Origin of the sequence: Halovibrio variabilis (assembly GCF_007991175.1) — a bacterium.
Taxonomy (GTDB): domain Bacteria; phylum Pseudomonadota; class Gammaproteobacteria; order Pseudomonadales; family Halomonadaceae; genus Vreelandella; species Vreelandella variabilis.
The window spans coordinates 1-56,745 of the sequence record NZ_BJXV01000014.1 but is presented as its reverse complement, the minus strand read 5'-3'; the positions used below and the strand labels follow the sequence as shown (position 1 = coordinate 56,745).

General features: G+C 57.3%; 54 protein-coding genes, 3 pseudogenes and 2 riboswitches (1 of these 59 only partly in view). Of the genes and pseudogenes, 40 read left to right on the top strand and 17 right to left on the bottom strand.

The features are described from left to right. On the bottom strand, positions 1-629 hold the beginning of the coding sequence (locus HVA01_RS13080) for an ABC transporter substrate-binding protein (RefSeq protein WP_146875856.1). It extends 649 nt beyond the left edge of the window; 629 of the gene's 1,278 nt are visible here — the first part of the coding sequence; the start codon lies at positions 627-629; its stop codon lies off the left edge, out of view. Between the two features lie 454 nt (positions 630-1,083). Between HVA01_RS13080 and HVA01_RS13075 the strand changes: the two genes are divergently transcribed. From HVA01_RS13075 to HVA01_RS13055, 5 genes are all read left to right on the top strand, one after another. Further along, positions 1,084-2,616: a carbohydrate porin gene (locus tag HVA01_RS13075; protein WP_146875855.1), complete on the top strand. Its 1,533-nt coding sequence runs from the start codon at positions 1,084-1,086 to the stop codon at positions 2,614-2,616. A 384-nt stretch (positions 2,617-3,000) separates the two neighbouring features. Next, positions 3,001-4,506, top strand: a complete 1,506-nt coding sequence (gene zwf / locus HVA01_RS13070) for a glucose-6-phosphate dehydrogenase (protein ID WP_146875854.1) — start codon at positions 3,001-3,003, stop codon at positions 4,504-4,506. 1 nt (position 4,507) lies between these two features. After that, the gene (pgl, locus tag HVA01_RS13065; RefSeq protein WP_146875853.1) at positions 4,508-5,173 is read left to right on the top strand and encodes a 6-phosphogluconolactonase; all 666 of its coding nucleotides are present in this window, start codon (positions 4,508-4,510) and stop codon (positions 5,171-5,173) included. A gap of 45 nt (positions 5,174-5,218) precedes the next feature. Beyond that, positions 5,219-5,881, top strand: coding sequence for a bifunctional 4-hydroxy-2-oxoglutarate aldolase/2-dehydro-3-deoxy-phosphogluconate aldolase (locus HVA01_RS13060; protein ID WP_146875852.1), 663 nt, complete (start codon positions 5,219-5,221; stop codon positions 5,879-5,881). Between the two features lie 225 nt (positions 5,882-6,106). Next, positions 6,107-7,702: a solute:sodium symporter family transporter gene (locus HVA01_RS13055; RefSeq protein ID WP_146875851.1), complete on the top strand. Its 1,596-nt coding sequence runs from the start codon at positions 6,107-6,109 to the stop codon at positions 7,700-7,702. 370 nt (positions 7,703-8,072) lie between these two features. On the opposite strand, the gene HVA01_RS13050 is transcribed toward HVA01_RS13055, so the two are convergent. The 9 genes from HVA01_RS13050 to edd all read right to left on the bottom strand — a co-directional run bounded on the left by HVA01_RS13050 (position 8,073) and on the right by edd (position 17,417). Then, positions 8,073-8,957: an SMP-30/gluconolactonase/LRE family protein gene (locus HVA01_RS13050; protein ID WP_246129616.1), complete on the bottom strand. Its 885-nt coding sequence runs from the start codon at positions 8,955-8,957 to the stop codon at positions 8,073-8,075. Positions 8,958-8,984: 27 nt separating this feature from the next. Continuing rightward, positions 8,985-9,590, bottom strand: a complete 606-nt coding sequence (locus HVA01_RS13045; RefSeq protein WP_146875849.1) for a 2-dehydro-3-deoxy-6-phosphogalactonate aldolase — start codon at positions 9,588-9,590, stop codon at positions 8,985-8,987. A 29-nt stretch (positions 9,591-9,619) separates the two neighbouring features. After that, positions 9,620-10,594, bottom strand: a complete 975-nt coding sequence (locus HVA01_RS13040) for a 2-dehydro-3-deoxygalactonokinase (RefSeq protein ID WP_146875848.1) — start codon at positions 10,592-10,594, stop codon at positions 9,620-9,622. A gap of 29 nt (positions 10,595-10,623) precedes the next feature. Continuing rightward, on the bottom strand, positions 10,624-11,772 hold the full coding sequence (gene dgoD, locus HVA01_RS13035) for a galactonate dehydratase (protein WP_146875847.1): 1,149 nt from the start codon (positions 11,770-11,772) through the stop codon (positions 10,624-10,626). Between the two features lie 27 nt (positions 11,773-11,799). Further along, complete coding sequence (locus tag HVA01_RS13030) at positions 11,800-12,519, bottom strand: FadR/GntR family transcriptional regulator (RefSeq protein ID WP_146875846.1); 720 nt, start codon at positions 12,517-12,519, stop codon at positions 11,800-11,802. Between the two features lie 181 nt (positions 12,520-12,700). Continuing rightward, positions 12,701-13,648 carry a carbohydrate kinase family protein gene (locus HVA01_RS13025; RefSeq protein ID WP_146875845.1) on the bottom strand — a complete coding sequence of 316 codons (948 nt, stop codon included), beginning with the start codon at positions 13,646-13,648 and terminating at the stop codon, positions 12,701-12,703. A 21-nt stretch (positions 13,649-13,669) separates the two neighbouring features. After that, a complete protein-coding gene (locus HVA01_RS13020; protein WP_146875844.1) occupies positions 13,670-14,539 on the bottom strand; it encodes an aldo/keto reductase in 870 nt (289 codons plus the stop codon). Positions 14,540-14,562: 23 nt separating this feature from the next. After that, positions 14,563-15,528, bottom strand: a complete 966-nt coding sequence (gene glk / locus HVA01_RS13015; protein ID WP_146875843.1) for a glucokinase — start codon at positions 15,526-15,528, stop codon at positions 14,563-14,565. After that, positions 15,528-17,417, bottom strand: a complete 1,890-nt coding sequence (gene edd / locus HVA01_RS13010; RefSeq protein ID WP_146875842.1) for a phosphogluconate dehydratase — start codon at positions 17,415-17,417, stop codon at positions 15,528-15,530. Before edd ends, glk begins: the two co-directional genes overlap by 1 nt. Before the next feature lie 306 nt (positions 17,418-17,723). Between edd and cobT the strand changes: the two genes are divergently transcribed. The 10 genes from cobT to HVA01_RS12960 are packed head-to-tail and all read left to right on the top strand — an operon-like array spanning position 17,724 to position 26,362. Next, a complete protein-coding gene (gene cobT, locus HVA01_RS13005) occupies positions 17,724-18,773 on the top strand; it encodes a nicotinate-nucleotide--dimethylbenzimidazole phosphoribosyltransferase (RefSeq protein ID WP_146875841.1) in 1,050 nt (349 codons plus the stop codon). After that, entirely contained in the window at positions 18,770-19,780 is a 1,011-nt protein-coding gene (gene cbiB, locus HVA01_RS13000) for an adenosylcobinamide-phosphate synthase CbiB (RefSeq protein WP_146875840.1), read from the top strand. Before cobT ends, cbiB begins: the two co-directional genes overlap by 4 nt. Then, on the top strand, positions 19,777-20,883 hold the full coding sequence (cobD, locus tag HVA01_RS12995; RefSeq protein WP_146875839.1) for a threonine-phosphate decarboxylase CobD: 1,107 nt from the start codon (positions 19,777-19,779) through the stop codon (positions 20,881-20,883). The genes cbiB and cobD overlap by 4 nt, the downstream gene beginning before the upstream one ends. Then, positions 20,880-21,419 (top strand): bifunctional adenosylcobinamide kinase/adenosylcobinamide-phosphate guanylyltransferase, encoded by a 540-nt coding sequence (locus HVA01_RS12990; protein WP_146875838.1) that lies wholly within the window; start codon positions 20,880-20,882, stop codon positions 21,417-21,419. Before cobD ends, HVA01_RS12990 begins: the two co-directional genes overlap by 4 nt. Further along, the gene (cobS, locus tag HVA01_RS12985) at positions 21,416-22,186 is read left to right on the top strand and encodes an adenosylcobinamide-GDP ribazoletransferase (RefSeq protein ID WP_146875837.1); all 771 of its coding nucleotides are present in this window, start codon (positions 21,416-21,418) and stop codon (positions 22,184-22,186) included. The genes HVA01_RS12990 and cobS overlap by 4 nt, the downstream gene beginning before the upstream one ends. Then, positions 22,123-22,776, top strand: coding sequence for a histidine phosphatase family protein (locus tag HVA01_RS12980; protein WP_146875836.1), 654 nt, complete (start codon positions 22,123-22,125; stop codon positions 22,774-22,776). Before cobS ends, HVA01_RS12980 begins: the two co-directional genes overlap by 64 nt. Then, positions 22,728-23,156, top strand: coding sequence for a bifunctional adenosylcobinamide kinase/adenosylcobinamide-phosphate guanylyltransferase (locus HVA01_RS12975; RefSeq protein WP_146875835.1), 429 nt, complete (start codon positions 22,728-22,730; stop codon positions 23,154-23,156). Before HVA01_RS12980 ends, HVA01_RS12975 begins: the two co-directional genes overlap by 49 nt. 59 nt (positions 23,157-23,215) lie before the next feature. Beyond that, entirely contained in the window at positions 23,216-23,632 is a 417-nt protein-coding gene (locus tag HVA01_RS12970; protein ID WP_146875834.1) for an SAM-dependent methyltransferase, read from the top strand. Then, positions 23,629-24,939: a tyrosine-protein kinase family protein gene (locus HVA01_RS12965; RefSeq protein ID WP_146875833.1), complete on the top strand. Its 1,311-nt coding sequence runs from the start codon at positions 23,629-23,631 to the stop codon at positions 24,937-24,939. The genes HVA01_RS12970 and HVA01_RS12965 overlap by 4 nt, the downstream gene beginning before the upstream one ends. Then, the gene (locus tag HVA01_RS12960; protein ID WP_146875832.1) at positions 24,926-26,362 is read left to right on the top strand and encodes a P-loop NTPase family protein; all 1,437 of its coding nucleotides are present in this window, start codon (positions 24,926-24,928) and stop codon (positions 26,360-26,362) included. Before HVA01_RS12965 ends, HVA01_RS12960 begins: the two co-directional genes overlap by 14 nt. 79 nt (positions 26,363-26,441) lie before the next feature. Here the strand turns inward: HVA01_RS12960 and HVA01_RS12955 are convergent, their stop codons facing one another. Beyond that, positions 26,442-27,059 carry a hypothetical protein gene (locus HVA01_RS12955; RefSeq protein ID WP_146875831.1) on the bottom strand — a complete coding sequence of 206 codons (618 nt, stop codon included), beginning with the start codon at positions 27,057-27,059 and terminating at the stop codon, positions 26,442-26,444. Positions 27,060-27,140: 81 nt separating this feature from the next. Then, positions 27,141-27,281: riboswitch (cobalamin riboswitch) on the top strand. Between HVA01_RS12955 and HVA01_RS17875 the strand changes: the two are divergent. The 4 genes and pseudogenes from HVA01_RS17875 to HVA01_RS12930 form a co-directional block, all read left to right on the top strand. Continuing rightward, positions 27,252-27,672, top strand: a pseudogene (locus HVA01_RS17875) (TonB-dependent receptor plug domain-containing protein); the annotation flags it as partial. It overlaps the preceding riboswitch by 30 nt. Then, complete coding sequence (locus tag HVA01_RS12940; RefSeq protein WP_146875830.1) at positions 27,653-28,576, top strand: cobalamin-binding protein; 924 nt, start codon at positions 27,653-27,655, stop codon at positions 28,574-28,576. The pseudogene HVA01_RS17875 and the gene HVA01_RS12940, both read left to right, overlap by 20 nt. After that, entirely contained in the window at positions 28,576-29,562 is a 987-nt protein-coding gene (locus HVA01_RS12935; protein ID WP_146875829.1) for a FecCD family ABC transporter permease, read from the top strand. Before HVA01_RS12940 ends, HVA01_RS12935 begins: the two co-directional genes overlap by 1 nt. Then, positions 29,562-30,332 (top strand): ABC transporter ATP-binding protein, encoded by a 771-nt coding sequence (locus tag HVA01_RS12930; RefSeq protein WP_146875828.1) that lies wholly within the window; start codon positions 29,562-29,564, stop codon positions 30,330-30,332. The genes HVA01_RS12935 and HVA01_RS12930 overlap by 1 nt, the downstream gene beginning before the upstream one ends. 3 nt (positions 30,333-30,335) lie before the next feature. Here HVA01_RS12930 and HVA01_RS12925 read toward each other — a convergent pair whose 3' ends face one another. The 4 genes from HVA01_RS12925 to HVA01_RS12910 all read right to left on the bottom strand — a co-directional run bounded on the left by HVA01_RS12925 (position 30,336) and on the right by HVA01_RS12910 (position 34,194). Further along, the gene (locus HVA01_RS12925; protein ID WP_146875827.1) at positions 30,336-31,226 is read right to left on the bottom strand and encodes an NAD-dependent epimerase/dehydratase family protein; all 891 of its coding nucleotides are present in this window, start codon (positions 31,224-31,226) and stop codon (positions 30,336-30,338) included. A gap of 126 nt (positions 31,227-31,352) precedes the next feature. Continuing rightward, positions 31,353-32,117, bottom strand: coding sequence for an ABC transporter ATP-binding protein (locus HVA01_RS12920; protein ID WP_146875826.1), 765 nt, complete (start codon positions 32,115-32,117; stop codon positions 31,353-31,355). After that, the gene (locus tag HVA01_RS12915) at positions 32,117-33,181 is read right to left on the bottom strand and encodes a FecCD family ABC transporter permease (protein WP_146875825.1); all 1,065 of its coding nucleotides are present in this window, start codon (positions 33,179-33,181) and stop codon (positions 32,117-32,119) included. The genes HVA01_RS12920 and HVA01_RS12915 overlap by 1 nt, the downstream gene beginning before the upstream one ends. Continuing rightward, entirely contained in the window at positions 33,178-34,194 is a 1,017-nt protein-coding gene (locus tag HVA01_RS12910; RefSeq protein ID WP_146875824.1) for an ABC transporter substrate-binding protein, read from the bottom strand. Before HVA01_RS12910 ends, HVA01_RS12915 begins: the two co-directional genes overlap by 4 nt. A 64-nt stretch (positions 34,195-34,258) precedes the next feature. Next, positions 34,259-34,452: riboswitch (cobalamin riboswitch) on the bottom strand. Positions 34,453-34,776: 324 nt separating this feature from the next. Between HVA01_RS12910 and HVA01_RS12905 the strand changes: the two genes are divergently transcribed. The 9 genes from HVA01_RS12905 to cobJ are packed head-to-tail and all read left to right on the top strand — an operon-like array spanning position 34,777 to position 46,723. After that, a complete protein-coding gene (locus tag HVA01_RS12905) occupies positions 34,777-36,543 on the top strand; it encodes an ATP-binding protein (protein WP_146875823.1) in 1,767 nt (588 codons plus the stop codon). Next, positions 36,540-37,133, top strand: coding sequence for a cob(I)yrinic acid a,c-diamide adenosyltransferase (gene cobO, locus HVA01_RS12900; protein ID WP_146875822.1), 594 nt, complete (start codon positions 36,540-36,542; stop codon positions 37,131-37,133). Before HVA01_RS12905 ends, cobO begins: the two co-directional genes overlap by 4 nt. After that, on the top strand, positions 37,133-38,506 hold the full coding sequence (locus HVA01_RS12895) for a cobyrinic acid a,c-diamide synthase CobB (protein WP_146875821.1): 1,374 nt from the start codon (positions 37,133-37,135) through the stop codon (positions 38,504-38,506). The genes cobO and HVA01_RS12895 overlap by 1 nt, the downstream gene beginning before the upstream one ends. Then, complete coding sequence (cobW, locus tag HVA01_RS12890; RefSeq protein WP_146875820.1) at positions 38,493-39,590, top strand: cobalamin biosynthesis protein CobW; 1,098 nt, start codon at positions 38,493-38,495, stop codon at positions 39,588-39,590. The genes HVA01_RS12895 and cobW overlap by 14 nt, the downstream gene beginning before the upstream one ends. Then, positions 39,590-43,441, top strand: coding sequence for a cobaltochelatase subunit CobN (gene cobN / locus HVA01_RS12885; RefSeq protein WP_146875819.1), 3,852 nt, complete (start codon positions 39,590-39,592; stop codon positions 43,439-43,441). The genes cobW and cobN overlap by 1 nt, the downstream gene beginning before the upstream one ends. Beyond that, positions 43,431-44,591 (top strand): ferredoxin-like domain-containing protein, encoded by a 1,161-nt coding sequence (locus HVA01_RS12880; protein ID WP_146875818.1) that lies wholly within the window; start codon positions 43,431-43,433, stop codon positions 44,589-44,591. The genes cobN and HVA01_RS12880 overlap by 11 nt, the downstream gene beginning before the upstream one ends. Continuing rightward, complete coding sequence (locus HVA01_RS12875) at positions 44,581-45,210, top strand: precorrin-8X methylmutase (protein ID WP_146875817.1); 630 nt, start codon at positions 44,581-44,583, stop codon at positions 45,208-45,210. The genes HVA01_RS12880 and HVA01_RS12875 overlap by 11 nt, the downstream gene beginning before the upstream one ends. Then, complete coding sequence (gene cobI, locus HVA01_RS12870) at positions 45,207-45,932, top strand: precorrin-2 C(20)-methyltransferase (protein ID WP_146875816.1); 726 nt, start codon at positions 45,207-45,209, stop codon at positions 45,930-45,932. Before HVA01_RS12875 ends, cobI begins: the two co-directional genes overlap by 4 nt. Continuing rightward, positions 45,929-46,723, top strand: coding sequence for a precorrin-3B C(17)-methyltransferase (gene cobJ / locus HVA01_RS12865; protein WP_146875815.1), 795 nt, complete (start codon positions 45,929-45,931; stop codon positions 46,721-46,723). Before cobI ends, cobJ begins: the two co-directional genes overlap by 4 nt. Here the strand turns inward: cobJ and HVA01_RS12860 are convergent. Next, entirely contained in the window at positions 46,666-47,412 is a 747-nt protein-coding gene (locus HVA01_RS12860) for a cobalt-precorrin-6A reductase (RefSeq protein ID WP_146875814.1), read from the bottom strand. The genes cobJ and HVA01_RS12860 overlap by 58 nt on opposite strands. On the opposite strand from HVA01_RS12860, the gene cbiE reads away from it, so the two are divergent. From cbiE to HVA01_RS12800, 12 genes and pseudogenes are all read left to right on the top strand, one after another. Further along, positions 47,411-48,658, top strand: coding sequence for a precorrin-6y C5,15-methyltransferase (decarboxylating) subunit CbiE (cbiE, locus tag HVA01_RS12855; protein ID WP_146875925.1), 1,248 nt, complete (start codon positions 47,411-47,413; stop codon positions 48,656-48,658). The genes HVA01_RS12860 and cbiE overlap by 2 nt on opposite strands. After that, on the top strand, positions 48,655-49,035 hold the full coding sequence (locus tag HVA01_RS12850) for a cobalamin biosynthesis protein (protein ID WP_146875813.1): 381 nt from the start codon (positions 48,655-48,657) through the stop codon (positions 49,033-49,035). The genes cbiE and HVA01_RS12850 overlap by 4 nt, the downstream gene beginning before the upstream one ends. Continuing rightward, on the top strand, positions 49,032-49,835 hold the full coding sequence (gene cobM / locus HVA01_RS12845) for a precorrin-4 C(11)-methyltransferase (protein WP_146875812.1): 804 nt from the start codon (positions 49,032-49,034) through the stop codon (positions 49,833-49,835). The genes HVA01_RS12850 and cobM overlap by 4 nt, the downstream gene beginning before the upstream one ends. Further along, complete coding sequence (cobF, locus tag HVA01_RS12840; protein WP_146875811.1) at positions 49,832-50,596, top strand: precorrin-6A synthase (deacetylating); 765 nt, start codon at positions 49,832-49,834, stop codon at positions 50,594-50,596. Before cobM ends, cobF begins: the two co-directional genes overlap by 4 nt. Before the next feature lie 73 nt (positions 50,597-50,669). Then, positions 50,670-51,110 (top strand): YtoQ family protein, encoded by a 441-nt coding sequence (locus tag HVA01_RS12835; RefSeq protein ID WP_146875810.1) that lies wholly within the window; start codon positions 50,670-50,672, stop codon positions 51,108-51,110. A gap of 641 nt (positions 51,111-51,751) precedes the next feature. Then, complete coding sequence (locus HVA01_RS12830; RefSeq protein WP_146875809.1) at positions 51,752-52,801, top strand: DUF262 domain-containing protein; 1,050 nt, start codon at positions 51,752-51,754, stop codon at positions 52,799-52,801. Then, positions 52,791-53,414, top strand: coding sequence for an MAE_28990/MAE_18760 family HEPN-like nuclease (locus tag HVA01_RS12825; RefSeq protein ID WP_146875808.1), 624 nt, complete (start codon positions 52,791-52,793; stop codon positions 53,412-53,414). The genes HVA01_RS12830 and HVA01_RS12825 overlap by 11 nt, the downstream gene beginning before the upstream one ends. 196 nt (positions 53,415-53,610) lie before the next feature. Then, positions 53,611-54,254: pseudogene (locus HVA01_RS17870) on the top strand (integrase core domain-containing protein); the annotation flags it as partial. A gap of 94 nt (positions 54,255-54,348) precedes the next feature. Then, a complete protein-coding gene (rho, locus tag HVA01_RS12820) occupies positions 54,349-55,302 on the top strand; it encodes a transcription termination factor Rho (protein ID WP_146875807.1) in 954 nt (317 codons plus the stop codon). A 49-nt stretch (positions 55,303-55,351) separates the two neighbouring features. Continuing rightward, positions 55,352-55,594, top strand: coding sequence for a type II toxin-antitoxin system Phd/YefM family antitoxin (locus tag HVA01_RS12815; RefSeq protein ID WP_146875806.1), 243 nt, complete (start codon positions 55,352-55,354; stop codon positions 55,592-55,594). Then, positions 55,591-55,850, top strand: a pseudogene (locus HVA01_RS12810) (Txe/YoeB family addiction module toxin). Before HVA01_RS12815 ends, HVA01_RS12810 begins: the two are co-directional and overlap by 4 nt. 92 nt (positions 55,851-55,942) lie before the next feature. Then, positions 55,943-56,350: a hypothetical protein gene (locus tag HVA01_RS12800; RefSeq protein WP_146875805.1), complete on the top strand. Its 408-nt coding sequence runs from the start codon at positions 55,943-55,945 to the stop codon at positions 56,348-56,350. 36 nt (positions 56,351-56,386) lie between these two features. On the opposite strand, the gene soxR is transcribed toward HVA01_RS12800, so the two are convergent. Then, the coding region (soxR, locus tag HVA01_RS12795; RefSeq protein ID WP_146875804.1) for a redox-sensitive transcriptional activator SoxR at positions 56,387-56,745 on the bottom strand (359 nt) is incomplete at its 5' end.

Genomic DNA, 56,745 nt, shown 5'->3' with positions numbered 1-56,745 from the left:
CCCCCGCCAAAGCTTGCCACCCACTCAAGGGCATTCACGGTCAAGCCCTCATAAGCACGGCCCTGAAAGACATACCCCTGCATGCGATCGTTGCCTTCGGCACGTTCGGCGTCTTTAATCTCGCGGGCAATCTCGGTGAGTTCCTGCCAGGTGGTCGGCACCGCATGGTCATATTTGTCTAATAGATCTTCGCGGTAGTAGAGCACACCCGCATCGGTGAACCACGGCATGGCGACTAAGCGGCCATCGATAGTGTTGTTGGTAACGATGGTGTCAAAGTGCCCGGCAGCGGCGTCATCGCCAATCACTTCGTGCAGGTCAAGCAGGTGATTGGCGAGTAGGCCAGGCCACACCACGTCGATCTGCATTACATCGATATCGCTGGCGTTGGCCGAAAGGATTTGCTGATAGAGCGAAAGACGCTCGGTGGAGGAGTTAGGCGTTGAGACCACATCGACGCTATGGCCGGTTTTCTCCTCCCAGGCGGCAACACCCTCCTGGCAAAGCGTTAGCTCTGCGCCTACCGCGCCACAGGAAATGGTGAGCTCTTCAGCCTGAGCCTGAGCCTGGCTTGTCGCGCTCAGCGTGCTGGCCACGGCGATGGCGGTAGTGATTAATGTCTTTTTCATAACGGCGTACCTCGGCGTTTATTGTTGTGGATGGTGTTGCATCAAAATCAGCATTGAGTAACTAGCTAAGCGTTTTTTAATCGCTCTCTTAACCGTTATCTTAATCGATTAAGATCGTGCTGCTCAGTTAGCCGCTTTGACAGAGGAAGTTCAATAGCGACTTTTGTCTAACAACAGACCTTCAGTTTTCACTAAATAAAATCGTTCCTTAGACATTAGTCGTTAATTAGCAACTAGCTGTTGGTAACAAGAGGCTTAATCGATTAAGTTTTGGCTACCTTTCCACAAGCACAGTCCATAAGTACTGTGGTGTTTCACAGCAGTCTCTACCCCGCTGGGGGAACTGTGCAAGGGAAGTGTTATCGATACGATCTTAATCGATTTAGATCAAAGCGCTTACGAACAGACGCTTATAAACAACCGCCTACCAATAACAATAGGGTACTCAAAAACAATGTATAAAATGACATTCAAAAAGCCGTTAGCGATTGCCATTGCCGCCGCCAGCTTAGGGATGAGTGGTGTTGCTTCAGCACAGATGACCATGGAACAGCGCTTTGCCGAACTGGAAGCCCGCATTGAAGCCGCGGAACAGCGTGCCGATGCCGCCGAGCGCCGTGCCGAGATCGCCGAGCAGACCCAGGCAGCGCCGGAAAGTGACGCGGAGATTGAAGAGCGTCTGGCCCGGGTGGAACGTTATGCCGATGGCGAAGAGGGTTTCTCGTTTAACGTTTACGCCCGTTCAGGCCTGCTGATTGGTGAAGATGGTAAAAGTGAAAACGCTGGCCCTTATCTAACACCCGCAGGCGGTGAAGGCGGCGCCGTTGGCCGCTTAGGCAATGAGCCGGATACTTACGCCGAAGCAATTTTCAACTACCGCATGCAGTTTGATAACGGCGCCAAAGCGCTTTACCGCACCATGATTGCTGACGGCACGACCTCCAGCAATGACTGGACCGGCGGCGAGTCGGATATCAATGTGCGTCAGGTGTTTGCCGAATTCAGCGATCTTCCCAGCTTTACCGGTGCCTTTGAAAACGCCTCTATCTGGGCGGGTAAGCGCTTTGACCGCGATAACTTCGATATTCATTGGCTCGACAGCGACGTGATCTTCCTGGCGGGTACCGGTGGCGGTATCTACGACATGCAGTTGGCAGATAATTGGAAGTCCAACCTGTCGATTTACGGCCGTAGTTTTGCCGACTATCCGATCGTTGACCGCGAGAACCCCGGTCTTGAGGGCGATACCGACAACCTGATCCTGACCTCCAACAACTACTTCGGCAACTGGCAGTGGATGGTTAACGGTATGTCCGCTGCAGACAACGACGAGCGCTCGAATGATGTACGCTTTGATGAAGATGAAAATTTAATTAGTACTGGTCAAGCTGGCGCCGATACAGGCTGGCACACCATGGTGGCTTATCATGGCGACAGCTTCTTCGGCATGGGTGAAGGCAGTTTTAAAGCGGCCGTGTTGCATGGTCAGGGGTTAGGTGCCGAGACCAAAAGTCTGGGTTCACGGGGTGATCTAACCGATGATGCTACCGCCACGCGCCTAGCGCTCTATGGCACAACGTATATTGCCCCGCAGTGGCGCATTGCCCCCTCCATTCTGGCTGAAACCAGCGAAGACCGTTATGTCCAGGGCGATAAGTACAACTGGGCAGGGCTTAACGTACGCCTGGCCAACGAGCTAACGCAGAACTTCGAAATGCAGTACGAAGCTGGCTATCAGTGGATGGATCTCGATCCCCAGGGTTATAGCGGTCGTAACGCCGTGGATGGTGGCTTCAGCAAATTCACTATTGCGCCCACCTTCAAGCCTGAAGTCGGCGGCTTCTGGCAGCGTCCTGAGATTCGCCTGTTCACCACCTTCAGCGATTGGGACGACGACCTTAACAACTACGGTGCCAGCTCACTGGGCAACGAAGGCTTCACTGGCGGCCAGTGGTCCTTCGGCGTTCAGACCGAGGTGTGGTTCTAAACGATGCGAGTTAATTAGCTGTTCACTGTTTCTTCTCCAATGCGCATTGCCCGCGATCCGTCGCGGGCTTTTTTTTGCGTGCGTTTGGACGGTTGAGTGTGTCGGCCGTATGGCAGATGCCTGAACGAGCCATATTAACAATGCCGGTATATAGCCACTGTTATTGTTGTCACTCTTTTATCGCCCCTCTTTTTAGCTGCCTTACTTCACTGCATCAGTGTTTTGCACCATCCTGACCTTGTATCGGTGTATAAAAGACGAATTAAGCGCAGATGCCGGTATTTTGTAGTAAAATTACACGAAATATTGCGTATAATGCCCTTTTTCAGGTAAGTTTTAGGTAATCTAACTACGTTAGTTGTCTAATTATAAATAGGAGCAACGATGAGCCAGTCCAATGCTTCCCAAGGTGCACCGCTGGGTGGCCTTAATCACGCTATCGATCTGGCGCTGTTTGGCGCGCTGGGTGATCTTGCCATGCGCAAACTGTTTCCGGCCTTGTACCATCTTGATCGCGAAGGCCTGATGCCTGATAGCACGCGCATTATGGGGCTGGCTCGCCAGGAGCACGATGCGGCGTCTTTTCGTCAACTGGTTAGCGAAGCGCTGCAAAAGCGGATAAAAAAAGACGAGCAGGATAAACAAAGCATTACGCGGTTTTTAAACCGTATTGACTACTTAAAACTCGACTTCAAGCAAGCCGAGGGGTTTGAGAAAATACGCCAATGGCGCGAAGGGTCTGAGCGCCCGATGGTGGTGTATTTGTCGGTTGCTGCCGTTATTTATGGCGATATTTGCCGCAACCTGGAAGCAAGCGGCAGCTTAGACGATGAAACTCGCGTGGTCGTGGAAAAGCCAATTGGATCTGACCTGGCGTCATCAATAGAGATCAACGATGCCATCGGCGCCGTTTTTCCTGAATCACGCATCTATCGCATCGATCACTACCTGGGCAAAGAAACGGTGCAAAACTTGATTGCCCTGCGCTTTGCCAACCCGCTATTTGGCACCCAGTGGAATCAAAACCACATTTCCCATGTGGAGATTACCGTCGCTGAAAAAGTCGGTATTGAAGGGCGCTGGGGGTATTTCGATGAGGCGGGGCAACTGCGCGATATGGTGCAAAACCATTTGCTTCAGCTGCTGTGCCTAATCGCCATGGACCCGCCTTCCAATTTGGATGCCGATGCGATACGCGATGAAAAGGTCAAAGTGCTTAAAGCACTCAAGCCGTTTGTAGGCGAAGCGCTCGGGCGTGATGTGGTGCGCGGCCAATATATTGCCGGCAATAGCGACGGCCAGTCTGTCCCCGGCTATTTGGAAGAAGAGGGCGCCAACACCGAGAGTCGAACCGAAACCTTTGTGGCCATGAAAACCGAAGTGGCTAACTGGCGTTGGGCAGGGGTGCCGTTCTACCTGCGCACCGGTAAGCGGATGCCGGAAAAGCTCTCGCAAATTGTGATTCACTTCCGTCAGCAGCCGCACTATATTTTTGATCCCGACCAGCGCGACATTGCCGCCAATAAACTGATTATTCGTCTACAGCCGGAAGAGGGCATTGCCCTGCAAGTGTTGACCAAAGATAGCGGCCTGGATAAAGGCATGCGCCTCCGGCCTGGCCCTTTGCACCTGGATTTCAATAATGCCTTTCCCAAGTCGCGGATTCCCGATGCCTACGAGCGGCTGCTGCTCGAAGTCATGAAAGGTCAGCAGTATCTGTTTGTTCGCCGTGACGAAGTTGAACACGCCTGGCGTTGGTGCGACCAGTTAATTGAGGGTTGGAAACAACGCGAAACACCGCCGCGCCGTTACCCGGCTGGTTCTTGGGGGCCTGTCGCATCGATTGCCATGATTACCCAGGATGGTCGTAGCTGGTACGAGGATTATTAATATGAGCCAATCACGCCAACAGCTTGCCGAGCAGCTCGCCGAAGCGGTTTTCCAAGCCCTTCACGACGACTTGAGCCATCAACAGCGCGCCTTGTTAGTGGTCTCAGGCGGCTCAACGCCGGTGCCTTTTTTTGAAGCGCTGGCGGCTAAGCCACTGCCGTGGGAGCGCATTGATATAACGCTTGCCGACGAGCGCTGGGTGGGCATGGATAGCAGCGATAGCAACGCCAAATTGGTGCGTGAGCATCTTCTTCAGGGCGACGCCATAGAGGCCAATTTTCTACCGTTAACGTGTGATGCGGCCACCCCCGAAGAAGGGGTTGATGAAGTGGCTAAGCTCGCGGAAACACTGGCTTGGCCTGCCAGCGTGGTGATTCTGGGCATGGGCGGCGATGGCCACACGGCCTCGCTGTTCCCCGACAGCTTGGAGCTTGGCCTGGCCCTGGCCACCGAGGAGTTGCTGGTGGCGGTGCGAACGCCCAGCCAGCCGCAGCCGCGAATCACCTTTTCCGCGGACCGCTTGCATCAAGCGCGGCGGCATATTTTGCATATTACCGGCGACGATAAGCGCGCGGTGCTGGCTAAAGCTTTGAACGGTGACGATGTGCGTCAACTGCCCATACGTGCTTTTTTAACCTGTCCATTGGCGATTTACTGGGCGCCCTAAGCGCCAGCCGCCTTAGCCAATAATAATTTGCTTGGAGACTCACTGATGAGTATTGAAAAACAGCTACCTTCTACCCGCACCGCAGAGCTCGACAGCATCTGCTCGAAAGCCGAAGTGATTCCGGTAATCACTATTGAGCGCCTTGAAGATGCCGTGCCGCTAGGGCGCGCCCTGGTGGAAGGCGGCTTAACCGTGCTGGAAATTACCCTGCGTACCGACTGCGCGCTAGACGCGGTAAAACGCATGCGCGAAGCGCTGCCCGGCGCCAGCATTGGCGTGGGCACCGTATTAACCCCGGCGCAGTATCGCCAAGCCGAGCAAGTAGGCGCCGATTTTGTTGTTACGCCAGGGGCGACCGATGCGTTATATCGCTACGGCGTAGAAAGTCCTGTGCCGATGCTGCCGGGCGTTTCGACGATTTCTGAGCTGATGACCGGCTGGCAGTATGGCTACCGCCGGTTTAAATTTTTCCCTGCTGAATCCAGCGGCGGCGCCAAAGCGATTAAAGCCTTCGGTGCTCCGATTCCTGAAGCCCGCTTCTGCCCCACGGGCGGCATTACTGTCGACAATGCCGATGACTACCTATCGCTGCCCAACGTGATGTGCGTTGGTGGCTCCTGGTTAACGCCCAAAGCGATGGTCGAGGCGGAAGATTGGGATGGCATTCGTGAGCTGGCTCGTCAGTCAGCTGAGCGCTTTCATCATTAAGTAAGCCATCCGTAATCCTAGCCCTAGCTATGTTTTTAAGCATAGCTAGGGTTTTTTTATAGCGATATGCCAGCTTTTTAGCTAGTTTATCCGCCCGTGTAAGACCAAAGGGGTATAACGGGCTATATTCAGCTCGACTAAAATGCCCCACGAATTGTCTGACATTTCGCTATACGCGCATACAGTAACGTGCGTGCCACTTATAATGATGATGAGGTAGTCAATATGCACGCGTTGACCCTGGCGTCCTTCCTGTTCTTCACAGGGCTTGTCGCCTTTATCACTTGGCGGATTACGCGCCGAGATGATCATTCAAGCACCAGTGGCTATTTTCTGGCTGGACGCACGCTAACGTTCCCGCTGATCGCGGGTTCATTGTTGATGACCAACCTCTCCACCGAGCAAATGGTGGGGCTCAACGGGGCTGCCTTTGCCGATGGCCTGAGTGTGATGGCCTGGGAAGTGGTGGCGGTTATCGCGCTGGTCGCATTGGCGCTATTTTTCCTACCCCGCTTTTTGAAAAGCGGTATTGCCACGCTGCCGCAGCTGCTCGAGATTCGTTTCGACAAAACGACCCAGCTAATTGCCAATATTATTTTCCTGCTGGCTTATGCGGTCATCCTGCTGCCGATTATTCTCTATTCGGGGGCGATCGGCCTGCAGGGCATGCTCGATCTTCAGGGGTTAACCGGCATCGAATCTTCCACCGGGCTGCTTTGGCTTACGGTGTGGATTGTCGGCATTATCGGTTCGGTGTATGCGCTGTTTGGGGGGCTACGCACGGTAGCGGTGTCCGATACGCTTAACGGCGTTGGGCTGTTGATCGGTGGTTTCGTCATTGTCTATTTTGGCCTACAGGCCGTGAGTGACGGTTCGGGGGTGATGGAAGGGTGGAACATCCTCAAAGAAAGCGACCCCGATAAGCTCAATTCAATTGGCGGCTCTGATCAGCAGGTGCCATTTTTCACCCTGTTTACCGGCGTCTTCCTGATTAACCTGTTCTACTGGAGCACCAACCAGCAGATTATTCAGCGGACGTTTGCGGCCAAGAACCTCGCCGAAGGTCAGAAAGGCGTGCTTTTGACCGGCCTGTTCAAGCTGCTGGGGCCGCTGTATCTGGTGCTGCCAGGGATTATTGCCTATCACCTTTATGCCGATCAGGGCGTGCGTGCCGATGAAGCCTACGGCCATCTGGTGTTTAACGTACTGCCACCTTACTTGACCGGCTTTTTCGCCGCGGTGATGGTTGGCGCGATTCTGTCGTCGTTTAACTCGGCGCTTAACAGCACCACGACGATCTTCAGCCTGGGTATCTATAAAGGCGTACTGAATAAAAACGCTAGCGAAGAGCAGGTGGTCAAATCGGGTAAGGTGTTCGGCTGGATCATGGCCGTTTCCACCATGATCATTGCCCCGCTGCTGGCAGGTCAGGAAAGCCTGTTTGGCTACCTGCAGAAGATGAACGCGATCTACTTTATTCCTATTTTGGCGGTTGTGTTGGTTGGGCTTCTGACCAAGCGTGTTCCCCCCATGGCGGCGAAAATTGCCCTGGTGGGTGGTTGCTTGTTGATTGCCGCCGGTTACTTTGTGCCACCGTTCACGCTGCTTCCCCAAGTCATGCACGAGTTCCACTTCGTGGCGTTGGTCTTTGTGTTGTTGGTCGTTGTGATGCTGATTATCGGTAAGCTTCGCCCCAGGGAAACAGACTGGATTCAGCAGCACAGCGGCGATGTGGATCTGACACCCTGGAAAGGCGCAGTACCCGCCGGTATCGTCCTGGTTGTGTTAGTCATCGTTATGTACATAAGCTTCGCCGGTTGAATGAAAGCCTTGGTCGCAGCTTAGTCGCAGATAGAGATGAAGCCGTAATAACGAATAGAAAGGCCCCTCGAGCTTATACTCGCGGGGCCTTTCGCATTGCTAGAGCGTTATAATTGGTCTCTTCGTCATTCAGTATAGGATTAACTCTGCCAGCCTGATGGTAGCTCTTGTGGGAGGGCGCTTCAGCGCGCGAAGGGTGCCGCAGGCACTCCCTTGGTTTCATTATGCTAGGAGCCCAAATATTCGCGAGCTGAAGCTCCCTCCCACAAAATATAGATAGCTTAGTAGTTTCATCCTGAAACGTGAGACACAAAACTGCTAACGAATATTAAATCCACATGAAACGACGGAGAACCTATAATTGAGAGCGTTATACGAGGCGCAGCGGCGGCTCGGCGAGCCCTTTGATACCGGTTTCGGCCACATAAAGTGAGCCTGCGGTTGGCTCCTGAGCAAGCTGCTCAGCGCTGAAACCTTCTTGTGCCGTGGTGATATACAGCGTTTTAAGCTCGGGGCCTGCAAAGGCCGGGCAGGAAGGCTGGCTGACCGGCAGCTCAACGCGCGCAATCACTTGGCCGTCATGATCCAGGCGGACGACTTGGCTTGCTCCCCAAAGGGCTAACCACAGGCAACCTTGGCTATCGACCACGGCACCGTCTGGGTTGCCTTGAGTGGCTGAAAAATCTGCCCAGGGCTGCGGCTCACCTTTCGGCCAGCCATCGCTATCCAGCGTCCAGCGCATCACCACGCCTGTTGCCGTATCGGTAAACCAGGCAAACCCGCCATTGGCAGAGAAGCAGATAGCATTGGGAATGGTCAGGCCGGTGCGCAACTGAGTCAGCTTGCCGCGATGCAGGCGATAAAGGCTGCCTGCGCCTTTTTCGGCGGCCTTACCCATGCTGGAAAGCCACAGGCTACCGTGGCGATCAATGCGGGCGTCATTGCTGCGGGTGACCGGGTTGTCGGCTTCGAAATCGCAGAACTTCTCAACAGCGGCATTAATAGGATCAAAGCGGCTTAAGCGATCTTCACCGACGAGTAGCAGGCCACCGCCTTCAAGCGGTGCGGCGAGGGATACCATGTGATCAAGCTGATAGTGTCCGCTTTCGCCGCTGGCGGGGGATAACCAGTGCAGCTGCTTTTCGAGAATATTGCACCAATAAAGGCGCTGGTTAACGGCGTCCCACTGCGGGCCTTCGCCCAGGATGCAGCGACAGTCGACCGCTAGTTCGGCCTGCCACGTTGAAATACTCATGTCTGATTGCATTGTTATTGGTTCTCCTTATGGTTCTCCTGCTTGCCAGGCATCGACTAACGCCTGTGCCTGTTTGCCCACCTGAGTGGCGCTTTGGCCGGGTTTATATAACGCGCTTCCAAGCCCCGCGCCATCGACACCAGCGGCGCGCCAAGCGGCGAAGTTATCGATCCCAATGCCGCCAACAGCATACAACAGAGTGCCCTTGGGCAGTACTGAACGCACCGCTTGCATGCCCGCCAAGCCTACCTGAACCGCGGGGAAGAGTTTAAGCCCGGAGGCACCTGCGTCCAGTGCATCGAACGCTTCAGAAGGTGTCACAATGCCCGGCCAACTGGCCATCTCAAGCCGGTGAGTCTCCGCTATCACAGCCGGGCGGCAGTTAGGCGAGACGATCAAACGCCCCCCGGCGGCGTGAACATCACGCACCTGCGCAGGCGAAAGCACCGTACCAGCCCCAATCACCGCTTGATCGCCAAAAGCATCTACCAAGCGACGAATGCTTTCGAGCGGATTAGGCGAATTGAGTGGCACCTCAATCTGGGTGATCCCCGCGGCAAGCACCGCTTGAGCGATGTCAATCACTTCTTCGGGCGTTACGCCGCGTAAAATACCGATCAAAGGCAGCGCCATAGCAAATCTCCCCATTCATATTAGTGGCTTTACGCCTTGAGCGCATGGTGGGCAAGGCGTAGACCTGCCAGTACGGCCGTGTCGCCATCCAGATGCTGTGTCTGAAAGCCGATTGCGTTGAGTGCTAAGGTGTAGCGTTGGCACAGGGCTTGATGACCAATCAGCGTTATCGGCTCGTCACTCAAGCGTTGATCACAGGCGTCGGCTAGCTCAAGCCCAATGGCGAGCCCAGAAAGCCGTGCCGAAAGCACGTCGGCCCGCTTCTTACCCGTCGGCAGGTGGCTATCGAGTAAATCTTGCGCACGCAGGCCGAACAGGCGGCTGCTAAAGGTTTCGGGGGCTGCGTTTATCTCGCTGACTGCCGAGATAAACGCCTCGCGGCACGCTGGGTCGTTAAGGTCGTCGCTACCCACCGAATGTTTGAGTACCGATTGTTGGGCTAACAGTTGGTAAAGCTCACCGGTTAGATACGTCGTAAACTGCGTTACCGCCCCCGCGTCCAGGCTTGCCCATTTGGCATGGGTGCCGGGTAGGCAGGCAAGGCCGGTAAAAGCAGGGTTATCAGCGACGAGCCCGGCTAACTGGGTCTCTTCGCCGCGCATGACATCAAAGTGCGTTGCGTTACTGCGGGTTTGGCTCAACCCAGGCAGCAGATAAACGCTCAATCGTTGGCTCGTAAGCGTGGGCGTCACCGCGCCCTGGCTAAGCTGATTAAGCCGCGTTGGCACCGGCAAATAGGCAGCTTCTTGCCAGCCTTGGCGGGCGCCTGCCATGCCGCATACCATCACATCGGTCTGCCCGGTGGTGGGTAGCCAATCACCCACCAGTCTCAGCAACTCGGCTTCATACTCGTCGGCCTTTAGCGACAGCATGCCCTTGTCGCTACGGGTTTGAGCAATGACGTTAGTGTGTTTATCCAGCCCCCAGGCGCGCAGGTTGCTGGACCCCCAATCCACAGCAATCCAGGCCAGCTGGTGCGCTACTTCGGCAGTCGTCGTGTTCATGGGGTAAGTCTCAGTGTTGATAACATGGCTTACCACTCCGCAATAGAGCCGTCTTCGTGGGTCCAAACCGGGTTGCGCCAGCGGTGGCCGACTTTGGCGCGCTCTTCAACAAATTCTTCGTTAATCTCAACACCAAGCCCAGGGCCTTGGGGAATCGCGCAGAAGCCGTCTTCAATCGCTAGGGCGGATTTGTCGACCAGGTAGTCGAGTACGTCGTTGCCCTGGTTGTAGTGAATGCCCATGCTCTGCTCTTGGATAAAGGCATTGTGGCTCACTGCATCAAGCTGTAACGACGCAGCCAATGTCAGCGGGCCGAGCGGGCAGTGAGGCGCCAGGGCCACGTCGTAGGCGGACGCTAAGGCGGCAATTTTGAGGCCTTCGCTGATCCCGCCGCAGTGGGAAATATCCGGCTGAATAATATCGATCATGCCATCGGCCAGCAGATCGCGGAACTGAAAGCGGGTGTGCAGCCGCTCGCCGGTCGCCAGCGGGTAGCCCAGGCCGCCGGCGATATCTTTCAAGCAGGGCAGGTGTTCCGGGGCAACCGGCTCTTCCACAAACATGGGGTGGAAAGGTTCTAACTCGCGCAGCAGTGCTTTGGCCATGGGCCGGTGGACGCGACCATGAAAGTCGATGCCTATGCCGACATCCGGGCCAACGGCATAGCGGGCTTCCGCCACCCGGGCCACGGCTTCATCGACCTTGCGGTGGGAGTCGACAATTTGCATCTCGGGGGTGCCGTTCATTTTAAAAGCGGTAAAACCCTTTTCGACCAGCGCTTTGGCACCCGCCCCGACGTCACTGGGCCTGTCGCCACCGGTCCAGGCATACATGCGCATTTTGTCGCGCACGGCACCGCCTAGCAGCTGGTGAACGGGTACGCCCAGATCGCGACCTTTAAGATCCCATAGCGCCTGGTCGATGCCCGCAATCGCACTCATTAAAATAGGCCCGCCGCGATAAAAGCCGGCGCGGTACATCATGTTCCAGAGATGCTCAATGCGGTGCGGATCCTGGCCAATCAGGTAGTCGGAAAGTTCATGCACGGCGGCTTCAACGGTGGCAGCGCGACCTTCGATCACAGGCTCTCCCCAGCCGTAGCAGCCTTCGTCGGTTTCTATCTTCAGGAACAGCCAGCGCGGCGGCACTTGCCAAGTTTTGAGACGAGTAATTTTCATGTGGGTATTCCTTGTGCAAAGCGAAGTTTAACTGACGATGCCAAGATCAATGGCCGTGCGGCGCAGTACCTCGCGTGCAGCGATTTCTGCGGCGGCTGCATCGCGGTGGCGAATGGCCTCAAGTACCTGACGGTGACGCGCTAGGCTGTCGTCCAGTGTATCGGTGCGATGTTGCGAGTTATGGATCAGCGCCATGATGGAAGGGCGCAATAGATGGCCCATTTGCCGCCAAACTAAATTATGGCTGGCCCGATAGGTGGCGTCATGAAAGGCGACATCGTATTCAGCGTGTTCAGCGCGCAAGGCAACGCTGCCTGCGCTGCTCTTCATGCCCGCAAAAGCGCTCTCCAGGCGCGCGAGGTCTTCATCCTGGGCTGCCTGTGCGGCGAGGCCAGCCACCACGGGTTCTGCGGAAAACCGAAACGCATAAATCGCCCTTACCAGCTGTGGGTCAAGATTCACTAAGCCGGTCATCCAGTGACTCATCAGCGGGTCGAGTAAATGCCAATCTCCCATCTTGCGAACCAGCGTGCCGCGCCCCGCAGTGCGCTCTAATAGCCCTGCAGCGGTGAGGCTGGTCAGCGCATTGCGTACCTGATTACGGCTGACGTTAAAATGAGCGCCAATATCCAGCTCGCGGGGAAAAATGTCGCCTGGTTGCCAATGGCCTGCCAGTAACGCTTGAGCAAGCAAGCGCGCTAAATTTTCAGCGCCACCCTGGTGGGCGGGTAGGGAGTCCAGGGACATGGAGCGTCTCTTATAAGGGGTAGAGTAAAATACAGTCTAGTAAATGTCTGACATTTCTACAAGCGAACTGCTTTAGACAAAAGTCCGAGTTAGGTTAGCGCTTAGTCGACCCCAACGCAGGCATAAAAAAAGCACGCCTGAGTCAGACGTGCCATGTGTTAATAGTTTATCGCGCTACTTATTAGCCAATATCCGCCTGAGTAGGCAGCGCCGCATAGGCGCCGGGTCGAGTCACAGCATGGGCGCCGCAGCGGCAGGCGGTCGCTACCGCGCGTTGCAGAAAGTCGGCATCGTGGTGCCAGTTTTCATTGATCCCGTGGGCTGAAAGCTCCGCTAGCAAACCGCCAATAAAGGCGTCGCCGCCGGCGGTGGTATCGACTGCTTTCACTTTGGGTGGCGCAATGCGCTGGTCGATGCCAACACCTTTGAGCACCACGTCGTTGGGGCCGTCGGTAATCAAGATAATCTTAACCCCTGCCACTAGCCGCTCTGAAAGCCACGTTTCGGCAGGATGATCAGCGCGCAGATAGTCGAGCTCTTCTTGAGAGAGCTTGAGCAGTTCAGCCCCGTCCAGCAACTGGGTGACTAAGCTGGCATCCGCTTCATTGTTTGGCCACAGATTATGGCGCAGGTTGGCGTCGACGCTGACCAAACAGCCCGCGCGCTTGGCCATGGTGGCCATCGCCAGGGTAACGTCGGCGATCTCTGGGTCGGTGAGACTGTTACTGCACAGGTGTAAAATAGCCGGGTCTTCAAACACGCCCTGGGGTAAATGCTCAAGGCGATACAGCAGATCGGCAGCGGGTGGCCGATAAAAGTCAAAGGTGCGCTCGCCGCTGCTGTCCCGAGAAACGAAGGCCAGGGCAGTGCGGGCCGCTTGGGTGAGTATCACGCCCTGGGTATCCACACCGTGGTGTTGCAGCTCGCGGATTAAAAAATGCCCAAAGGTGTCGTCACCCACCATGCCCAAAAACTGGCTGGGTACGCCCAGCCGCGCGCAGGCAACCGCCACATTAGCAGGCGCACCACCGGCGTAGGGGGTAAAGGTTTCCTGGACCTCGGTTGAGGTGCCCAAACGGCTGGAAAGCATATCGACCAGGGCTTCCCCAAATGCGATAACTGGCGTCATTAGTGGCTCCTTGTTGTGAACTTATGCCACGCAGTGGCCGCGTGCAGCTTCAAGCAGTTCATACCAGGCTTCGCGGGGTAGCGTGGCGGGGCCGTTGAGCATCGCGACGATTCGCTCAGGCTTGACGCTGCCCACTACGGGTACCGGCGAATTAGGGAGGCTGCGCAGCCAGGCCAGGGCAATGCCGTTCGGTGTAGTGTTGAGCGTCGTGGCCCATTGATCCAAACAGTCACCGATTGGGCCTTGCATCAATTGCCCACCTGCCAGCGGCGACCACGCCATAGGGGCGTGGCCATCGGTACACAGATCGTCAAAACTGCCGTCGAACAGCGGCGCGGTATGGGCAATCGAAAGCTCAATTTGATTGGCGCTTAAGTGCTGATGCATGGCGCCTTGCAGGCGTCGCCATTGACTGGGCAGGTGGTTGGAGACACCCGCCGCGCCGATTTTGCCTGCTGCAATGGCGTCATCCAGGGCGCGGCCGGTGGCTTCTGCGTTCATGAGCAGGTCGGGGCGGTGAATCAAAAAGTGATCGAGGCGTTCGACGTTTAAACGCTCAAGCGAGGCGTCAATGGCGCCATTTAGATAAGCGGGGCTAGCGTTGTAGTGCTTTACCTTGCCCGAATCGGGCGCCGGGTTATCGTTGGCAATCCCTGCCTTGGTCACTATCTTTACCCGCTTCGCCAGCGCAGGGCGGGCCCGCAGCGCGGCACCAAATAGCGTCTCCCCTTGGCCGCTGCCGTAAATATCCGCGTGATCAAACCAGTGAAGGCCTTCTTCCAGGCGTGCTTCGATCCAATTGGCGAGTTGCTCTGGGTCGTGCATCGTGCGCGCTTCGTGCAAGCGCATCATGCCAAGTATAAATGGCACGTCAAAAGTAACAGCAGACATAGCGGAGCACCGTATTGATATTATTAGAAAACTTCTTCGTTATGCAGCGCTTCGGCGGCGCCCAGCAGGCCGGTCCAAGGGGCGGTGACGACCCACACGGGGATGTCCGCGTTGTAGGCGCCCATGCGACCTTTGTTGGTAAACGCAGTACGCAGCTCGCTTCTCGGCAGCCAATCCAGCAGGCGCGGCAGGATACCGCCACACAGATAAACGCCGCCCCGTGAACCCATGGTTAAGGTGGCATCGCCGCACACGTCGCCCAGAATTTTCAGAAACCGCAGCAGGGCCGCGGTTGCCAGGCTGTCGCCTGCGTTGGCCGCCGCGGTGACGTCTGCCGGGTGAGTGACGGTTGGGGTAACGCCTTCAAGCGTGCAGTAGGCTTGATAAAGCTCCAGCAACCCTTGGCCGCACAATAGGCGTTCAACGCTTACCCGCGCGTGGCGCTGTTTGAAAATATCGACAATTGCCCTTTCGGTATCGTCGGTAGGGGCGAAGGTCACGTGGCCGCCTTCGGTGGGCAGTGGAATCCAGGCGTGCTGGCCAGGGAATACACCGGCCACGCCCAGCCCGGTACCGGGGCCGATGATTAGGCGTGTTGCATGCTCCTGGGCGTTACCCGGCTGGATTTCCACCAGATCCTCGGCCGCCACATGGGGAACGCCTAACGCCTGTGCGGTGAAGTCGTTAATGACTTTAAACAGCGAGAGGTTCAGCGCTTGCTGAACGTCGCCTTTCATAAAGTCCCAATGATTGTTGGTCATTTTAACCCGCTCGGCGTGGACCGGGCAGGCGAAGGCTAAACAAGCTTCCTGAGGGGCGTTGTCACCCGTGGCACCTACCTGGTTTAAATAGTCTTGCACGGCCTCGGTGATGCCAGCATAGTCGGCGCAGGGCAGGTTCAAGATATCGCGTGGGATAATTTCACCGGGGGAAACCAGCGCTAAGCGCGCATTGGTTCCCCCGATATCGCCGATTAACGCCGGTCGCATCAGGCATCCTCTTCCGAGATTTGGCCCTGCTGACGAGCAATGTCATCGGCTTCAAAACCACCAAACACGCCGGCACCTTCTTCACCGCGCATGGCTAAGTGGCGGAAACCGCCGAACAGCTCGCGACCTAAGCCGACGTGGTAGTGATCCAGCTCACCGATCTGTAGTTCGCGTTTGGACCAGGTGTGGGGGTCGATCTTGGCTTCCAGCGTGCCTGCGTTAGCATCCAGGCGCACAATGTCGCCGTCGCGCAGTTTAGCCAGTGGGCCGCCATCCAGCGCTTCGGGGCTCATATGGATAGAAGCAGGCACTTTGCCCGAGGCGCCAGACATCCGCCCATCGGTCACCAGCGCGACTTTGAAACCACGATCCTGCAGGACACCCAGGAAGGGCGTTAATTTGTGCAGTTCCGGCATGCCGTTGGCTTTGGGCCCTTGGAAACGTACGACCACGATAACATCGCGATCCAGGTCGCCAGATTCAAAGGCGGCTTTCATTTCGTTTTGGTCTTCAAAGATTTTGATCGGCGCTTCGACGATGCGATGCTCTTCGGCCACCGCTGACACCTTGATCACACCGCGCCCTAAGTTGCCTTTCATCACCGTGAGGCCGCCGGTTGGCGCGAAGGGCGTGGCGACGGTGCTGAGGACGGCTTCGTCGAGGCTTTTCTCGGGGCCTTCGTGCCAAACGATTTTGCCATCTTCCAAGAACGGCTCTTGGGTATAGGCGGTTAAATCGGTGCCGAACACGGTCGGGATATCGCCATGGATCAAGCCAGCGCCCAGTAGTTCGCGGAACAGGTAGCTCATGCCGCCCGCTGCTTGGAAGTGGTTGATATCAGCTTGGCCGTTGGGGTAAACCCGCATCAGACTGGGTGTGACCGCTGAAAGGTCGGTGAAGTCGTCCCAGTTGAGGGTGATGCCCGATGCAGCCGCCATGGCGATCAGGTGAAGCGTGTGGTTAGTTGAACCGCCGGAGGCCAGCAGGCCCACCACCGCGTTAACGATCGCGCGCTCATCAATCTGCTTGTAGAACGGGCGGTAGTCGCCACCGGGTTCGGTGTTGCGAATCGCCTGCTCGGTGGCGTAGCGGGTCAGTGCTTCGCGCATCTCGGTGCCGGGGTTAACGAAAGAGGTGCCGGGCAGGTGTAGGCCCATCATCTCCATCATTAGCTGGTTGGAGTTAGCGGTACCGTAAAAGGTGCAGGTGCCGGGGCTGTGGTAAGAATCCGACTCCGCCTCCAACAGCTCAGCGCGGCCCACTTTGCCTTCCGCGTAAAGCTGGCGAATGCGGGCTTTTTCTTTATTGGGCAGGCCGCTGGGCATCGGGCCTGCTGGTACGAACATCGCTGGCAAGTGGCCAAAGCGCGCGGCAGCGATGAACAGCCCTGGAACAATCTTATCGCAGACGCCTAAATACAGCGCCGCGTCGAACATATTGTGCGAGAGACCCACTGCCGCTGCCATGGCAATTACATCACGGGAGAACAGTGATAGTTCCATACCCGGTTGGCCTTGGGTGACGCCGTCACACATGGCTGGAACGCCGCCGGCAAACTGGGCGGTTGAGCCCATATCCCGGGCTGCCGCTTTGATGGTTTCCGGGAAGGTTTCGAGCGGCTGGTGCGCCGAGAGCATATCGTTGTAAGACGAGATAATGCCCAGATTGGCACTATTCATCAGCTTAAGCTCGCCCTTATCACGCGGGTTGCAGGCAGCAAAACCGTGGGCTAGGTTGCCGCAGCTTAGCTCAGAACGGTGCACACCACGTTTATGCTGATCCGACATGCGCCGCTCGTAGAGGGCACGACGCTCAGCAGAACGCTCACGAATGCGCTGAGTCACCTCAGCAACGGTGGAGTTTAATTTAGCAGGTGTTGAGCTCGGCATAGGGACCTCTGCGTGATAGAGACGGTGTGAGAGACTTGTAGTTATTTTACATTTTTTAGTGTCGATATAAGAGACTTTACGGCAATAAAAACCATATTTGTAGTTTTATTACCCTAATGTAGTGTGGCTATCACCTTGCCCACGGGGTGCGATGAAAGCCTTTAGATTATAAGAGATTGGGATACCCATGGATGAAATTGCAAGTATAGCATCCAGGCTTTTGCTACCCTTTTGCGTTTTGACGAATAGTTCTAATGAATAGTTGATTGCCCCTAATGAGAGAGCCCTCAAAAAGCCGGAGCCTGCATGCACCCCATCGTTGACCACATTCAGCCCGTTGACCGCCATGCGGGTGAAGTAACGTGTCGCTATTTGGATACGCTAACCAAGCCACCGGGGAGTTTAGGTGCCCTTGAAGACCTAGCCGTTCAGCTTAGTACTATTACCGGCGAGCTTAAGCCCAGCGTGGCGCCACCTGCCGTGACGGTGTTTGCCGCCGATCACGGCGTTGCCGAAGAGGGCGTCTCGGCGTTTCCTCAAGCGGTGACCGCGCAGATGGTGGCCAACTTTGCTAGCGGCGGGGCGGCGATTAATGTGTTTGCCCGACAGATAGGCGCCAACATAGAGGTCGTGGACGTTGGCGTGGCAAGCGCCACCGAGGCGCCCGGTGTGGTCAATGCCAAGCTGCGTTATGGCACCGCCAATATGGTGGTGGAAGACGCGATGCACGCAGATCAAGCCTTAGCGGCGATTGACGTAGGTATCGCGGCCGTTGAGCGTGCAAGAACGGCGGGAGCACGCTGCCTTATTGTCGGTGAAATGGGCATTGCTAATACCACCGCCAGCAGCGCCATGCTGGCGGTACTCACTGGTGAGTCGGTGGCAAGCTTGGTAGGCGCAGGAACCGGTATCAATCAGCAGCAGCTGGTCCACAAAGTGGCAGTTATTGAGCGCGCCATCGCCGCCCGTAACGCTGACTCCCTGGCGCCTTTAGAGGTGCTCGCCAAGTTGGGTGGGCTGGAAATTGCCGCCATGGCCGGGGCTTACTTGGCGGCAGCGGCGCATCGGTTGCCTGCAATTGTGGATGGCTTTATTGCCACCGTGGCGGCGCTTATCGCCTGCCGAATGTGTCCCGCCGTACGCGGTTATCTTATCTTTGGTCACCGCTCCCATGAGCCAGGACACAATATCGCTTTAAAGGCGCTAGAGGCAAAACCGCTGCTTGATATGGGCATGCGGCTAGGCGAGGGTAGCGGGGCGGCGCTCGCCTTTCCGCTACTGCAAGCAGCAACAGCGATGGTGGCGGAAATGGCTACCTTTACCGATGCCGGTGTTAGCGATAACGCAGCCCCATGAGCGTGTTTAGCGATTATTTTTTCGCCGCTCTGGTGATGGTGACCGTTGCGATTATGATTGATTTGATCGTCGGTGACCCACGGGCACTGCCGCACCCGGTGGTGCTGATTGGGCGTTTTATTGCCGGCTATGAGCGGCTGTGGAATCGCGGCACTGCGCAGCAGCGCAGGCTCAGCGGCGGACTGCTAACCCTCATGGTGGTGGGCGGTACATGGACGATTAGCTGGTTAGCGCTGGCCTTACTGGCCAGGCTCCACCCGGGGCTTGCGATCATCGCAGAGCTCTGGCTGCTCTCCACCACGCTCGCTATTAAAGGCTTGGGCGACGCGGCCCGCGCCGTGGTTGAGCCGCTGACCAAAGGTGATTTGCCGGCTGCCCGTCAAGCGCTGGGGATGATTGTTGGCCGCGATACCCAAGGTCTGGATGAAGCGGAGGTCGCGCGGGGCACGGTAGAAACCGTGGCGGAAAACACGGTGGATGGCATCACCGCGCCGTTGTTTTTCGCCCTTATCGGCGGGGCGCCGCTAGCGCTGGCGTACAAGGCGGTTAATACCCTGGATTCGATGGTAGGCTATAAAAACCAGCGCTATGCGGATTTTGGTTTTGCCTCCGCCAAGCTGGACGACATAGCCAATTGGCTACCGGCACGTTTCACCGTGTTGTGTCTATGGCTTGCTGGCCTGCTGCTTAATGTTACGGGTGTTTTGGCTTTGCGCTGGCGCGGCGCACTGCGCGGCACTTGCCATGATGCGCCGCGTCATCCAAGCCCCAATGCTGGCTGGCCGGAGGCTATGGTGGCAAGGCTACTTGGCGTTCAACTGGGCGGCACTAATTACTATCAAGGTGTGGTGTCTCAGCGCGCTACCCTAGGCAAGCCCCTTGAGGTGCTGCAGGTCACGCATATCACTGCCACGGTGCGCTTAATGCATGGTGCCTGGCTACTGTTTATGTTGCTGTCCGTGGTGGTGATAGCTGGATTGTCATTCATTTTGAAGGGGCTACTATGACTAAATTTATGTGGCCCAGCCACGGCGGCCAAGCCGAAGCGCTATTAGCGCACTTCGGTTTGCCCGCCGATCACCGTCTGGAAGACTTTAGCGCCAACCTCAATCCTCTGGGGCCTCCGGCATGGGTGAGTGATTGGTTAGCCAAACAGCTGGCAGGTCTTGAACGTTATCCTGCCCCGGATTACGCCGCTGCGCGTCAGGCCATCGCCGCCCATCACCAGCTTCAGCCCGACCAGGTACTGCTGACCAACGGCGGCGCGGAGGCGATTTTTCTCGCCGCCGCGCTACATGCAGGTAAGCGCGCGGCGATAATTACCCCAAGCTTTGGCGAGTATGCCCGCGCATGTCGCGCCCATCGGCTCGCGGTCACAGAGATTGCACTGCCCGCGCCGCACTTCACGTTGGCTATTGATTCGCTATTGGCTGAGCTTAACGGCATCGATGTGCTGTTTCTATGCCGGCCCAACAACCCGACGGCAACGCTTATCGATGCTGCTGAGATGGAGGCATTATTGGCGCACACCGCCTTGATTGGCTGCCGCGTGGTGGTCGATGAAGCGTTTGTCGATATGGTGGGCGAGTCGTCGGCTTCGTTGGCACCGTTACTGGCACGCTACCCACACTTGATTCTGCTGCACTCAATGACCAAGTTTTATACCCTGCCGGGCTTGAGACTTGGCTATATGCTAGCGGACGCGGCGACGATAGATACCGCCGCCACCCATCAGCCAGCCTGGAGTGTTAATCACTTGGCGGCTGAACTGGTAGCGCCGCTATTGGCAGATGAAGCCTTTGCCCGCCGCACCCAGCGTTGGTTGGCTACTGAGCGCCCACGCATGATGCAGGCGCTTATCCAACTAGGGTTCGAAATAGTCCCGAGCCATGCCTGTTTTTTTCTAATGCGCCCTAGTGCCGCCCAGGCAATGACCAGCGACGAGCTTTTTGAGCAGCTACTACGCCGGGGAATTTTAGTGCGTCATACCCACAACTTTTCCGGGCTCAAGGGTGATTGGCTAAGAGTGGCGCTGCGCGACGAACCTGCCAATCGGCGGCTAGTCAATGTACTTAAGAAAAAAGTGACTGAAGAAAAAGGGACTGCATGATTGTCTTCGTTAGCGGCGGCGCGCGCTCCGGTAAAAGTGAACTCGCCGAGCGGTGCGTGCTTAGCGCGGCGGATGGCGCTACTGGCTACTACCTGGCGACCGCTCAGGCATACGACCGCGAAATGGCCGAACGTATCGCGCACCATCGACAGTTCCGATGCGGGCAGTGGCAGACGCTGGAGGCGCCATTAGCGATTGATCGGGCGCTCGAAAAAGTGCCCGATGGCAGTGCGGTACTGCTGGACTGCCTAACCCTCTGGGCCAGCCAAGTCTTGTATGCCAGCGAGCTTAGCCAAGCGGAGGGCTTGGCGCTAATGGCCAACATGCTTGCTGATGCCCGAGTGCGCAGCATTCATTTGGTGATTGTCTCCAACGACATCAATGAAGCGCTGCCACCCACTGATGCTGAAACCTGGCGCTATCTCGCCTTTCTTCAGCGCACCCATCGCTGGCTCGCGGCAGAGGCCGACTCCGTCATTGAGGTAATCGCGGGCTGCGCCCTGAAGTGGAAACACGAGAAGGGGCATTCGCTGTGAAAAGTGCTCTATTTGGCCTTTTGCTGGCGCTGCAGTTTCTGACCCGAATCCCCATTCCAATTGCTTGCCCCTGGACGCCTGAGACTCGCCGCTGGGCGGTGCGCTGCTATCCGCTTGTCGGCCTTTTGATTGGCAGCGTGCTGGCGCTGCTCGCGTTTGTAATGCACAACGTCCCAACGCCGATCACCGCGTTGGCGGTATTAAGCGTTTGGGTGACGCTTTCCGGCGGGCTGCATTTGGACGGCGTGATGGATATTGCCGATGCTTTGGGCAGCAATCAGCCGCTAGCGCGGCGTTGGGAGATCCTCAAAGATCCACAAATTGGCAGCTTTGGCATGTTAGCGCTGGTGTTTCTGCTTGCCTGGAAGGGCGTGCTGCTGTGGGCGCTGTTGGCGTATAACGCCCCTTGGTGGTGGCTAGTAGTTATCCCGGCACTCGGGCGCTGGGCAGGCGTTGCGTTGCTGGTCTTAACGTCCTGCGCCCAGCAGAAGGGCTTGGCATGGAGCTGGCAGCAGTCGCTCGGTACCCTGGATGTGGTGCTGGCGCTGGTGCCCATGGCATTGATTACGCTGCTGGTACCCTCGCTTGCGCTAATGGGGCTCGCGACAGCTGTCTTTGTGGGGCTTTCGCGCTGGTTCATGTTGCGACTGTTTAACGGCATTAACGGCGATATGGTCGGTGCCACCATTGAAGGAGGAGAGTTTTGGCTACTGATCTTAGTGTGGAGCTGGTGGCAGTTCGCCACGGTATCACCGCTTGGAATTTAGAGCGCCGTTATCAAGGCCAGCAAGATATTCCGCTGCTGTTTCCAGACGCTGAAGCGGGGTTACTGGCGCTACGCGAAGCGCTGGCGGATGAGCGCTTTGATGCCATCTACGCAAGCGATCTGCAACGCTGTCAGCAAACCCTGGCGTGGGCCCAGGCTGTGAAAGAGGGCGTACCGCTTGCGCTTGAGCCACGTCTACGCGAGCTCGATTTTGGTGAGTATGAAGGCAAGGTTTACGACGAGCTTAAACACTTACCTCATTACCGCGCCTGGATTGACAGTGTGGGGGAATTGCAAATACCCGGCGGTGAGTCGGCGGCACAACTGCGCGAGCGGTTGGATGCCTGGCTGCATGAACTAGCGATGAATGCCCAGCAGGACGGCCACCGCAAAATTCTGGCGGTCACTCATGGCGGCGTGATTCGTGAGCTGCGCCGACGCTTTGAAACGATTCACTTCTGGGATGGTACGGTCGTTCAGGCCCAAGGCAGGCGCTGGCAGCTTATTTACCACACCGACGAACAGGGGAAAGGGGAATGGCAATGCAGCTTTTCATCGGCGGTGCCTGCGCTGGCAAACGCGATGCCGTAACGGCTCGTTTTCCCGGCGCCATATGGTATCGGCTGGCGTCGGTTCAGCGGTTGGAAGCAAGTCAGCAAGCGCTGGTTGCCGACACGCCGCTGTTGATAACCGGCGTGTTTGAGTGGCTCGAATCAGCGTTAGAAAGTGCTGAAAATACTGCCTTACGCCAACAGTGGCAGGGCGATATGACACAGCTCTGCCTGCGTGCCGAGGAGCTACAGGCGCCGCTAATCATCATTGCTAGCGAAGTCGGCCGCGGGATTGTGCCCATGCAGCCCGAGCAACGGCGCCTACGTGATCTCAATGGCTGGTTCGTGCAGGATGCCACCGCCCAAGCCGACCAGGTTTGGTATGTGCGGCATGGGTTGGTACAAGCGCTGAAGGGTTAGTGTGCGTATGCTTACAACTAATGAAGACTAACCAATAGATTTATAGGGGCCGGTTAAGGATGCAAAGTGATTTTCTCGACGCTAGCGAGCGCCATTGGCAAGATGCTGAACAACTCTTTCAGTCGCAGCGTTGGGCCAATGCAGATCATCTTTTTGGCATAGCGGCTGAATGCGGTTTGAAGAAATTAATGCTGGTATTTGGCATGCCATTTGATGAAAGCAAGGATATGCCTAAAAGGGATAAAGATAAGAAGCATATTAATGTTATTTGGGCACGTTACGAAACCTATCGAAGTGGGCTTCATCAAGGCACTGCCTACGGTCTTGAACTAGCTGATCCATTCCAAGATTGGAACGCATCACAGCGGTATGCTAATCAAAATTTATTTGATCAGGCTCGGGTTGAGCCGCACAGAAAAGGTGCTAAGAGTGTGCGTCAACTGATTCGCAAAGCGCAACTGGACGGTTTGATATGATTACCTTTGATAATATTCTGCGTGTTCTGATCCATGTTTTGACCCCCCATACTGAGTTGATTGCACAAACACAGCCAGTTATTGCGAATCGTGATCTCAACGGGCGCGTTCGCCTTGTTCTCCCTGGCAGCGTTGAACAAGACAGCAAGGCACTTGATAGCTTCCGTTTAATCGCGGCAGAACTTTCTAATGAGCTTGGTGCTCACGCCTTTCCAACTGAGCAGATGATTCTGTTTGAGGACGACATGGATGCTGTGTTTTCCGGTGCTTCTAAATTTAGGTTAGGGGATGTTGAAGGCGCCTATGTTGTTGACCGCTTAGCTACCGAGGGGCGCTGGGCGAATATTACAGAGGTAACTGATGGTGCTCCTCGTGTGGTGTTTTTTTCTATTAAAGGAGGCGTCGGCCGTTCAACCGCAATGGCCGCATCGGCTTGGTCACTGGCTCAGTCGGGTAAGCGGGTGATGGTGCTGGATTTAGACCTTGAATCTCCCGGGCTTTCGTCAGGATTGTTACCCGAGGAAAGGCGTCCAGCTTATGGAATTACGGACTGGTTGGTAGAGGATTTGGTCGATAATGGAGCTGTTGTCTTTGAGGACATGGTAGCTACCAGCGAACTTGCCCATGATGGAGAGATTCTTGTGGTGCCCGCTCATGGGGCCGACCCTGGCGATTATATTGCCAAGCTGGGACGAGTATGGATGCCAAAACACAACGCCGTTGGGATACATGAGGCATGGTCTCAGCGCCTTGACCGGTTGCTTGGACAATTAGAGCAGCGCTGGCAGCCTGACATTATTCTGATCGACTCCCGCTCTGGGATTGACGATGTTGCATCAAGTTGCGTAACAGATCTTGGCGCGGGATTAGTGCTTCTATTCGCTATTGATGGCGAACAAACCTGGTCGGGATACCGCATTTTGTTTGATTATTGGCACAAAGCTGGTGTTGCCCAGGAAATCCGCGAACGGTTGCAGCTGGTCGGCGCGATGATTCCGGACATTGGCGCTGCCGAGTATTTTGGATCTTTGAATGAACACAGTTGGGATTTGTTTGCTGAGTCTTTATATGATGACGTGCCTCCCGGCGAGACGACCGAAACGTTGTGGAACTTCGATGATAGCGATGAAACTGCTCCGCATTACCCATGGCCGATTAATTGGCACCGTGGCTTTGCCGCTTTAACGTCCTTGCACAGTCGCTTTCAGCAAATAGATCGCCATGAGGTAGATTCTATATATGGCTCATTGATCAATGGATTAGGTGTCTCCACTTCTTTTCAGGAGAAAAAAGATGACAGGGCTTAGTCGGATCAGGGAAGCCATCTTGCAGGCGCTGCCAGTCGATACGTCTTACAATGGGGGCGCTCCGCCGCAAGAGCATCTCTATGTACCCCCTACACATTTAAAAGCACTAAGACCCGAATGTCAGTTGGTGGTGGGTACACGAGGAGTAGGGAAGTCGGTCTGGACGGCTGCCCTGAATGATCAAGCTTTAAGAAGCCGGTTGGGCTCCTCAATTCCAAAACTGGATCAAGCAGAAATTCGGATAGGCTTCTCAGAACGTCCAGAACCTGACCGTTATCCAGATGCTGCTACATTAGATCAACTAATGAAGGCTGGCGCTGAGCCTTATGCCGTCTGGCGGGCCGTGGTTGTGCGTTGGTTAGCCGAGCTCCTTGGTGAACACATTCCTTGCACAAGTTGGCAAGAAAGCGTCGAGTGGGTCAGTGATAATCCAGAGCGTGTTGCCCAAATGGTGATACTGGCTAGCGAGCAACTTAACGAGGAACAAAAGGACGCATTCATACTTTTCGATGCCCTGGATAGACTTAGTAGCGATTGGCATATCATGGATGAGGTCGTGCGTGATCTACTGCGCGTAGCTCTTTGGTTGAAGCCTTATCCGCGTATTTTCGCCAAAATTTTCCTACGTGACGATCAGTTAGAACGAACGGTGACAAATTTTCCTGACGCTTCAAAGCTTTTGGCTACTAAGGCAGAGCTATCCTGGGCCCGCCACGACTTACATGGTTTGCTCTGGCAATATTTTTTAAATGGCCCGAACGAACATGGTCAGGTGTTGCGTGAGTTGTATTCGCGTACCTTGCAAAATGATCCTCGACAGGAGGGCGGGCTATTTGTTCTTAATGATGAGATTAAAAGAGAAACACCTGCACAGCGAGCACTGTTTGAGGCATTAGCAGGGCCGTGGATGGGAAGAGACCACCGACGAGGTGTGCCCTACAGTTGGACAGTAGGACACTTAGCCGATGGACAAGGGAGAACGTCACCGCGTTCATTTATTGCCGCTATTCGACAAGCGGTCGAGGACACACGTGAACGCTACCCAGAGCATCCCCATGCTTTGCACTTTGAAAGTATCAAGCGCGGCGTGCAAGAGGCATCTGCAATTCGGGTTAGCGAGTTAACTGAAGATTACCCTTGGGTACACGAAGTGCTTAGCCCGTTGCAGGGGCTGACAGTGCCGATTAAATTTGAGGATATTGAACAGTGCTGGGAAGAGAATTTCCCCAGTGGCCCCAAAGATGCTGATGCTGGAGGTCGGCTGCCTCCCCAGCATGCTGAAAAAGGCTGGGCTGGGGTTCGCGACGACTTATTATCCGTTGGTGTTTTTGAGCAACGCAAAGATGGCCGAATCGATATGCCTGACCTCTATCGAGTCGGTTTTGGGCTAGGGCGCCGGGGTGGTGTTAAACCGAAAAAATAATCAATATCGAAACCCACCGCCCAAGCCGACCAGGTTTAGCATGTGCGGCATGGGTTGGTAATGGCGATTAAGTAGTTAGCTAAGCTTGGCGCCGCCAGCGCTGCCAGCCGATCATCACTAGATGCACCGGCAGGTAGACCGCTACCGGCCACAACATCGTCAGCAGGAAAAGATACAGCAACGGATCCAGGCTGTCCTGGGGTTGGCCGAAAGGTCCGTGCACCCAGTTGATATTGCGCTCGGCCTCTGTGAACAGGTAGGTCAACGGTACCACTACCCAGGTCAGCAGGGTCTGCCACAGCAGGGCGCGGCGCGCATAGCCAAGCTTGGCGACACCGATACCCGCCACCAGCGGCAGTACCACGTGGTAGAGCGACATGGCCCGTGCCATGGGCGGATGCTCCGGGTCGAACATATACTCAGTGCCGCCGATGGGATGCACGCCAGTGAGCGCCGCTGTTGCAACGTCCAGGCTCCATAAACTGCCGACCAGCGCCACCGCCAGCCACTGCATCGACATCAGCGTGCGCTGCTCGCTCCACAGTGCCAACAGCAGTAGAAAACTCGCCACGTTGCATAGCCAGAAGAAATTCTGCGCCCCCAACAGCACTACGTAGCTCGGCGCCCATATCAGGATCCACAGCGTAAAGGCCAGTTTTAGCCAGCGCGGCACACCGGCTGCCGAGGAATCGGTCATAAGCGTCTCCTTGTCGGTGCGCTGCCTTTACTCTAGCAGCTCATCGTCAATTGACCTCCCCACAGCAAGTTGCTAGCTTACGCTCACTCTCAGATGCTGGCGGTGGAAAAGCCGCCAGTTAAATGGGAAGTTGGTGAACGTTTTGTGGGAATCCAACGCTGCCCCCGCAATGGTGATCGAGATAACAACGGCCAAGACCCCACTAGCTTGACTGATATATTCCGTGGTCAGCCGGGGTAGATGTTTCTACCAACGGTAGCTTTGGTAAAACCAGGAGTGTCTATATCCGTGGCACCGGCAGCGGGCAAAACGTTTTACTCATAGACGGCATCCGTCAGTGGGCGGCGGCTCTTTCAATACGCAGCGGCTAAGTGCTGGGGTTAGTGGGCGTGAGGGAGGTACTCGCTATCGTCATGCGCAAAACGATGATCGTTTGAGTGGGTATGGGCTGGTTAATCTGCGTGCAGGCTGGCAATTTGCCCCGCTGTGGAGCGCCCGTGTAACGTTAGACAATACTTTGGACCAAGACTACATCACCACGCGTTCTTTTGATGGCGCCGACTACCTCAATGCAGGCCGAGCAGGGTTCTTGAGTGTTCACTTTGGCCAATAAAAGAAGTCACTTAGTACGCGGGGCCTTAGGCCTAGCGCTGCTGCTGATAGCGGCTGTATCGCACGCCCATGAACACTCGCGCTGCGCAGTGGATGATCGTGACCGTGAGGTTTGCCTTCACCATGCTGCTCAGCGCATTGCCACGCTGTCGCCAGGTGCAACCGAATTGACCTATGCGGCGGGCGCGGGGGATCAAGTGGTTGCCGTCGTTTCCTACAGCGACTACCCGCCGGAAGCCAAGGAGGTGACGTCGGTGGGCAGCCACACCCGGATTGATTTAGAGGCGTTAGTGGGGCTGGCGCCGGATTTAGTCATTGGCTGGGTAACCGGCAACCCCGCCGAACAGCTTGAAACCCTCGAAGCCCTGGGCATGCCCGTGTTCTATATCGAGCCCCGCGATGTAGAGGGCGTGGCCAGCGCCATTGAGCGCTTGGCGCGGCTGGCGGGTACTGAAGCCGCCGGACAGACGGTGGCCGATAATTTCCGGAAGACCATGGGCGGAATTGACGCTCGCTATCGTGATCGCGAGCCGGTGACCACGTTCTATCAGGTTTGGGATGAGCCGCTAATGAGCGTCAACAACCAGCACCTGATCGGCCAAGTGGTTGAGATGTGCGGTGGCGAGAATGTGTTTGGCGAGCAGGCGCGGCTGGTGCCACGTATCGACGACGAAGCCGTGCTGGCAGCGAATCCAGAGGCGATTGTGGCCGGGGGCATGGGCGAAGAGAATCGCCACTGGCTGACCCACTGGGAGCAGTACCCCAACCTGACGGCGGTGACCGAAGATAACCTCTTCTTTGTACCGCCTTCGCTGATTCAACGGCCGACGCCGCGCCTGACGGAGGGTACCCAAATTCTGTGTGAGAAGCTTGAAATCGCCCGCCAAAAGCGTGAGCGCCTTTAATGCTAGCGCGCCTGGGCCTGCCGCTTAGCCTGCTCTTATTTGCGGCGCTGGCTTCGCTACTCATCGCCCTTGGCGTTGGCAGTGCACAGATTTCGCCGGGGCAAATTTGGGAGGTGGCGCTTAGTCATATAGGGCAGGGCGAAGGTGACGCCCTGGCGCGGACGATGGTGATGGAGCTGCGCCTGCCCAGGGCGCTCTCGGCGTTTGCCGTGGGCGGTTTGTTGGCAGTGGCGGGGGCGTTAATGCAGGTGCTGCTGCGCAATCCTCTCGCTGACCCTTATGTGCTTGGCCTTTCTGGCGGTGCCTCAATTGGCGCACTGGCCGCCATGCTGGGTGGGTTAGGCGGGCTGGCGATTTCAAGTTCGGCGTTTGGCGGCGCGCTATTTTCGACGTTTTTAGTTTTTGGTTTAGCCCACGGTAGCGGCGGCTGGACGCCTTCACGGCTGCTGCTCACCGGCGTGGTGGTTGCGGCGGGGTGGGGCGCGGTCATTACCTTAATGCTGGCTATGAGCCCTGCCGAGCGCCTGCCAGGCATGCTCTACTGGCTGATGGGCGATCTCTCTTATGCGCGTACCCCTTGGCCGCCGCTGCTACTGTTGTTGGCTACCTGCGTGGTACTGATTCCGCTTGGGCGCAGCCTGAATGTGTTGGCTCGTGGCCCACAGCAGGCCGCCGCCCTGGGCGTTGCGGTCAGGCCGCTGGAATGGTGTATCTATATAGTTGCCAGCCTGCTCACCGCCGCGGCAGTCACCACCGCAGGCAGCATTGGGTTTGTCGGTTTAGTGGTGCCCCACATGCTGCGCCTGCTGTTAGGTAACGATCAGCGGCTGATTTTGCCCGCCTGTGCGCTGGCGGGCGGCACGCTGTTAGTGCTGGCCGACACCTTGGCGCGCACGATGATTGCACCAGAACAGCTGCCAGTGGGAGTCATCACTGCGTTATTGGGCGTGCCTACCTTTCTTTTCCTGCTCTATCGGAGCCGCTGATGAGCGTACTGGCTAGCCACGATCTCATTATCGACGTACCCGGCCGTGAAGGCGGTACGCCGCTTAATTTAACCATCGAGCCGGGACAGAAGTGGGGGGTGTTAGGCCCCAATGGTGCGGGTAAAACCACACTGCTGCATACCCTGGCGGGTCTCCATGCCCCGCGTTCAGGTCAGGTGAGTCTGGATGATCAGTTGATTAGCCAGCTGCGTCGGCGCCATATCGCTCAGCGGTTGGGGTTGGTATTTCAAGATCGCCAGGATGGCTTTCCCGCGACCGTATTAGAGACAGTACTGATTGGTCGCCACCCTTATCTATCGCCATGGCAAATGGAGGGCGCTGAAGATTATGCCCGTGCCGACGCCGCCCTGGAGCGACTAGATGTGGCGCACCTGCGCGACCGTTTAGTCAGCACGCTTTCCGGCGGCGAACGCCAGCGCGTTGCGATTGCTACTGTACTGACCCAGGCGCCGGCGGTCTGGCTAGCCGATGAACCGACTAACCATCTTGATCTTCACCACCAGAGTGCCGTGATGGGGCTAATGGCGGAACAGGCTGCAGAAGGCAAGGCAGTGATAATGTGTCTGCACGACCTAAACCTTGCTGCCCGCTGGTGCGACCATATTTTACTGCTCTATCCCAATGGCGAAGCCTGTTGGGGCTCAAGAGATAACATGCTGGTGCCCAGTGCCTTAGAAAACCTCTACCGCCAAAGACTCGCGGTGGTAGAGGTGGACGGTGCGCCGGTGTTTGTGCCGATAAAAGGGTGAGGCCTATTGCTCCAGCTCATCCCGCCAGAAGTGGCGTGGTGCGAAACCGACCAGACGGCGGGCCTTTTCGATGCTGTAGAAGGTCTCAAACTCGTCCATTTCGCGCTTGATGGGGACGCCGGAGTAGAAGCGCTCAATCACCTGGGCATTGGTCAGGCCCACCGATAAATCGTCATTGGCGACATTGAACACTTGGTAGCCCAGGCCATCGGTTTTCAGGCAGCAATCGACCATTTGGCCCAAGTCGCGGGCGTCGATGTAGGCGAAGATATTGCGACGGCGCAGGGCGGGGTTGTCCATATAGGCCGGGAAATTCTGGCGGTACTCTTGGGGCTCGATAACGTTATTGATACGCAGGCCGTAGATGTCGATGCCTGAACGCGCCTGGAAAGAGCGCGCGGTTACTTCATTCACCACCTTGCTCATGGCGTAGCTATCTTGAGGTACGGTGGGATGCTCTTCATCGACAGGCAGGTAGTCCGGTTTCTTCTCTCCATCGGCAAAGCAAACGCCGTAGGTAGTCTCGCTGGAAGCGAAGATAACCTTGGGAATGCCTAGCTTAGTCGCTGCATCCAGCACGTTGTAAGTGCTCAGCGTATTAATCCGGTAGGTCTCGTTGTCCGGCCGATGCAGGATGGCCGGTATAGCCGCGAAGTGGACAATCGCATCGTAACGCGGCACGCCAGTGCCCGGTTCCAGTTCGTCAAAATCGGCGTAGGCCTGGCAGGCATTAAACACTTGGCCTGCGTCGGTCAGGTCGGTTTTCAGCGTAGTAATGCCGGGCACATCGGACGCCGCCCAGTCTAAATTGGTGACCCGGTGACCTTGGTCACGAAGATAAGCCGTTGCATGACGGCCGGCTTTGCCGCTGCCGCCGGTGAACAGAAGTCGCATATAGAGCCCCTAATTAATAGAACGAACTATCACACCTTAGCAAAGAAAGGTTTAACCCACCGAAGTTCAGTCAAGATACTGGGCAGGTGAGTGGCCAAAGAGAGGTTTTAGCTAGTCAGACGTTGCCTAAACCGCACTACGAAAACGCATGATCTGTTTGCCATCGACAGGGTCATCAATCACGTGGGTATACACCCCAAAGGTCTGCTTTAGCCTGTTGGGAGTAAGTACGTCATGAGGGTGGCCGCTGTCGATCAGGCGACCGCCATCCATCACGCCGATGCGGTCACACTCCATGGCTTGGTTAAGATCGTGCAGGGAGATAATCACCGTGATCGGCAGCTGCCTGACCAATTCAAGAATTGACAGCTGATGGCGAATATCCAAATGGTTGGTGGGTTCATCCAGCAGCAGGATGTTAGGCTGCTGGGCCAGCGCGCGGGCGATATGCACCCGCTGGCGCTCGCCGCCTGAGAGGGTGTGCCAAAGCCGGTCAGCCATGTGCGCCATATCCACATCGATCAGCGCTTGAGCCACGATGGCGTCATCTTTCGCTGACCATGGGCGTAAAGCAGAAAGGAAGGGTGTTCGACCCAGTGATACCACCTGGTGCACGGTAATTCGGTCGGTGGTGTCAGCCTGCTGCTCAACCAGGGCGATGGATTGGGCGATAGCCCGCTGCTTGAGGGTATGCATGGGCTGGCTACCCATCAGCACCCGTCCTGACTTGGGTTTGTTCAAACCCGCCAAAAGGCGCAGCAGGGAGGTTTTGCCCGAGCCGTTAGGCCCCACCAGGCCAAAGGTGTGGCCGGGCTCGACGGCGAGATTGACATCAATAAGCAGTGGCGTGCCATGCACTGACCACGCGAGTTGTTCAGCCGATAAACGCATTAAGACCTCTTGCCGCGCACCAGAATCAGCGCAAAAGCGGGCGCGCCGATCAGTGAGGTGATCACTCCGATGGGAAGTACTTGGCCGGGCACTAGCACCCGGGAAAGAATATCTGAGCCAATCAAAAACACCGCGCCAGCCAAGGCGGTGGCCGGTACCAGCCGGGTATGGCGGCTACCCACGATAAAGCGCATGGCGTGGGGAATCACCAAGCCCACAAAGCCAATCGCCCCCACAATAGACACCATGACTGCCGTGACCAGCGCCATGGCGATAATCAGCATCCCGCGTACCGGGCGCACGGCAATGCCCATGGAAGCGGCGCTGTCGGCACCGAAGGTAAACGCATCCAGGGAGCGTCGGTGCCACAGGCAAACCAGCAGCCCGAAGAGGGCGGCAGGCACAGCCAAAGTCACATCGGCCCAGCGTACCCCGGAGAGGTTGCCCATCAGCCAAAACATAATGCCCCGGGCCTGCTCGGCGCTCGCCGATTTGGTAATGATAAAAGCGGTCAGCGCATTGAACAGCTGCGAACCGGCAATGCCTGCCAGAATAATCGCGCCCGCTGCCTGAACGCCGCGGCCACCACCGACGCCGCTATTGGCCGCATGAGCGAGCATCACCACGATGCCAAAGGCGAGGAGGGCGCCCACAAAGGCACCCAGAGAGAGCGAAAGCGCCCCCGCGCCTAACCCAGCCACCGCCACGGCCACTGCACCGGTAGAAGCGCCAGCGGAAATGCCCATTAAGTAGGGGTCGGCCAAGGGATTACGCAGCAGCGCCTGAAGCACTACCCCCGCCAGCGCCAAGCTGGTGCCGCAGCAGGCGGCGACAACGGCGCGGCTGAGCCGATAGTTCCAGATAATGCCTGCATCTATCCGGTTAACCGCGTAATCCGCGCCCAATAGCTGATTGGCGAGTACTTTAAGAATCGTCTCAACCGGAATCGGCGTTTCGCCGATGGCGGTACCCGCAATCAGCGCCGCCACCAGCACAAGGGGCGTTATCCATAGCCAGCGTAGCCCAAAGCCCGCCGTTGATAGCCGCGTTATCGCTATGCTCATTCGTTAAAAGGCATGTTGGATAGCGCCTCGGCGAGTGTTTCAAGGCCGTAAATACTGCGCATCGTGGCGCTCATGGCATGGGCATCCATCTCCACGATACGGTTGTTTTTAACCGCGCTCATCTCGCTAGTGACCGGGTCGCTGCGCAGAAACTCACGCTTGGCTTCAATATTGTCAGCGGGAAAACGGCGACGATCCATGCTGGCAATAACAAGCACATCGGGGTCAGCCCTGGCGATGCTCTCCCAGCCCACCGTGGGCCACTCCTCATCCGACTCAATCACATTGCGAATGCCGAGTTTGTCCATCATATAGCCCGGTGCACCTAGCTGACCCGCAACGAAGGGGCTAACACCCAGGTCTGTCGATGAGAACCAGAATGCCGCTGAAAGCCCCTGTGGCAAATCAAGGCTGCTCGCCAGCTCGATAGCGCGCGCTTCGCGGTCGATAAGGTCGGCTACCAGGGTTTCTCCAGCATCTTGCACATCATAAATTTGGGCTAGCTCGGTAATGCCTTTATAGATTGAATCGGTAGAAAAGGCCGCCGTACGCGTCCCATCACCGCCGGTCGAGTTATCCTTGGTGTCGCAGTCGGCGGGCATAATATAGGTGTTAATGCCCAGCTCATGGAGTTGATCTCGGCTGGCCACGCTGCCGGTGGGCCCCACGTGCCATTCATACTGTACTGCCACCAAATCAGGCCGCTTATTGACCACTGCTTCGAAGCTTGGGTCATCATTGGCGATCCGCTCGATCCCTTCATTAGCCTCAGCAAACTGGGGCAAAACCGGGTTAAACCAGACCGAGGTGCCGTTCACCCGGTCAGCAAGCCCCAGGGAATAGAGAATCTCCGTGGCTGACTGGCCTACCGTCACCGTTCGCTCCGGGGGCGACGCCAAGCTGATCTCTACTCCGCAGTTGGTGAGCGTAAGCGGGTAGTCGGTGGAGGCGTAAGCTGCCTGGGCAAGGCCAACAGCGCTCGCGGCGATGGCCGTGGTCAATCTCAACATCATGTACACTCCCGTGCATGATGAGCTCCGCATTCGGACAGAAAACACTGACCGAGCCACTTCGCTCGATGTAAGTAATATATCGGCAGTTCTCCTGACTGACGGGTCATGGCTAGCTCGCCTTCCCAGACGCTGTGTCCAGTGGCATCAAAGAGCATCGCTCGCCGCCTACAGTTGCGGGGGCAGTTCCGGTTCGCGGCAAGCCGCGGCGGATTCTCTATTAAGTTCCGGGTAGGGAACACCGACGTTAGCCATTCTAGGTTGCGGGTGGATAGCGAACAACAGAAAGCCCAAGGATCTTATAAGACTCCACCATAAATATAATGTTATAACATTATATTTGAATGAGGTATTAAAATCCAGTGGCATCCTTAGCGTAAGCTGATATACGCCTTCGCAAGGTAACAGATTGGCCTCCCCGCCATGCCTTCCTCTATACTGAACGACTTTTAAGTTCCCGCTTCTTTATGAATGGTTTTATCATTGCTCAGCCAGTTACCATGAATCAGATTCAAGTCACGCGGCCATCAAATCAACTGGCGGATGTTGATCGGCTGGCGGGCTTGACCAGCACGGGAGGTGCCGGTGAGTGAGTTCCCCTTTGCGGCGGTGGTCGGGCAGGAGGCGCTGAAAACCGCGCTGCTGCTTAACGTGGTTAACCCCCAGATAGGCGGCGTGTTGATTAGCGGCCCCAGGGGCAGTGCCAAATCAACCCTGGCGCGGGCATTGGCCGCCATCTTGCCGCCGGATGGCCAGGGGCAGACACCGTCATTCGTGACGCTGCCGCTGGGCGCAAGCGAAGACCGCTTGACGGGAAGCCTGGATTTGCAAAAGGTACTAGCCGAGCGGGAAACCACCTTTCACCCAGGGTTGCTGGCCAAGGCCCACGGCGGCGTGCTGTACGTGGATGAAGTCAATCTGCTGCCCGATACGCTGGTTGATTTGCTGCTCGATGTGGCGGCCAGCGGAACCAATATCGTCGAGCGCGACGGCATCAGCCATTCCCACCCGGCGCGTTTTAGCCTGATCGGCACCATGAACCCGGATGAGGGCGAGCTTCGCCCACAGTTGTTGGATCGCTTTGGGCTATGCATTGAGCAGGCGGGTACGATGAGTATTGATGAACGTATTGCTATCGTCCAGCAGCGCGAAGCCTTCGACCGTGACCCAGCGGGGGCGGCCCGTCGCTTCGAGGAGGCCCAGGCCGCGTTGACCGAGCGTATCCACCAGGCGCAGCGCCAGCTCGCCGAGGTTACGACCCAGCCTTGGGTGTACCAGGCCATCGCCGCGCGCTGCGAAGCGGCCGGGGTGGAAGGGCTGCGTGCGGATGTTACCTGGCACCGCGCCGCTCGTGCCTACGCTGCCTGGCGCGGTGCTAGCGAGGTGGAGCAACAGGATATCGAGACCGTCGAGCCCTGGGTGCTCAATCATCGTCGCACCCAATCGCCCGAGCAAAACCAAAACCCGCCGTCTGCGCCGCCGCCGAATGAACCGCCTTCGGAAGGGAACGGCGGTGCGTCATCATCTACTGGTTCGTCATCAACGACTAATGCGTCGACCGGTGGGTCATCCGATCAGCGCGGCGAGCAGGGCCAGTGGGGCGCTATGCCGCCTCAGGCTCAGTCAACCATCCAGCAGTCGACGCTTAACCTGGCGGATACGCCAAACGTTATTGGCCAAGCGAAAACGGCGGATACCCCAGCCTCGGCCGGAAAAGGACGTGTATTTGGTAAGGGGCGCTCGCGGGTTGAAACCACTCGCCTGGACGGCTTTGGCACCCTGATCGCCAACCGCGGCCAGTGGCCCTGGCGAACGCTAAAAATGCGCAAGACACAGGCCGGGCAGCCAAGGGCACACCTGGTGCTGCTGGATACCTCCGGCTCCACCCTGGGGCAGCGCTTGCTGGGCCAGGCGAAGGGGCTTGTGGAGGCGCTGGTGCGCCAGGCCTATACGGCACGCGAGCAGGTCGCCGTGGTGGGGTTTGGCAACGGCGGCGTGGTGCCGCTTCTGTCGCGGCGTCGCGCGCCCAAGCGCGTACAAGCGGCGCTGGAGGCCACCACCGGTGGTGGTGGCACGCCGCTGCGTAAGGCGGTGATCGAAGCCAAACGCCTGATCCATCAGTGGCAGCGGCGCGAGCCCGGGCTGCATATCCGCACCTACCTGATTACCGACGGCCGTACCCGCGAATCCGTCGCCGATCTTGGCCCGCTGGGCGACTGCCTCTTGCTGGATACCGAGTCGTCGAAAATAAAACGCGGCCAGGGCGCGCGCATCGCTGAGCAACTGGGCGCCAGGTACGCGACACCCCTTTCAGGACACCCTTTTGGACACCAAGGTTGGGAAACCCCATGAGTGACGATCGCCATATCAGCCGCATGCAGCGCAAAAAGGACGTGGTCGATGAGCGCATCAGCCGCGCCACGGAAGAGCGCGGGGTGTTGATCCTGCTCAAAGGCAACGGCAAGGGCAAAAGCAGCTCCGCGCTGGGCACTCTGGCGCGCGCGCTGGGCCACGGGCAGCGCTGCGCGGTGATTCAGTTTATCAAGGGGCGCCGTGAGACCGGCGAGTACCTGTTTTTCCGCGATCAGCCCAACCTTGACTGGCACATCATGGGCCAGGGGTTTACCTGGGAAACCCAGGACCGCGAGCGCGATATTGAAGCCGCTCAGTCGGCGTGGGCAGTGGCCAAGGGGTTGCTTGAAAACCCTGACTACCACCTGATTGTCCTCGATGAAATGAGCTACATGTTCAAGTACGGCTACCTCGACCCGCTGCCGGTGGTCGAAGCGCTTAAACAGCGCCCCGCCCACCAAAACGTGATTATTACCGGGCGCACCATGGCGACGCCGCTTCAAGAGATTGCCGACACCATCAGCACGGTACAGGACGAGCGCCACGCGTTTCGTGGCGGTGTTAAAGCCCAGGCGGGGATCGAATACTGATGAACACAGCCAACGCAAGCTGCCCAGCGCTGTTTATAGCCGCGCCTTCGTCGGGGCAGGGCAAAACCACCGTTACCGCGGCGCTGGCCCGGGCGCTGCGCAACCAGGGCAAAGTGGTGCGCGTGTTTAAAACCGGCCCTGATTACCTGGACCCCCAGGTGCTAGCCCAGGCCGCTGGCCAGCCGGTCGATCAGCTGGACCTGTGGATGGCGGGCGAAGCCTACTGCCGCCAGCGCTTTTATGAAGCCGCCCAAACCGCGGACATGATCTTGGTCGAAGGGGCCATGGGGCTGTTTGACGGCGAGCCCTCCAGCGCGGACTTGGCCGCCCTGTTTGATTTGCCCCTGGTGGTGGTGATGGACGTCAAAGGCATGGCGCAAACGGCGGGTGCGCTGCTGGCGGGCCTGGCGGGTTTTCGTGACGATATCCGCATTGTCGGTCTTATTGCCAATAACTGCGGCTCCCAGCGCCATCGCGAGCTGATCGAGACCACCCTGCCGCAAGGTATCCCGTTACTCGCTGCCATCGCCCGCAACCCCGAGCTTGCGCTGCCCGAGCGCCATTTGGGGCTGGTGCAGGCCGATGAGATTCGTGATGACCTGGAGGTGCGCTTTGAAAAGGGCGCAAGCGTGGTCGAGGCGGAAAACCTCCCCCAAACGCTGCTCACCCTGCCGCCGGTGACGTTTACTGCCCCGGCAGACGTTGTGACAGTGGACTTGCCGTCGCTTGCCGGGCGCACCATCGGCGTGGCTAAAGACGCCGCGTTCAGCTTCATTTACCAGGCCAACCTGGATCTGCTCGAGCAGATGGGCGCGCAACTGCGCTTTTTCTCGCCGCTTACCGATAGCAACTTGCCCAGCTGCGATGCGCTGTGGCTACCGGGGGGCTACCCGGAAATCCACTCCGCGACGCTGGCGGCCAATTCAGCCATGCGCGCGGCCATCAGGCAGTTCTTTATCGACGACAAGCCGATACTTGCCGAGTGCGGTGGGCTGCTTTACTGCCTGGAAACCCTGACCGACTACGACGACACCACCCACACCATGCTGGGCCTGCTGCCGGGCCACGGTGCCATGCGTGGGCGTCGGGGCTGCCAAGGGATGCAAACCGCTGCGTTGCCTGAAGGCCCGGTGCGCGGCCATGCCCACCACCGTTCGATGGCCGAGGGAACGCCAGAGCCCATTGCCCATGGCGAACGCCAGCGCCACCCCGCGCCAGGGGAAGCCATTTTTCGTGACCGCCGGTTGACGGCTACCTATTTACACCTGTTTTTTGCCAACAACCCTGCCGCGATCGCGCTGCTGTTTAGCGGCAAAACGTCGCCAGCGCGCCAGCCTATCGATTTTGAGGACACACTTCATGCAGTTAAATAAGATACCCGCCACCGTGGTGACCGGCTTTTTGGGCAGCGGTAAAACCACCCTGCTGGCGAGCATTTTGCGCCAGGTGACCGGCAAGCGAATTGCCGTGATCGTCAATGAATTCGGCGAGCAGGATATCGACTCAAGCCTGCTGCGCGGCTGTGCGCTCGACTGCGAAGACGGGCAGGCGGTAGAAGGCGAAGACAGCGGCATTTTCGAGCTGGCCAACGGCTGTATCTGCTGCACGGTAGAGGAAGAGTTTCTGCCGGTGATGAAAAAGCTGGTCGCCCGCCGCAACGATATCGACCATATTCTGATCGAAACCAGCGGCCTGGCGCTGCCCAAGCCGCTGGTCCAGGCCTTTAACTGGCCGGAGGTGCGCCAGCACTGCACCGTCGATGCCATCATTACCGTCATTGATGGCCCCGCGGTGGCCGCCGGTCGTTATGCCAGCGATGTTGCCAAGGTAGAGGCCCAGCGCCAGGCCGACGAAAGCCTGGATCACGACCCCAGCCTGCAGGAGCTGCTCGACGACCAGCTCAGCGCGGCCGACCTGGTGCTGGTCAGCAAAGCGGACCTGTTAAGCCCGGATGATAAAGCCCGCGTCGAGGCGCTGATTCAGGCGCGCGTGCCGGCATCGGTGAAGTGCCTGTTTATCGATCAAACCCTGACCACCAATACCGTGCAGCTTGAAGCCTTGATGGGTATCGGCGCGGCCAGCGAAGAAAACATCGACCTGATCGCCAACCACCACGATAAACACCACGCTGAGGGCGCGCATCACGACCATGCCCACGACAACTTTGATTCCTGCGTGATCAGCCTGGGCGAAGTTGACGGTGATCTGCTGGCCGCCAAGCTGCAGCACATTGTCAAAACCCAGGAAATCTACCGGGCCAAAGGCTTCGCAGCCATTCCCGGCAAGCCGATGCGCCGAGTCATTCAAGCCGTGGGCGAGCGTCTCGATGGCTATTTCGACCGCCTGTGGGCGGAAGGCGAGACGCGTCAAACCCAACTGGTCATCATTGGTAAAGCGCTGGACAGCGACGCGCTGCGTGACGCGCTTGCCGAAGCAGAGGTCACAGCAGCCGCCTAATGCACCTTTTTGCCGCCAAACCCGGTGGCTTTGTTGATGATGAAGGCATTGTCGATCTTCAACAAAGCCCTGCGGATGTCGTGATTCTCTCGGCCGCCGACAGCAACCTCTCGGCCCTGGCCCAGGCGATCGATCGCCTGGGCGAGCGCTATCCGTCGGTGCGTCTGGCCAACTGGATGAACCTGGTCAAGCCCGCCGCTTTTGATCTCTACGAAGACCGAGTGCTGGAAAAGGCGCAGCTCGTGGTCGTGTCGATGCTGGGCGGTCAGGCCTACTGGCAATACGGCTACGAGCGCCTCTTGGCCTGGCAGCATGCCAAGCCAGGCCGTCAGCTGATTCTAGTGCCGGGCTGCGACGCGCCGGACGATGCGCTGCTGGAAGCCTCAAGCGTCGACTACGACAGCGCCTACCGGGTATGGCGCTACCTGCGCGAAGGCGGCGTGGATAACGCCGAGCAGCTGCTGCGCTACCTGGGCAGCGAATGCCTGGCGTTGCCCACCACCTGGAAGGAACCCAAGGTGGTTCCCACGGCGGTGATCTATGCGCCCAACGACGCTTCCAGCCAGACTGGGCGACAGGTGATGAGCCTGAGTGAGTGGCGGGCAAACCAGCAGCCGGAACGGCCGGTGTGCCTGCTGCTGTTCTACCGTAGCCATTTGCAGGGCGCCAATACGTTGGTCGTCGACGGCATGATCGAGGCGCTTAAGGGGCAGGGGCTCGAGCCACTCGCCATCGCCGTTGCCTCGTTGAAAGAGGCTGACTGCATTGCGTTTATCAATCACCTCATCGAGCAAACCGGCGCCATGCTGGTGGTCAATACCACCAGCTTTTCGATCAACCGCAATTCCGACGATACCTACCCGCTGGGCGGCGCGATTCCCGAGAGCGTGTTCGTCGGCCAGCCGGTGATTCTGCAGGCGATCCTTTCCAGCAGCACCGTCGAGGATTGGCAGGCTTCAGCCGCCGGGCTGAGAAGCCGCGATGTGGCGATGCAGATTGTATTGCCCGAAATGGACGGCCGGGTGATCACCCGGGCGGTGGGCTTCAAGGCGGAAGCGCTTTATAACGAGCGCAGCCAGCTGTCGGTGACCCATCACGCCCTGCACCCGGAGCGCGCTGAGTTTGTCGCCAAGCTGGCGCGCCGGTTCTGCCACTTGCGCACCACGCCCAATCACGCCAAACGGCTGGCGCTGGTGCTGGCGAATTACCCCAACCGCGATGGTCGAATTGGCAACGGCGTAGGGCTGGATACCCCCGCCTCGACGCTGCAGATATTAACTGCGCTGCAAACCGCGGGTTACCCGGTCAGCGACCTGCCCGAGAGCGGCGATGACCTGATCCGCCTGCTGCAGGGGGCGGTGACCAACGACCGCAACGCCATCGACCAGCGCATGTGCTGGCAAAGCATCGACGTTGACGACTACCTGGCCTGGTTTCAAACCCTGCCCGCCGCGCTAAAGGAAACGGTATGGACGCGCTGGGGCGCGCCTTCTGATGACCCCAAATGCCGTCAGGGGCGGCTGATGATCTCGGGTATCCGGCTGGGGGAGACTTTCGTGGGTATCCAGCCTGAGCGCGACTTTATCGAGGATCTCACCCAGTCCTACCACGATATGCAGCTGGCGCCGCCGCACAGCTACCTGGCGTTCTACTTTTGGCTGCGCGAACACTACCAGGTGGAAGCGGTGATTCACGTGGGCAAGCACGGCAACCTTGAGTGGCTGCCGGGCAAAAGCAGCGCCTTGAGCGCTGACTGCTGGCCGGATATCGCGCTGGGCCCGGTGCCGCATTTCTACCCGTTTATCGTCAACGACCCGGGCGAGGGCGCCCAAGCCAAGCGGCGCAGCCAGGCGGTGATTATCGACCACCTGATGCCGCCGCTGGCCCGCGCCGAGCTGTATGGTGATATGGCCAAGCTGGAAGCGCTCACCGACGAATATTACCAGGCGCTGGATATGGACCCCCGGCGAGAGGCGTTAATCCGCGAGCAGATTCTGGATCACCTGCGCGAGACCGGCATCGACCAGGAGCTGACCAAAGCGGTCGACAGCCAGGACGAAGCGCTGATCCTCAACGAGCTGGATACCTTTTTATGCGACATCAAGGAATCGCAGATTCGTCACGGCTTGCACATTCTCGGCACGCTGCCGCCAAAGGATAAAGTGGTTGGTACTTTGGTCGCCCTGCTGCGGCTGCCGAGGGGCGAGAGCATTGCCCAACGCGGCCTGCTGCATAACCTGGCCGATGATTTGGCCCTGCAGGGCGAAAGCCAAACGCCCTTTGACCCGCTGATGGCCGACGCCGAGCCCTGGACGGGGCCCCAGCCGAGCGTGCTACGCGAGCTGGATAGCGCCGCCTGGCGCAGCGGCAACGACACCCGCGAGCGGCTGGAAGCGCTGGCCCATCAGCTGGTCGAGGCGTACGTGGTAGCGCCGGGCAGCCTGGCGGCGTTGGCCGCCCACTATCCTGCCACCGCCGAGCAGCTGCGCTACGCCCGGGACCAGCTGTGGGTAGCGCTTCAGCAGAGCGCCGAGTTGGAAATCAGCTCGCTGCTTGATGGGCTTAGCGGCCTGTTTGTGCCACCGGGGCCCAGCGGCGCACCCAGCCGTGGGCGATTGGATACGCTGCCCACCGGGCGCAACTTCTTCAGTGTGGACAACCGCTCGATTCCATCGCCCGCCGCCTGGACGCTGGGCGAAAAATCCGCCCAGGCGTTCGTCGAACGCTACCTGCAGGATAACGGCGACTACCCCCGTCGCCTGGGGCTCTCCATCTGGGGCACCGCCACCATGCGTACCGGCGGCGATGACATTGCCCAGGCCTTTGCGCTGATGGGCGTGCGCCCCATCTGGTCGCTGGGCTCGCAGCGGGTGATCGATATCGAAGTGATTCCCTCCATGCTGCTCAACCGCCCGCGGGTGGACGTCACGCTGCGGGTGTCCGGCTTCTTTCGCGATGCGTTTCCCAACGTGATCCGCCTGTTTGATGCCGCCGTGCAGGCGGTGGCGAGCTACGCCGAGCCGGGCAACAGCAACACCATCCGCGAAGCGGTGATGGCGCGCCAGCAAACGCTGGAAGCCCAGGGGCTGAGTGCTGAGATGGCCGCCCAGCAAGCGGGCTATCGGGTGTTTGGCAGCAAACCTGGGGAGTACGGCACCGGCCTTAACCGGTTGATCGACAACGGCGCCTGGGAGAGCGCGGATGACCTGGCAAAGGCCTACCTGGACAACGGCGCCTACGCCTACGGGCAGTTTGCCGAGTCCGGCACGGCCGCCCCGGATGCCTTCGAGCAGCAGCTTAAAGGCCTGGAAGCGGTGATGCAGAACCAGGATAACCGCGAGCACGATATCCTCGATTCCAACAGCTACTACGCCTTCCAGGGTGGCATGGCCAACGCCAGCCGTTCGCTGAGCGGCAAAACCCCGGCGATTTACCACGCCGACCACGCCAACCCGGCCCAGCCCAAGATTCGTACGCTGAAAGAAGAGCTGGCCAAGGTGATTCGCTCGCGGGTGCTCAATCCCAAGTGGATCAACGCCATGCGCGAGCACGGCTATAAAGGCGGCTTCGAGATGGCCGCCACGGTGGACTACCTGTTTGCCTACGACGCCACCACCGACCTGGTCGCCGACTACCAGTACGCCCAGGTGACCGACGCCCTGGTGCTGGACGACGCCAATCAGCAGTTCCTGCGCGAGCATAACCCCTCGGCGTTGGAAGAAATGGCCGAACGCCTGCTCGAAGCCGCCCAGCGCGGCATGTGGCAGGCGCCCGGCGAGCAGGGCGACGCGCTGAAAGACCTGTTGCTGGAAATGGACGAGGCCAAGGAGGTTGCGGCGGATGTCGGCTGAGCCTCGCATCAAAGGCTGGTGCCCCGGTGCCTGGCGGCCGATGGCGACCGGCGATGGTTTACTGGTGCGCGTGCGCCCACGGCTGGGTCAGCTATCGCGGGCTCAAATGCTGGCGTTATGCGAAGCTGCTGAAAATTTCGGCAGTGGTTTGATCGAACTCACCAGCCGCGCCAATTTCCAGCTGCGCGGCGTGACCGATACTAGCTGGCCGTCGTTAATGGCCTTTCTGGTTGAGCATCAGTTAGTCAGTTCCGACACTGAAGCGGAACGCCAGCCGCAGCTGATGCTGGCGCCACACTGGCAAGCCGGGGATGACTCGCCTACCATTGCCAGCCTGCTGCAGGCGCGGGGCAGCGAATTAGCCGCCATGCCCGGGAAGGTAGGAATCGCCATCGATGCGGGAAAAGCGCCGGTACTTTGCGACAGCGCCGCTGATTTTCGCATTGAGCGCTCAATGGAAGGCGGCCTGCTAGTGCGTGCCGATGGCCATGGATTAGGCACCGCAGTGAGCGATGCTGAAGCCGCCGTTGAGCAGCTAATTCGCCTAACCCACTGGTTTGTTGAGAGCGGCGGCTGGGACTCCGGGCGTATGCGGCGCCACAAAGCGCCATTGCCGGATTGGGCGCCTGCTGATACGCCGCCAGCGCCACTCGGCGCTAAGCTGGCGATAGGCAGCCATCCCGCTGGCCAGGTGGTGGGGATGCCCTTTGGGCGCGCCACCGCCGCAACGCTGCGTGATTTGGTAGCGCCTGCCAGTGTCACCGCCGTGCAGGTCACGCCCTGGCGGCGCTTGCTGGTTAAACAGAGGCTAGGGCAGGCCGATACAGCGCCAGCGGTTGATGGCTTAATCCGGCATAATAGCGACCCGCGGCTATTGATGGATGCCTGCCCCGGCGCGCCCTACTGTGAACAGGCGAGCGTCGCGACCCAGCCCCTTGCCGAGCGGCTAAGCGACCTGAAAAACAGCAGCGTACATCTATCCGGGTGCTCTAAAGGTTGCGCCCGCCGCACACCAGCCGATGTGTGCCTGGTGGGCCAGGCAGGCCGATTTAATCTTATTGTTAACGGCAGTGCCGATAGCACGCCGGTTAAAACAGATCTCACTGAGAGTGACGTAATCGCATATTTGGAGAGTTTGGGTGCCCTATAAGTACGAAACACACGGCCCGGCGATTTACCAGCAGTCGTTTGCCATTATCCGCAGCGAGGCGGACCTTGCCCGTTTTTCAGCGGAGGAAGAGACGGTAGCGGTACGTATGATTCACGCCGCCGGGCTGGTGGAGTTAGCCGCGCATATTCACTTTCAAAACGACGTGGTCAATAAAGCCCGCGCCGCGTTAGAGCAGGGCGCACCGATTCTATGCGATGCGCGGATGGTCTCCGAAGGCATCACTCGCAAGCGGCTACCCGCCAACAACGATGTCATCTGCACCCTTAACGATGAGCGCACCCCCACGCTCGCCCAGGAGATGGCCAATACCCGCTCGGCGGCGGCGCTGGAACTGTGGCGCCCACACCTTGAGGGGGCCGTGGTCGCCATTGGCAATGCGCCCACCGCGCTATTTCACCTGCTCAATATGCTTGAAGATCCAGGTTGCCCGCGCCCTGCAGCGATTATTGGCTGCCCGGTAGGCTTTGTTGGTGCAGCGGAATCCAAGGAAGCGCTGTTGGCGACTACTGAACTTCCCAGCTGTATCGTGCGCGGCCGTCTGGGTGGCAGCGCGGTGACGGTAGCGGCTATTAACGCCATGGCGGATCGTATCGAATGACCCAAGGGACGATAGTCGGGGTTGGCCTAGGGCCGGGAAGCCAGGACTTGATGAGCGTGCGCGCTGACCGGCTGATCCGCGGTGCTTCTCATGTCGCCTACTTTCGCAAGAAGGGGCGTACCGGCCATGCGCGTGGCATCGTCGAGGGCATGCTGGCGCCCGAGGTGACCGAGCTTGCCATGGAATACCCGGTGACCACGGAAATTCCCTTTGATGACCCGCGTTACAATGAGCTGCTGTCAGCCTTTTACGAGCTCAGCGTGGCCCAACTGATCGAGATGGCCGAGGCCGGTTGCGATGTGGTGGTGCTCTGCGAAGGCGACCCGTTCTTCTACGGCTCTTTTATGCACCTTTATACGCGACTGCTGAACCGCGTGCCGGTCTCCGTAGTGCCGGGGATCACCGGCATGTCGGCGGCCTGGACCGCCACCGGCCAGCCGATTACCTGGGGCGACGATATCCTCACTGTGGTGATGGCCACGCTGCCGGAGGCGACGTTGGCCGAGCGCATCGCCGAGACCGATGCCCTGGTGGTGATGAAAATTGGCCGCAACCTGGGCAAACTGCGCCGGGCGCTGGCCCACGCCGGTCGCGAGGATGAAGCCTGGCTGATCGAGTACGCCGCCATGCGCCAAGAGCGGGTCCAGCCTTTCAAGGACGCGGGTGAGAGCGTTCCCTACTTTTCGATTGTGCTGATTCACGGCCACGGGAGACGCCCATGAGCGGCTGGCTGAGAATCGTCGGGCTGGGGCCGGGCAGCGAGCAACAGGTGACCCCCGAGGTGTCGGCGGTGCTCGCTGAGGCGACGGATGTGGTGGGCTACGTCCCCTATGTTGAGCGGGTCGCACCCAGGGTGGGGCTTGTTCGCCACGGCTCGGACAACCGCGAAGAAATCCAGCGGGCCGAGCAGGCGCTGACGATGGCCGCCGATGGCCGCCGCGTGGCGGTGGTCTCCTCCGGCGATCCGGGCGTATTTGCCATGGCCTCGGCGGTATTTGAAGCGCTGGAAGTCGGGCAGGTTGAGTGGCGAGGGCTGGATATTCAGGTGCTGCCGGGGATCTCTGCCATGCTGGCCGCGAGCGCCCGAGCAGGCGCGCCGCTGGGGCACGATTTCTGCTGTATCAATCTCTCCGACAACCTCAAGCCCTGGGCGCTGATTGAAAAGCGCCTGCGCCTGGCTGCCGAGGCTGACTTCGCCATGGCGTTCTACAACCCGCGCTCGAAGGCCCGCCCGGAGGGCTTTGCGCGTACGTTGGAGGTGCTGCGGGACGCCTGCGGGCCGGAGCGGCTGATCATTTTTGCGCGGGCCGTTTCGGCCCCAGATGAGTCAATTCGCGTCACCACCCTGGAGCAGGCGACGCCGGAGATGGCGGATATGCGCACCCTGGTCATCGTGGGTTCCAGCCAGACGCGGCTTATTGAAAGAAGCGGCTCTAAAGCGAGCGAGCCATGGGTTTATACCCCCCGCTCGGTGGGCGCAGAAAGCCAGGCCAGTACATCATCCAGGGCGTGACACTCCCGGCGTGAAGGCAGGGTGGGCCGCTCAATCACCACTACCGGTAGGCCCAGCACCCGGGCGGCGGTGAGTTTGGATACCGCGCCGTCGCCGCCAGCGTTCTTGCACACCAGGCGCTCAACGCCGTGGTCTTTGAGCAAGGCCAGATCGCCTGCCATGCTGAACGGGCCCCGGTCGACGGTGACGGTATGGTGGGGAAGCGGTAACGGGTGGTCGAGGCGGTCGACCAGCCGCAGTAAATAGTGATGCTGCGGCATAGCGGCAAACGCCTCCAGATGCTGGCGCCCAATGGCTAACATGATGCGCTGGGGCGGGCCGTCCAGCTGGTTGACCGCTTCTGCCATACTGGCAACCGGCGTCCAGTCGTCGTCGGGCTGGGGTTGCCAAGCCGGGCGGGTGAACGCCATCAGGGGGATATTACACTGCGCCGCTGCGGCCAGCGCGTGGCGGCTCATCTGCTCAGCGAAAGGGTGGGTCGCGTCAATCAGGTGGCTAATGCCCGCTTGCTGAAGGTACGCGACGAGGCCATCAACGCCGCCAAAGCCGCCAATGCGGGTCGGCAAGGGTTGCGGTTTTGGGGTGCTGACACGCCCCGCATAACTAAAAGTGGCCGGGATCGCACGCTCAGCCAGCAGGCTGGCCAGGGCGCTGGCCTCTGAGGTTCCGCCAAGAATCAGGATATTCATAGTGGTTAACGGTAACGAGGTTCCCTGGCTGACGATAATAGGCTGGGGGGAGAGTGGCACACAGGGTCTTACCACGGCAAGCCGCGAGGCGCTTGAGCGTGCCGAGGTGGTATTTGGCGCGCGCCGACACCTACGCCTGCTTGAACCCCTGCGCACTGACCAAAGCGCCGACCTGAGAACCGACTTGAAAACCAAGCTGCGTGAATGGCCGGTGCCGTTTGCCGACGGCATTCCCCAACTGCTCGCCGAGCGCGGCCGCCGCGTGGTCATGCTGGCCTCCGGCGACCCCTTCTGGTTTGGCGCAGGCACCTCCATCGTTAGCCACCTTGAGCCCCAGGAATGGCAGGCACTGCCGTCGCCCTCGACATTCAGCCTGGTGGCTTCCCGCCTGGGCTGGCCGCTTCAGGACTGCACCTGCCTGGGCCTGCACGCCATGCCGTTAACCCGCGTCCGCCCCTACCTGCAGCCCGGCAGGCGCGTGCTGGTGCTGGTACGCGACGGCGACGCGGTAGCGGAGCTGGCGGCGCTGGTCGAAAGTTTTGGCTTTGCGAATTCCCGGCTAACCGTACTGGAAGCCCTGGGCGGCGAGCACGAGCGGGTGCGCACTTTTTCGGCCGCCGCCACACTGCCCGATGACATCGCGCATCCAGTAGCGGTAGCGCTTGAGGTCGCAGGTGAAGGGCCCGCATTGCCACTGACGCCCGGATTGCCCGATCACTTTTTTGACCACGATGGCCAGATCACCAAACAACCCATTCGCGCCATGACCCTGGCCGCGCTGGCCCCAAAGCCCGGCGAACGGCTATGGGATATCGGCACCGGCTCGGGCTCGATTGCCATCGAGTGGCTGCTGGCCCACCCCGACAACCAGGCAGTAGGCTTTGAGCAGAACGCCAGCCGCGCCAGCCGCGCCGCCCATAACGCCCGGCAACTGGGCGTCGACTGGCTTGAGGTAAAAGAGGGCAGCGCGGTTGAGCGCTTAAACGATGCACCGCCGCCGGATGCGGTGTTTATCGGCGGTGGGCTCTCCCAGACGCTGTTAGACACGTTATGGGAACATCTGCCGAGCGGCGTGCGCATCGTCGCCAATGCGGTGACGCTGGAGTCCGAAGCGCTGCTGGCCCACTGGCACCAGCAGGCGGGCGGCGAGCTACTGCGCCTGGAGCTTGCCAGCGCCGCGCCGCTGGGCACCCGCCGCGGCTGGAAAGCCAGCTACCCCATCGTGCAGTGGCGGGGCGTTCGATGAGCGGGCAGGAGCGAAAAGTCGTGGGCTTTGGTTTTCGTCGCGGTGCGTCGCTCGCCTCGCTGGCGGCGTTACTCGATACGCTGACCCAGCGCTTTGGGGCCATCGACGCCCTGGCCGCGACGCAATCCATGCGCCCGCTGGTGCAAAGCCTCGGCCAGGCGCGTTGCCTGAATGTCATCCTGGTCGCCGATGCGCACCTGCCAAGCGTCACTACTCTCACGCAATCCGCGCAAAGCCTGCAGGCGCGGGGGACGGGCAGCGTGGCCGAAGCGGTGGCGTTGTTGGCCGCCGGGCCAGGGGCAGAGCTGCTCGGCCCACGGCACATTTCCGCTGACCGGCAGGCAACGGCGGCCATCGCCATAGGAACATCATTATGACCGTTCATTTCATCGGCGCCGGGCCAGGCGCCCCGGACCTGATTACGCTGCGCGGACGCGACCTGATTGCCGCGAGCCCGGTGTGCCTCTACGCAGGCTCGCTGGTGCCGGAAGAACTGCTAGAGCACTGCCCGCCAGGGGCGCGCATCGTCAACACTGCGCCGCTGTCGCTGGACGAAATCATCCAGGAAATCCAGGCTGCCCACGCGGCTGAGCAGGATGTCGTGCGACTGCACTCGGGGGACCTATCGGTATGGTCGGCGGTGGGGGAGCAGACCCGCCGCCTGCGCGCGCTGGAGATTCCCTACACTATTACCCCCGGCGTACCGTCCTTTGCCGCCGCTGCGGCCAGTTTGGGCCAGGAGCTGACCCTGCCGGGCGTGGCGCAATCGGTGGTGCTGACCCGGACCTCCGGGCGTGCCAGCGCCATGCCGGACAACGAAACCCTGGCCAACTTTGCCCAAACCGGCGCGACGCTGGCGATTCACCTGTCGGTTCATAACCTCGAAAGCGTGGTGGAGTCACTTACGCCGTACTACGGCAGTGACTGCCCCGTGGTCATTGTGTGGCGTGCCAGCTGGCCCGATGAAAAAATCATCAGAGGGCGCCTATCCACCGTTGAGGCGTTAGCCGCCAACACGCTGCAGCGCACGGCGCTGATTCTCGTCGGGCCGGTGCTCGAGAGCCAGGACTTCCAGGAGAGCGCGCTGTACGCCGTGGGCTACGACCGCCGCTTTCGGCCACAGTCCGCGGACTCGCCGTTTGCCAACCTACCAGACGAGGAGGGCCGTGACGGATGACGACGCTTTCGCTGATCGGCATCGGCACGGGCAACCCGGACCACGTCACGCTCGCCGCCGTGCGCGCCCTCAATGACGCCGACCTGATCCTGCTGCCGCGCAAAGGCGAAGCCAAAAGCGACCTGGTCGACCTGCGCCGCCTGCTGTGCCAAACCCTGCTGCGCGAGCCCGAGCAGGCCCGAATCGTCGAGTTCGACCTGCCTAAGCGAGGCGAGCGGGGCGATTACCTGGGCGCCGTAGATGAATGGCACCACGCCATCGCCGAGGTGTGGGCATCTCTGATGGCGCGCCACCTGCCCGAAGGCGGGCGGGTCGGCATGCTGATCTGGGGCGACCCCTCGCTTTACGACAGCAGCCTGCGCATCGCCGAACGCCTGAGCGCCGCCGGGGGACAAGTAGACGTCGAAGTGGTGCCGGGCATCACCAGCCTGCAGGTGCTCACCGCCGAACACCGCATACCGCTGAACGCCTTGGCCGAGCCCATCCAGATCACCACCGGCCGCCGCCTGCGCGAACGCGGCTGGCCAAGCGACGCCGCCACGGTCGCCGTCATGCTCGACAGCGGCGGAGCCTTTACTGCGTTGCCCGACAAAGATACCTACATCTGGTGGGGCGCCTACCTGGGCATGGAAAAACAGTGCTTGATCAAAGGCTGGCTAAGCGAGGTCAGCGACGACATCATCCAGCGCCGCGTCAGCCTGCGTGAACAGCACGGCTGGATCATGGATATCTACCTGCTGGCCAAGCAGCCGCTGATATGACGCCGGTATCAATATGGAATGTTTTTCCATAAAATAACCGCATCGACTAAATGACTGCGTTTTAGGAGCGACCATGAGCTTTTACGTTTATCTATCCGGCGAGATCCACACCGACTGGCGCGACGAAATCCAGCGCGGCGCCGACGCGGCAGGCCTGGACATCGTCTTCACCGCCCCGGTGACCGATCACGACGCCTCGGACGCAGCCGGTGACCACCTCGGCAAACCCGAAAATGGCTTCTGGCGCGACCACCAGTCCTCCAAGGTCAACGCCATCCGCACCCGCACGATGATCGAACAGGCCGATCTGGTCGTCGTACGCTTCGGCGACAAATACAAACAGTGGAACGCCGCCTTCGACGCAGGTTATTGCGCAGCCCTAGCCAAGCCCTACATCACCCTGCACAGCGAAGATATTATCCACCCGCTGAAAGAAGTCGATGCTGGTGCGCAAGCCTGGTGCACTACTACCGATCAAGTGGTTGAAACCCTCCGTTACGTTCTGAAAGCATAAACCCAAGGCGCCTCCCTCAATCCCGTCACTGCATCAGTGGTGTTGCACCGGTGTTGTGGGAGGGCGCTTCAGAGCGCGAAGACCTAGCCACATAAACAATCCAGCCCAATAGAGTGCCAGGCCACTATTACGATTGGGCTTCGCTCGCTATGCACTAAAAAACCATTGAAATCAAAAGATTGAGAAGGTGTGGCGCGCGTAACGCTTGGCAAGGAACGAGTCAAAAGGCATCTGCGAAGAGGGCCACGCCAGTTACCTTTAATAAGCATCAGTACCTGAGTTGGCTTCTTCTTTCGAACGAAACGAAACCCATGCGATGCCTCTTTTCCTCTAGATAATCAATTTAACGCAAGACGAAGATGCCACCAAAATCCTATTAAGACCTTTGGCTAGCCAATTTCATCAAATTATTGCGTGACCTAAAGTAAATTTGTGAATAAAGTATGATTGAAGAGAGCAAATGAGAAAGTACGCGAATTTTGGATACATTACCGAGCAATCAAATAGTTGAAATTAATGTGTTGTGTTTTATAGAGGGTTACATAACATTAACGAATGTGCTGTCGCTTTTATAGCTGTTATGTGGTAAAGCGTATGCTTGATGTTAAACGAGAATTATAGATGAATAATGGAGTGATAAATTGGCTGACTTAGTAGACGTAGTAACGAAAAAAAGGAATACGTTAAAAACTGATAGATTAGATATGTCTTTCGGTGAGCTAATGAATATTTTTGAAGATGGCGACTTATTCATTACCCCAGAGTATCAACGTGTTTTTCGATGGTCGGATTTTCAGAAAACTAGATTTATAGAATCTGTTCTTTTAGGAATTCCAATCCCACCTATTTTTGTTGCTGAAGATGACGATGGGCGGTGGGAAGTTGTAGATGGACTACAGCGGATATCAACAATATTTGCATTTTTTGGATTGTTAGAAAGTATGCCAGAAAAGAACAATTCTACACTTACTCAAGGTGAAATAGTAAAAGAGCTTGAAGGTGTAACAATTGATAGTATGCCAATAAAGCTTAAAACTACTATTAAAAGATCGGTATGTAGAGTCGAAATTGTTAAATGGGATAGCAAAGAAGATATTAGATATGAGCTATTTAATCGATTGAATACTGGTTCAAGCCCTCTGTCTGATCAGGAAATTAGAAATTGTATTTTTCGAGCATATGATGTTGATCTAAACAAGATTCTTAAGGAGATTGCACAGCTACCAGAATTTGAAAGCCTTATTAGTCCAAGCGATACTAAAAAGGAGCAGATGTTTTTGGAAGAGCTAAGTTTGCGTTACTTTGCATTTAAGTATCTAACAAAAGAATTTAAAACAACAGTCCCGCAATTTTTAACTGAGTTTATGCAGTCAGTCTCTAAAGGTGAAATATTATTTGATCTTGAGGAAGAAAAAGAATCCTTCGTTGAGTTAATAAAAATACTTAACAATAAGTATGGGAAGGGTGTTTTTAGACCGAAAGGTAATTTTGCGTTACATATATTTGACTCTATATCATACGCATTGCCTAAAGTTATGGATGACTTTTCAGGTAATCAGGATCATATATTCAGTTTAATTGATAAGCTGCAGAGTGATCAAGAATATAACGACATTGGAACCAGCACATTTTCAAATATGCGGATTAGAAACCGTATGAATCGTGCACTGGAGATTTTCAGTGGCTCATAAAGTTGTCGAAGAAATAGTTGAAAACAATAGCTGGCGAGACGGCGAATTTGCCAAATTTAAAAAAATAGCGATTAGTACAGACGAAAGTCTTTGGTGTCGAATGTGCATACCTATGATTTATGCACATTGGGAGGGGTTCGTTGTTAGCTCCCTAAAAGCTTTAATTTCACACTTAAATACACTCGAGCTACATCCTGAAAATATACCCACAAAATTAGTTGTTGTTGGTCTTGGTGAGTCGTACAAGACTTTAAGTGGTAAACAATCTTTCGATCAACGAATTGATTTCACGGAAAAATTTAAATTACTATATAAAAATTCAATAAAATTTAACAGTAAGATAAATACGAGATCTAACTTAAAAAGTGATGTCTTGAAAGAATTATGCGAAATGTTTGGGTTTAACCACAGAGCTTTTTCAGACAAAATGAGTGACATTGATCGGCTAGTCAGTATTAGAAACAGCATTGCACATGGTGAAAACTCAATAGTCCCTGATATGGCCAATGTAATTAAATATATCGACTCTGTGAACGCTGCCATGGATATACTTGTAAAAGAAATTGATCTTTTTTTAGTAAATGAAGAATTTTTGTTAAAAGAAATCGCCTAACAATTGCATAAACTAGATATTTCTGCAATTGCTCCTGTTACACAAGAATTAAGTCGATGTCTCCCCTGATGGAGTGGCGCTAGACTTTAGAGACTGATTTTGCTAACAAGGAAATTGGATATGTGGAAGTGTTTCAGTGAAGAATATTCCATAGTTTTGGGCGAAGTAGAGGCTGAACTGCCCATTAAGGAGTTATGCTAGCGAGCAGCTCAATTATGAGCGTGCCGAGCGCCTCTATGTCGGCGCTTAATCACAGGTAAAATGATGCAAGTGCAAGAAGGTTCCCATTGCGGAGCGGAAGCCACTGAGTCGCTCTTGTGCCGCCAATTAGGTCTGGTCAATGTATTTTGTATTTGATCGTACTGTTGAGAGACGAGTGATATAGAACATAGTCGTTGTCGATGATGGTACCTTTGAAGCAGTAGCCATCGTGCCCGAGCGTGCCATTTGTGGACTGTCATTAATGCGGATTCTGAACCACCTATTGCTGCAGCGTAGGCTACCTAACGCCATTCGTACTGATAATGGCAATTAATTCTGTGGGCGCTATGTTGACGTGGGCTCATCAGCGTGTTGTTGTCCTTTTTTAATTGAACTTGGAAACATAATTAAAACGCCTACGTCGAAACGTTCAATGGTCACTTTATAGATGAATGTCTGAATGTGCATTAGTTCACCAGCCTTCATCATGCCAAGGTCGTCACCAAGGAGTGGTGACTGGAGTACAACGAGGAAAGACCGAAGAAGAGTCTTGGTGGGCTGCCCCCTCCAGCCTATGCTAAGCAACTGGCAGAAAAACACGATAAAGTTACTTCTGACTCTAAACCTGGCCGCTACTAAGAATGGGCAGACGTCGCTGCGTGACCAATATCATTTTTCAAAGCGCTGCAGTTATTCCATGAATTCAAATTATTAAAGGCGATCCACCGATATTATGACGAGAAAAACACTAGGTCTGAAGGCAAAAAAAGAGATAGATACCAAGCCCACCGACGAAGTTGAAGATCAATTCCCTAACGATCCCGAAAAACGTTTTTTAAATGGCGTCGCGATTCATCCTTCCCCACGCATCTATTTAGAGCCTGGCTCTCAAGAGCGTACTGCGCGAGCGATGGATTTGATTACGCCCATTGGGATGGGGCAGCGGGGGTTGATTGTGGCGCCGCCAGGCTCTGGCAAAACGACGATGTTAAAACATATCTGTCAGGCCGTGGCCGAGGCGCATCCTGACATAAAGCTGTATGCCTTGCTGATAGATGAGCGCCCGGAAGAAGTGACCGATTTTAAGCGCAGCGTGTCGGCAGAGGTGCATGCCTCGTCGTCAGACGAAACCTACACACACCATGTGCGTATGGCCGATAAGCTGCTTGAGTCGGCGCGAAAGCAAGCAGGCGAGGGGCATGATGTGATGATCGTGATCGATTCGCTTACCAGGCTTTCGCGCGTTCATAATGCCGAGCAGCGGGGCAACGGCCGCACTATGTCGGGTGGGTTGGATTCCCGTGCGATGGAAATACCACGAAAACTGTTTGGCGCTGCGAGAAAGATCGAAAACGGCGGATCGCTCACCATTCTGGCCACCGTGCTGGTGGATACGGGAAGCCGTATGGATCAGGTGATTTTCGAGGAGTTTAAGGGCACGGGCAATATGGAACTGGTGTTATCCCGAGAAGTGGCCAATCAACGGATTTTCCCTGCGATAGATATTGCCAAAAGCAGTACCCGTCGAGAAGAGATTTTGATTGATGCAAAGGATATTGAAAAAGTACGCACATTGCGTAGGGCGTTGACAACACTTAAGCCAGTAGAAGGCGCGCAGAAATTGCTTGAGTTATTGGATAAATATCCCACTAATGCCGAGCTATTAGATGCGTTTTTACCCGCCTAGTGGTTAGGCCTCGTACGAAAGCTGCCTGAGCTCGGCCACCGGGTGCGTCATGACCGTAATCACAGCCACTCAGGCGCGCAGCAGCATATATCGGCTAATTGATGAAACTGTCGAGTCCCACCAGCCAATCGTCATCATGGGTAAGCGGAACAAAGCCGTCTTGGTATCCGGAGAAGATTGGTCAGCCATTCAGGAAACACTTTACCTACTCTCCGTACCCGGTATGCGGGAGTCTATTCGCGAGGGGATGAATACCCCCATGAATGAATGCGATGAGGAGCTGGGCGGGTGATATGGAAGCTGGTTTACACCCAACACGCCCATAATGACGCAAAGAAACTGGCATTCAGCGGACTCAAGTCAAATGCCAATTACTGGCATTGATAGCAGAAAACCCCTAACGTAAGCCGCCTCCATTTGAGAAGCTCATTGGCGATCTTGCGGGTGCCTATTCACGCCGCATCAATATACAGCATCGTCTGGTCTACCAAGTGCTTGAGGATGAGCGAGTGGTGAAAGTGCTTAGGCTCTGGAGCCACTACGAATAAAACGTAAACAGCTGCTGTTGCATTATCTGCCGAGTTTTACTTGGCTAGCGTTGCCAAACCCGCTGGAGGGCTTGCGAAGGCCATGGCACATTATGAACCCAGTTATCCAAGAAGAAATATCCGGTTGTGGCATCGCATCATGCGCGGTGCTTGCGGGCATTACCTATGCCCAGGCCAAAGAGACAGCCAATGCTTTAGGTATCCATGCCGAAGACACAGCGCTTTGGTCAGACACCGAGTACGTGCGTCAACTTTTACGTGCGTTCGATATAAAGGCTGGGCCCACGCAGACGCCTTTCGATACCTGGGAGAGCCTGCCAGACAAGGCGCTGTTGGCGATTAAATGGCGCATGGAGCAGGGCAGGCCTTTCTGGCATTGGGTGGTATTTGTTAGGAGTGAGCAGGAGGCCGTGGTGCTGGATTCCAAAAAATCTTTGAAAACAAACACTCGCCGCGTCTTTGGACGCATCAAGCCCAAGTGGTTCATCCGTATAGATTGAGGCTTGATGGTGATTATCCAGGGTTGCTATCAAGGGCTATGAGCTAGCGTTTGGTTGTTGTTGGGCTCTCGCTTTTTGCTCAGCCTGATCAAGAAGCACCGGCCCGCTACCCGATTCAGCCAGTTTGTCGTCTGGGTTATAGAGCGGGCAACTGGTCATGCTCAGGCAGCCACAGCCTATACAGCCCGCCAGGTTATTACGCAGCTTTTGTAGGTAGGCAATCCGGCCATCCAGCATCTGCTGCCAGTTTTTTGAAAGCTGCTGCCAGTCTTCAACCGTCGGTGTGCGGTTATTGGGTAACGATTCAAAGGCCCGCTTGATCTCTTCCAGGCTGACGCCGACTTTTTGCGCGGCTTTAATCACTGAAATCCGCCTTAGCACTTCTGCCTTATAAC

What these genes read in the sequence shown, in the direction of transcription:
- HVA01_RS13075 (WP_146875855.1), top strand. Translation starts at nt 1,084, where the DNA reads ATGTATAAAATGACATTCAAAAAGCCGTTAGCGATTGCCATTGCCGCC.
- zwf (WP_146875854.1), top strand. Translation starts at nt 3,001, where the DNA reads ATGAGCCAGTCCAATGCTTCCCAAGGTGCACCGCTGGGTGGCCTTAAT.
- pgl (WP_146875853.1), top strand. Translation starts at nt 4,508, where the DNA reads ATGAGCCAATCACGCCAACAGCTTGCCGAGCAGCTCGCCGAAGCGGTT.
- HVA01_RS13060 (WP_146875852.1), top strand. Translation starts at nt 5,219, where the DNA reads ATGAGTATTGAAAAACAGCTACCTTCTACCCGCACCGCAGAGCTCGAC.
- HVA01_RS13055 (WP_146875851.1), top strand. Translation starts at nt 6,107, where the DNA reads ATGCACGCGTTGACCCTGGCGTCCTTCCTGTTCTTCACAGGGCTTGTC.
- HVA01_RS13050 (WP_246129616.1), bottom strand. Translation starts at nt 8,957, where the DNA reads ATGAGTATTTCAACGTGGCAGGCCGAACTAGCGGTCGACTGTCGCTGC.
- HVA01_RS13045 (WP_146875849.1), bottom strand. Translation starts at nt 9,590, where the DNA reads ATGGCGCTGCCTTTGATCGGTATTTTACGCGGCGTAACGCCCGAAGAA.
- HVA01_RS13040 (WP_146875848.1), bottom strand. Translation starts at nt 10,594, where the DNA reads ATGAACACGACGACTGCCGAAGTAGCGCACCAGCTGGCCTGGATTGCT.
- dgoD (WP_146875847.1), bottom strand. Translation starts at nt 11,772, where the DNA reads ATGAAAATTACTCGTCTCAAAACTTGGCAAGTGCCGCCGCGCTGGCTG.
- HVA01_RS13030 (WP_146875846.1), bottom strand. Translation starts at nt 12,519, where the DNA reads ATGTCCCTGGACTCCCTACCCGCCCACCAGGGTGGCGCTGAAAATTTA.
- HVA01_RS13025 (WP_146875845.1), bottom strand. Translation starts at nt 13,648, where the DNA reads ATGACGCCAGTTATCGCATTTGGGGAAGCCCTGGTCGATATGCTTTCC.
- HVA01_RS13020 (WP_146875844.1), bottom strand. Translation starts at nt 14,539, where the DNA reads ATGTCTGCTGTTACTTTTGACGTGCCATTTATACTTGGCATGATGCGC.
- glk (WP_146875843.1), bottom strand. Translation starts at nt 15,528, where the DNA reads ATGCGACCGGCGTTAATCGGCGATATCGGGGGAACCAATGCGCGCTTA.
- edd (WP_146875842.1), bottom strand. Translation starts at nt 17,417, where the DNA reads ATGCCGAGCTCAACACCTGCTAAATTAAACTCCACCGTTGCTGAGGTG.
- cobT (WP_146875841.1), top strand. Translation starts at nt 17,724, where the DNA reads ATGCACCCCATCGTTGACCACATTCAGCCCGTTGACCGCCATGCGGGT.
- cbiB (WP_146875840.1), top strand. Translation starts at nt 18,770, where the DNA reads ATGAGCGTGTTTAGCGATTATTTTTTCGCCGCTCTGGTGATGGTGACC.
- cobD (WP_146875839.1), top strand. Translation starts at nt 19,777, where the DNA reads ATGACTAAATTTATGTGGCCCAGCCACGGCGGCCAAGCCGAAGCGCTA.
- HVA01_RS12990 (WP_146875838.1), top strand. Translation starts at nt 20,880, where the DNA reads ATGATTGTCTTCGTTAGCGGCGGCGCGCGCTCCGGTAAAAGTGAACTC.
- HVA01_RS12975 (WP_146875835.1), top strand. Translation starts at nt 22,728, where the DNA reads ATGCAGCTTTTCATCGGCGGTGCCTGCGCTGGCAAACGCGATGCCGTA.
- HVA01_RS12970 (WP_146875834.1), top strand. Translation starts at nt 23,216, where the DNA reads ATGCAAAGTGATTTTCTCGACGCTAGCGAGCGCCATTGGCAAGATGCT.
- HVA01_RS12965 (WP_146875833.1), top strand. Translation starts at nt 23,629, where the DNA reads ATGATTACCTTTGATAATATTCTGCGTGTTCTGATCCATGTTTTGACC.
- HVA01_RS12960 (WP_146875832.1), top strand. Translation starts at nt 24,926, where the DNA reads ATGACAGGGCTTAGTCGGATCAGGGAAGCCATCTTGCAGGCGCTGCCA.
- HVA01_RS12955 (WP_146875831.1), bottom strand. Translation starts at nt 27,059, where the DNA reads ATGACCGATTCCTCGGCAGCCGGTGTGCCGCGCTGGCTAAAACTGGCC.
- HVA01_RS12935 (WP_146875829.1), top strand. Translation starts at nt 28,576, where the DNA reads ATGCTAGCGCGCCTGGGCCTGCCGCTTAGCCTGCTCTTATTTGCGGCG.
- HVA01_RS12930 (WP_146875828.1), top strand. Translation starts at nt 29,562, where the DNA reads ATGAGCGTACTGGCTAGCCACGATCTCATTATCGACGTACCCGGCCGT.
- HVA01_RS12925 (WP_146875827.1), bottom strand. Translation starts at nt 31,226, where the DNA reads ATGCGACTTCTGTTCACCGGCGGCAGCGGCAAAGCCGGCCGTCATGCA.
- HVA01_RS12920 (WP_146875826.1), bottom strand. Translation starts at nt 32,117, where the DNA reads ATGCGTTTATCGGCTGAACAACTCGCGTGGTCAGTGCATGGCACGCCA.
- HVA01_RS12915 (WP_146875825.1), bottom strand. Translation starts at nt 33,181, where the DNA reads ATGAGCATAGCGATAACGCGGCTATCAACGGCGGGCTTTGGGCTACGC.
- HVA01_RS12910 (WP_146875824.1), bottom strand. Translation starts at nt 34,194, where the DNA reads ATGATGTTGAGATTGACCACGGCCATCGCCGCGAGCGCTGTTGGCCTT.
- cobO (WP_146875822.1), top strand. Translation starts at nt 36,540, where the DNA reads ATGAGTGACGATCGCCATATCAGCCGCATGCAGCGCAAAAAGGACGTG.
- HVA01_RS12895 (WP_146875821.1), top strand. Translation starts at nt 37,133, where the DNA reads ATGAACACAGCCAACGCAAGCTGCCCAGCGCTGTTTATAGCCGCGCCT.
- cobW (WP_146875820.1), top strand. Translation starts at nt 38,493, where the DNA reads ATGCAGTTAAATAAGATACCCGCCACCGTGGTGACCGGCTTTTTGGGC.
- cobN (WP_146875819.1), top strand. Translation starts at nt 39,590, where the DNA reads ATGCACCTTTTTGCCGCCAAACCCGGTGGCTTTGTTGATGATGAAGGC.
- HVA01_RS12880 (WP_146875818.1), top strand. Translation starts at nt 43,431, where the DNA reads ATGTCGGCTGAGCCTCGCATCAAAGGCTGGTGCCCCGGTGCCTGGCGG.
- cobI (WP_146875816.1), top strand. Translation starts at nt 45,207, where the DNA reads ATGACCCAAGGGACGATAGTCGGGGTTGGCCTAGGGCCGGGAAGCCAG.
- cobJ (WP_146875815.1), top strand. Translation starts at nt 45,929, where the DNA reads ATGAGCGGCTGGCTGAGAATCGTCGGGCTGGGGCCGGGCAGCGAGCAA.
- HVA01_RS12860 (WP_146875814.1), bottom strand. Translation starts at nt 47,412, where the DNA reads ATGAATATCCTGATTCTTGGCGGAACCTCAGAGGCCAGCGCCCTGGCC.
- HVA01_RS12850 (WP_146875813.1), top strand. Translation starts at nt 48,655, where the DNA reads ATGAGCGGGCAGGAGCGAAAAGTCGTGGGCTTTGGTTTTCGTCGCGGT.
- cobM (WP_146875812.1), top strand. Translation starts at nt 49,032, where the DNA reads ATGACCGTTCATTTCATCGGCGCCGGGCCAGGCGCCCCGGACCTGATT.
- cobF (WP_146875811.1), top strand. Translation starts at nt 49,832, where the DNA reads ATGACGACGCTTTCGCTGATCGGCATCGGCACGGGCAACCCGGACCAC.
- HVA01_RS12835 (WP_146875810.1), top strand. Translation starts at nt 50,670, where the DNA reads ATGAGCTTTTACGTTTATCTATCCGGCGAGATCCACACCGACTGGCGC.
- rho (WP_146875807.1), top strand. Translation starts at nt 54,349, where the DNA reads ATGACGAGAAAAACACTAGGTCTGAAGGCAAAAAAAGAGATAGATACC.
- HVA01_RS12815 (WP_146875806.1), top strand. Translation starts at nt 55,352, where the DNA reads ATGACCGTAATCACAGCCACTCAGGCGCGCAGCAGCATATATCGGCTA.
- HVA01_RS12800 (WP_146875805.1), top strand. Translation starts at nt 55,943, where the DNA reads ATGAACCCAGTTATCCAAGAAGAAATATCCGGTTGTGGCATCGCATCA.